Raw genomic sequence first — 56,976 nt, 5'->3', positions numbered from 1 at the left:
CCTGTACTGCGATGAGCGACGTCTCGGCGGAGGCATCGCGCAGCGCAATGCCCTCGGGTTCGGCGCCAGCACCGAAGGCACGACGGCGCGCCTCGAGTTCCGCCGCGACGGTCGCCGCGTTGCCCGCATTCGGCACGACGAGGAAGTCCTGCTCGGCGACGCGGTAGACGATGAGGTCGTCGATGATCCCTCCGTCCTCGGCGCAGATGAGCGAGTACTTGGCCTTGCCGACGGCGATCGCGGACAGCTTGCCCACGAGCGCGTAGTCGAGGAAGGCGGCCGCGTTCGGGCCGGTGGCCCAGACCTCGCCCATGTGGGAGAGGTCGAAGAGGCCGGCCGACTCGCGGACGGCGCGGTGCTCTGCGAGCTCCGAGCCGTACTTGAGCGGCATCTGCCACCCGCCGAAGTCGGTGAAGGAAGCGCCGAGGGCCGCGTGCTCGTCGTAGAGTGCGGTGCGCTTCTCATCGGTGTTCTGACCTGTGGTCGTTTCAGTCATGGGAAGTCTCCTAAGGGGTCCAGCGATGGTCGTCGAGCGAGGTCGAGGCGGAGAGGCGGAGTCGAAACCCCCGTCGAAGTCGGGTTTCGACTCCGCTCAACCAGCGCGGGCGGTCAGTCCTGGAACGCTGCCGTGCTCTCCTCGAATGCTTCGAGCGGAGGACACGCGCAGATCAGGTTCCTGTCGCCGCCGGCGCCGTCAATGCGGCCGACCGGGGCGAAGTACTTGTCCTGTGTCTTGGTCGCATGCGCGGCCTTGCCCGGGAACGCGGCCACCTCGCGGGTGTACGCGCGGTCCCACTCGCTCGAGACGACCGCGGCGGCCGTGTGCGGGGCAAGGCGCAGCGGCGAGTCCTTGACGTCGAAGTCGCCGTGGGCGACCTGGTCGATCTCCGCGCGGATCGAGATCATCGCGTCGATGAAACGGTCGATCTCGACGAGGTCCTCGGACTCGGTGGGCTCGACCATGAGAGTGCCGGGCACCGGGAAGGCGAGCGTCGGGGCGTGGAAGCCGTAGTCGATGAGGCGCTTCGCGACGTCCTCCGCGGTCACGCCCGTCTTGGCAGTGAGCTCACGCAGGTCGAGGATGCACTCGTGGGCCACGAGACCGCCCTCGCCCGTGTAGAGGACCGGGAAGGAGGAGTCGAGGCGCTTGGCGATGTAGTTCGCCGCAAGGAGTGCGGACTTCGTAGCCTCGGTCAGGCCGTCGCCGCCCATGAGCTTGACGTAGGCCCACGAGATCGGCAGGACGCCGGCGGAGCCGAAGCGCGAGGCCGAGACAGGCACGTCGTGCTCATCTGCAGCGCCCTGCCAGACCGCGGCATCGCCCGGCATGAACGGTGCGAGGTGCGCGCGGGCCGCGACCGGGCCGACGCCGGGGCCGCCGCCGCCGTGCGGGATGCAGAACGTCTTGTGCAGGTTCAGGTGGGAGACGTCGCCGCCGAACTTGCCCGGCTGGGCGAGGCCGACGAGGGCGTTCATGTTCGCGCCGTCGATGTAGACCTGGCCGCCGGCCGCGTGGACGGCGTCGCAGACCTCGCGCACGTCGGCGTCGTAGACGCCGTGCGTGGACGGGTAGGTGATCATGATCGCGGCGAGGTCCTCGCGGTTCGCCTCGATCTTGGCCTCGAGGTCGCCATGGTCGATCGTGCCATCGGCCGCGGTGGCGACGACGACCACCTTCATGCCGGCGAGCACGGCCGACGCCGCGTTGGTGCCGTGGGCCGAGGCGGGGATCAGGCACACGGTGCGCTGGCCCTCCCCACGGGACTGGTGGTAGCCGCGGATCGCGAGGAGGCCCGCGAGCTCGCCCTGGGAGCCTGCGTTCGGCTGGAGCGAGACCTGGTCGTAGCCCGTGATCGCGGCGAGGTCAGCCTCGAGGCCCGCGATGAGTTCCCGCCAGCCCTCGGTCTGGGTGTCCGGCGCGAACGGGTGGATGCCTGCGAACTCGGGCCAGGTCATGGCCTCCATCTCGACCGTCGCGTTGAGCTTCATGGTGCACGAGCCGAGCGGGATCATCGTCCGGTCGAGGGCGAGGTCGCGGTCCGAGAGCTTGCGGAGGTAGCGCAGCATCTGGGTCTCGGAGCGGTACGTGTGGAAGACGGGGTGGGTCAGGTACGTGCTCGTGCGCACCGCCGCGGCCTCGATCGCAAAGCCGGTGGCGGCATCCGTGCCGTCGGTGCCGTCACCCGCAGCGCCAGCGCCGAAGACGCCGGCAACCGTGGCGACGTGGTCCGCCGTCGTGGTCTCGTCGCATGAGATACCGACGGTGTCGGCGTCGACGAGGCGCAGGTTGATGCCCTGCTTCTCGGCCTTCCCGACGAGCGCCGCGGCGCGCCCGGGGACGCGGGCCGTGACGGTGTCGAAGAAGCTCGTGTGGGCGATCTCGACCCCGGCGCCCGAGAGGGCCGCTGCGAGCGAGCGCGCGCGGGCATGCGCGCCCTGGGCGATCGCCTTGAGCCCCTCGGGGCCGTGGTACACGGCGTACATCGAGGCGACGATCGCGAGGAGGGCCTGCGCGGTGCAGATGTTGGACGTGGCCTTCTCGCGGCGGATGTGCTGCTCGCGGGTCTGGAGGGCCAGGCGGTAGGCCGGGAGGCCGGCGTCGTCCTTCGAAACGCCCACGAGGCGCCCCGGGAGCTGGCGCTCGAGGCCCTTGTGGACGGACATGAAGGCCGCGTGGGGGCCGCCGTAGAAGAGCGGGACGCCGAAGCGCTGGGCCGATCCGACGGCGATGTCCGCGCCCTGCTCGCCCGGGGACTTGATGAGGGTGAGCGCGAGGAGGTCGGCCGCGATCGTGACCATCGCGCCGCGCTGCTTGGCCTCCGCGATGAGCGCCGTCGCGTCGGCGACGAGGCCCGAGGCGCCGGGCTGCTGGATCACGACGCCGTTGATCGGCCCCTCGGGCAGGCCCTGGCTCAGGTCCGCGATCTCGACCTCGAAGCCGAGCGCCGCCGCGCGGCCCTTGACGACAGCGATCGACTGCGGGAAGAGGTCCGCGTCGAGCACGGTCTTGCCGCCGCCCGGTGCCTTGGTGACGGCCTTGTCCTTGTTCGCACGGCGCATGAGCAGCACGGCCTCCACGACCGCGGTGGCCTCGTCCAGCAGGGACGCGTTGGCGATCGCGAGGCCCGTGAGGTCCTCGACAGCGGTCTGGAAGTTCAGGAGGGCCTCGAGGCGGCCCTGGGAGATCTCGGGCTGGTACGGGGTGTACGCCGTGTACCAGGCGGGATCCTCGACGACGTTCCTGCGGATCACCGGCGGCGTGACGGTGTCGTAGTAGCCCTGGCCGATCATCTGCACGCGGGGCTTGTTCTTCGCCGCGAGGGCACGCAGGGCCGCAAGTGCCTCAGGCTCGCTGAGTGCCTTGCCGAGCTCGAGCGGTGCGTCCTGCTTGATGTCGTCGGGCACCGCCGTCGCCGCGAGGGCGTCCACGCTGTCGAAGCCGACGGCGTTGAGCATGTGCTTGATGTCAGCATCGCGCCGAGCACCGATGTGCCGGTCGACGAACGCTGCGGGGGAAAGGTCCATCACGGGGAACTCCATCAATCAGGCCAGCCACGGAGGGCCGGCTTTTGACTCCAGTTCCTCCCCGCTCTGTATCGGACCTGAGAGATTCCGCCGGACGAATCCGGCTTGCACCGTCGGTGAACGTCCATGGGGGACGTCGCTTTCCAGAGTTGCCTTTCCGCGGCGGTACAGGTGCCTGAGAGATTCCTGGGGAGGTGTTGCTCCTACGGCGCCCGCTTGCTCATGCTCGCAGGACTCTCCCGCCGCAGATCAAAGGCTGTATTCAGTTGTCTGGTGTCCGCCCGCCAGTGCGAAGGGTGCGAGCACCGGCTTCACGGGCAGAACGGGACGTTCCTATTGTGCCGTGCGCGACGTCACAGAGCAAACAGCCCGTCTCGCCGTCCATTACGCAACGTTCTTGCGTCCTAATTGTGGTTAGCTTAGGCTCACCTTGCTTCGCCTTCAGCCTGGCTGCCCGACCCACTTCCGAGGACCATGATGCCCGCACCCGCCGCGCCCGAGACGATGGCGGACGCCGTTGCCGCCTACCACAGCTACGCCGCCGACCGCCTCTCAGAGTTGCGCGATCATGCCACCTCAATGCGTGCCGCGATCGGCAACGGGGCGGCCGACACGGCGCGCACGGAGTGGCTCGCCGCCCAGCAGGCGTGGCAGCGCGTCGGCGCCGCCTACGGCAGCTTCGGTGAGCTCGGTGGGGCGATCGCGCCGGGATCGCGGGGACTCCAGCAGGGTGCCGCGGATCCCGGCTTCAAAGGCCTGCGCCGGATCGAATACGGCCTGTGGCACGGCCAGGGCGCCGGCGAGCTCGTGCCCGTGGTCGACGAGCTTCTCTCTGACCTCGCCGCCCTCGAGGCCAAGCTGCCCGAGGCCGCCGTCGATCCAGCGGACATGCCCCTGCGCGCCCACGAAATCCTCGAGGACGCCCAGCGTGACCACCTTTCGGGCCGCGGCGACCAGGGCTCGGGCCTCGCCCTCGCCCTGACGCGCGCCGACGTCGACGCCACCAAGGAGGTACTCGACCTGATCCGAGGACTCCTCGAGAACCTCAAGCGGGGCTTCCCCGCAAAGCTTGACGGCGAACTCGCCGCCCTCTCGTCCGCCATCGACGCGACCCGTGCCGATGGCGTGTGGACCCCCTTTCCCAGCGTTCCCCTTCCCCAGAGGCAGCAAGTCAACGCCGCGATGGGCAGGGCCCTCGAGTCGCTCGCCCTCGTTCCGGCGCTCTTCTCCACCGACTGACGGCAGACCCCGAAGCCCCCGGCCTTCCCGACGCAGCCCCCTCTTCCGAACCCGCGGCTCCGAGCCGCCGATCCGAAAGCCTCATCCCCATGCAGATCGAGCGACGCACCTTCCTCATCGGCGCCTCAGGCGTGGCCGCCGGCGGCCTTATCGGAGCCGCCGCCAACGCGGCCGCCGGACAGGTCCCTGCGGCCCCCGCGGAGGGCACCGACGTCGTCGAATTCCTCGGCACGAACCAGGCCGGCGTCTACCGTCCCGCGCCACAGCAACAGGCCGCGTGCTTTGCCGCCTTCAGGGTCCTGTGCCGGGACGCAGCCGAGCTCGAGGCGCTACTGAAGAGGCTGACCGTCAAGGGGACCGTCCTCGGAGCCGGCCACAAGTCTTCGGCGGCGCTTCCTGCGGTGGAGCAGAGCGGCGTCGACGGCGCTCCGCCCGTGAACTCCGGGGTCATGGGCGAGGACGTGCCCGCCGCCGGCTTCACCATGACGCTCGGCCTCGCAAGCAGCCTCTTCGACAATCCTGCATACGGTCTCGCCGCGAAGAAGCCGAACGGCCTCACCGACATGAAGGTCTTCCCGAAGGACCAGATCGAGGCCGAGTGGACCGGCGGCGACCTCATCCTCCAGCTGTGCGCCGAGTCGTCTGACATGGTCCATTACGCGCTGCGCGACATCATGAAGGCCACTCGGGGACAGCTCCAGCTTCAGTGGAAGATCAACGGTTTCCACAACCGGCCCCGGCCCGGCGGCGCGCCCAGAAACCTGTTCGGGTACAAGGACGGGATCGTCAACCCCGCCGAAAGCGAAGAGCTCGTGTGGCTCGGCAGTGGCCCGGGCCAGCCGGCGTGGGCCGAGGGCGGCACGTTCATGGTCGTGAGGATGATCCGCATGCTCGTCGAGTTCTGGGACCGGGTGGGCCTCGGCGAGCAGGACGGCATGATCGGGCGCCACCGCGGGAACGGCGCACCCCTTGGCCAGTCGGCCGAGACGGACACGCCCGACTATGCCTCTGACCCGGACGGCAAGACCATCCCCCTTGACGCCCACATCCGCCTCGCGAACCCGCGGACCAAGGAGACCGCGGGTTCGCGCATGCTCCGCCGGGGCTACAACTACGACCTGGGCGTGGATATGAATGGCAACCTGCAGGCCGGGCTCATCTTCACGTGCTTCCAACAGAACATCCAGGAGCAGTTCGAGGCGACCCAGACCCGACTCGCCGACGAGCCGATGACCGACTACATCGAGCCATTCGGCGGCGGGTACTTCTTCGTGGTGCCGGGGGTGCCAAAGCAGGACGGCTTCCTCGGTGAAGGCCTCTTCGCTTGACGGACGCCGCCGGGGCAAACCGAACGTTCGGCAACCGGGCGGCGGCGTCCGTGTGTCAGGCGCGGACGCGCTCGAGGTAGGCCGCGAGCTGATCGACGAGGCCCCGCGTGCCCTCCTCGCGCAGGGCCGGGTCCTCGTGGCCGTCGAGGTAGACGCCGTGCTCAGTGAGCGTCAGCAGCGTGCCGTCGCCCGCGGGGGCGAGCTCGATGGTCGCGAGCGAGACGGAGAGCTTCGCGCCCGCGAAGGACATCTCGTAGGTGTAGACAATCCGCTCGTTCTCGACGATGTCGTAGTAGTGGCAGTGGAACTCGCTCAGGTGCTCTTCGTCGGGCCCTCCGATGTTGACCTCGGACCCACCAGGGCGGAAGTCCATGGATGGGTCCTTCTGGATCCAGTCGGAGGGGCCGACGAACCACTGCATCTTCTCCTCCAGATCGGAGAAGGCTGCGAAGACGCGCTCAGGCGGTGCTGCGAGCGTGCGCGTGACGGTGAAGGTGGACTGGAGCTGCTGGCTCATGATGATTCCTTCGGGTGGGAGGTCGCCTCGAGGAAGGCCTCGAGGCGGTCGACGGCGCGCTCCTGCCGCAGGCGCCGCGCGTGCAGCCAGGACTCGGCCGCACGGAGGGCGTCCGGCGCGAGGGTGCACGTGCGCACCCGGCCGGACTTCGCCGTCGTGATGAGGCCAGCTCCCTCGAGGACGGCGAGATGCTGGACGACGGCGGGGAGGCTCACCCCGAGCGGGGCGGCGAGGGCACTCACGGAGGCGGGCCCTTCGCAGAGGCGGGTCACGATCGCCCTGCGGCGCGGATCGGACAGCGCATGGAACGCGGCGTCGAGCCCGTCCACCTCACCGTCCGAATACTTAATCACATGCTTAAGTATCTGTATCTGGATGATCCTGTCAACTCCCAGCTGACTCCAAGCATCTGTGCACCTGATCGTCACCTGAAGATGGCTCTCGGTTAACAGGCTCCGGAGTACCCTCACGCCCATGACGAGACTCTCAAAGACCACGCGAAGAACCATCGTCGCCACCACCGCCCTCGCTCTTGCCGGCGGGGGCATTGCTGTAGCTGTAGGCCCGCTCGTCGCGGGCCCCTCGACAGACGGCACCGCCATCACTCCGGCTGGACAGCGCGTGACCCCGTGGGGCACCCAGACCGTGCTCGGGGACCTCCCCCTCAACTCGGCACTCTCCCCCGACGGCAAGCACCTCCTCGTGACGAACAACGGCCAGGGGACGCAGTCGATCCAACTCGTGGACGTCGGCGATCATGAGGTTGAGCAGACGCTTCCGTACAAGTCCCCCGAATCGGTCTACGTGGGCCTCGCCTGGAGCCCGGATGGCACGAAGGCGTACGCGAGCGCCGCGGCGAACTCCAAGATCCGCACCTACACGTATGCGGGCGGAAAGCTGACCGAGGGCGCGCCCCTCGCCCTCCCGACCACAACCCCCGACGGCAAACCACTCACCCTCTACCCGGCGGGGCTTGCAGTAACGCCAGACGGGAAGCGGATCGTGGTGGCAGACCAGCTCGGCAACGCGGTCTCGGTTGTCGACGCGGCGAGCGGCGCGGTCCACACGGCTGCGGCCGGGAACCGGCCGGTCGGCGTCGTGCTGTCCTCGGACGGGAAGACCGCCTACGTGACCAATCAGGGCGAGTCGAGCGTCAGCGTGGTGGACGTCTCCGGCGCTCAGCCCGCCGTCGTGCGCACGCTCACTGCGGGCCTGCACCCGAACAAGGCCGCGCTCACCGCGGACGGCGCGACCCTCTTCGTCGCGAACGCCGACGACGACACAGTGAGCGCGATCGACACCGCGAGCGGGACGGCGAGGAGCATCAGCCTTGCCCCGTCCCAGGATGCGCCCGTCGGCACGAACCCCACAGGCCTTGCCCTCGACGAGAAGGACGGTCGCCTGTTCGTGGCGAACTCGGGCAATAACGACGTCGCGGTGATCAGCCTCGGCGACCACAGGGTCACGGGCGTGATCCCGAGCGCGTGGTACCCGTCCTCGCTCGCGTTTCGCGATGGCACGCTCCTCGTGACCAACGCGAAGGGCCTTGGGGCCGGGCCCAACGATGGCGCGGGCCACCCGGATCCCACCGTCCCGGGCTTCCCCGCCGAGAACCAGTACTCGGGATCGATGATCAAGGGCACTCTGTCAAGCTATGAGGTCCCCGACGGCGGCCAGCTTCAGAAGGCCACCGAGCAGGTCAAGAACAACAACCGGCCCTCCAAGGCCGGCGTCGGCGCCGTGGTGCCCGCCCAGCCCGGCGGTGAGACCCCGATCAAGCACGTGATCTACGTAGTCAAGGAGAACCGCACGTACGATCAGGTGCTCGGCAACCTCGGGAAGGGCAACGGCGAGGCCAGCCTGAACCTGTTTGGCGACGATTCCGCCCCGAACACCCGTGCGCTTGCGAGGCAGTTCACCACGATCGACAACTTCTACGCCGACGCCGAGGTCAGCGCGAACGGCTGGAACTGGGTCACGCAGGCCAACTCGAACCCGTACGCCGAGCAGATGTGGCCGCAGAACTACTCCGGCCGATCCCGCGTGTACCCATCTGAGAACAACACCCCGGAGATCGCGTCGCAGAATCCCAGCGAAGCCTACGTGTGGCAGCGCCTCGACAAGGCCGGCGTGAGCTTCCGCAACTACGGGTTCTTCGTCAGCAACACCGCGGGCGGTGCCGTCGCGGCCGACCCCGTGCTCAACGCCCAGACGGACCATGCCTACCGTGGCTACGACATGAACTGCCCCGATTCGTCCGGGACAGTCGCGATCGCCAAGCCGACCTGCACGACGCCGCGCATCGACGAATGGATCAACGATTTCGGCGCCCGCGCCAAGGCCGGCACCGTTCCCGCGGTCCAGTTCGTGCGCCTGCCGAACGACCACACCCAGGGCACAAGGGTCGGCGCCCCGACGCCGCAGGCCTACGTCGCGGACAACGACTACGCGCTCGGACGGCTCGTGGACGCGGTCTCGCACTCCGAGATGTGGAAGGACACCGCGATCTTCGTGACGGAGGACGACGCCCAGAACGGCGCCGACCACGTCGACGCCCACCGCACCCTCGCACTGGCCATCAGCCCGTACACCCAGACGGGCAAGGTCGACTCGACGTTCTACTCGACCGCGTCGATGATCCGCACCATCGGTCTCATCGCCGGCTTCAAGCCGCTGACCCAGTTCGACGCCTACGCGACGCCGATGAACGCCTCATTCACCGGACAGCCCCGGATGGAGGCGTACACCGCGATCAAGCCGAGCTACCTCATGGGCACGCTCAACGCGGCCACGGCCCCGCTCGCCGCGCAGTCGTCCGCCCAGGACCTGACGAAGGAGGACCAGATCAACGAGCGAACCTTCAACGAGGCAATCTGGAAATCAGTCAAGGGTGCTGACTCAACCATGCCCGAGCCGCAGCACAACGTGATCGGCTCCGGCACCCCGCCGACCGCCTCCGACCCGGACGGCGACGGCCGCTAACCTGCTATCGAACGATGGAGGGGCGCCGCGCCGGGGGGGGGCGGGGCCCCCCAAGACCGGAGGCGCCCAAGCGGGCACGGCACCCCCCCCCCGGCCCGGCCCGGGCCCCACCCCTCACCCCCCCGGTGGGCGGGGCCCCGCGCGGGGGGGTGGGGGGCCCCTCCTCTCGATGACGGACCTATGCGGGCAGCTCAGCCTGCTATCCGGGACTGGTCGTGGTGAAGCCGCCCCCGCAACGCCTCCGTGGAACGCTTGAGGGCGCGGAACGCACCCAGCATCACTGCCGTGCCGACGAAGGCCACGACGCCGGTCACGAATAGCAGCGCCCCGAGGGCGACGGTGCCGAAGAAAACGGCGGTCTGAAGGTTGAACTCGAACATGGCTCCACTCACTCTAGGCCCCACCCAGTTGGGACCCACGTCAATTCTGACGCGCCAAATCCTCGAAATGATCGCAGATCCGAGTGTTCATCTGTGATCCTGGCCACGTGGTCAGCGGGCGTCCAGCACCGGGCCCCGGACGTGCAGTGCTGCGCAGACGTGCCGTGCGGCGGATGTCAGTCGCCGGCGCAGGCCACACCGTTGTTGTTCACGTCCAGCCTGGTGCTGTAGCCGGGGTCGCCGGGCAAGAGCGATGCGATGCCCGCTGCGTGCACGGCTTTGCAGTTCCGGTAGCTCGGAGTGGGCTGGGGCGTGGCTGCCGGGACGGGCGCGACGGCCGCGGGCGTCGGGGCCGGGGGCGCCACCCCGACGGGAACTGCTGGGACCGACGGGCTAGGGGTCGCAACGCTCGTGGGAGGGTTGAGCGCGGTCGCGGTGGTCAGTCCGGTCGCGGTTGCGGAGGACGACGGCGAAGGGACGGATCCCTGCGTTGCGGACGAGCCCGACGGCAACCGGCTGCCCACGGCAGTACCGGCGAGCGCCGAGTTCCACGTCCCGGCGAAGGCCTGGAACGAGACGGCGCCGACGGCGAGCAGGATCGCGATCAGGGCACTCCAGATCGCGGCCGTCGGGACGAACGTGGCGCCAACCGACCGTTGGGCGTGCGACTTCCAGAACAGGGCTGTCCCGAGCACGATCGCCGCGGCGACAATCACAGCCACGGGTGCAAGGGCGATCCCCACGCAGACGAGGGCAACGGCTGAGGCCGAGACCACCCACACCGTCGGCTTGACCCGGGGGCCAGCTGCCCGCGGCCGTCGCGGCGCCTCCGCTCCCACTGAACCACCCGCGGCCGGTGTAGCGCTCGTAGCCTCGACGACTGGCAGTTCCTCGGTCACCAAACCAAGCTCGTCAGCCAACACTGTTGCCCATCCTTTCTACTCCGCGGGCCTCCCACTCCTCGCGCAGCACGCCGAAGACCACGTCGTCGAAGAGCTCGCCCCGCACCTTGCGGGCCTTCCTGAACCGGGCCTCCTCGGTGAACCCAAGCTTCACCCCGATGCGGCACATGCCCTCATTGCCGCTCCAGGTGGCGAAGTCGAGCCGGTCACTGTCCGTGGCCCCGAACAGGTAGCCGGTCCACAAGGTCAGGGCCTCGGTGCCATAGCCGCCGGACCAGTGGGCGGGGTCGTAGATGGCGAGCCCGAGGCGCCGCCACGGCAGGAGAGCGGTGCCGTCCTCTGACCCCGCACTCGGCCGCTCGTGCCAGTACCAGGAGACCTGACCGATGAACTCGCCCGAGGCCGCGTCCGCAATGGCGAGGTGCTCGCGCACGGCCGGCCAGTCGCCGTCGTGCGCGCGCTTCGCGAGCGAGGCGCACCATCCGTCCGCGCCCTCGGCCGTCCAGCGGGAGTAGTAGGGGCCGTCGTAGAGCTGCCAGTCGTGCATGCCGGTCGGGGGCGGGACGATCCAGTGACGCAACGCCTCGATGTCGCGGGGCGTCCAGTCCCGCAGGATCACGCGGGAGCCGGTAAGGAGCACAGGGTCGGTCACCGCCCCACCATACAAGCCCTCCGGAAACGGCAGGCGAACGCTCTCCCCTCCTGACCTTGCCGGCCCGTCAGCGGGCAAGCCCCGCCCGGCGGAGCGCGTCCGCGAGCGCGGTGTCCGCCGCCGGCTGGCCCTGCCCGCCGGGCTTGCCTCCACTACCCTGCCGTGGTGCGCCGCCGTCACCAATCCGGGACGCGCCGCCGTTCGAGCGCCGTGCCCCGCGCTGGTCCCCTGGCTTGCGCTGATCGTCCGGCTTGGTTGGTCCCGCTCCCTCGGACGCACGACGCCGCTCCTCGCCTCCGCGCGCGGGCTTGCCCACGCCACGCTCGGCACCGACCTCGTCGTCGAGCCGGAGGGTCAGGGAGATGCGTTTGCGGGCGACGTCAACCTCCAAGACCTTGACCTTCACGATCTGCCCCGACTGCACCACCTCCCGCGGGTCCGAGATGAACCTCGAGCTCATGGCGGAGACATGAACGAGTCCGTCCTGGTGCACGCCGAGGTCAACGAACGCTCCGAAGGCGGCAACGTTGGAGACCGTTCCCTCGAGGATCATGCCCGGCTTGACGTCGTTGATGCTCTCGACGCCTTCCTTGAGGGAAGCCGTGACGAATTCGGGCCGGGGATCCCGGCCTGGCCGGACGAGCTCGGCCATGACATCCCTCACGGTGGGTATGCCGAACCGCTCGTCCGCGAACTGCGCCGGGTCCAGCGTTGCGACGCGCTCCTTGGACCCGCCAGCCGCCTCGAGGATGCGGGCAGCCAGTCCGTACGCCTCGGGGTGCACGGCCGATGCGTCGAGCGGCTGTTTGCCGCCCGTGATCCGCAGGAATCCGGCGCACTGCTCGAATGCCTTCTCGCCCAGCCGCGGGACCTTCTTGAGCGCGGCGCGGGAGGGGAACATGCCGTTCGCATCCCGGTATTCCACGATGTTTCGGCTCAGCGTCGGGCCGAGTCCGGCAACCCTCGCGAGGAGCGCGGGCGAGGCGGTGTTGACGTCCACGCCGACTGCGTTGACGCAGTCCTCGACCACCGCGTCGAGGGTCCGCTCGAGCTTCGCCTGCGTGACGTCGTGCTGGTACTGGCCGACGCCGATCGACTTGGGGTCGATCTTGACAAGCTCTGCGAGGGGGTCCTGTAGCCGCCGGCCGATGGACACGGCCCCGCGGAGGGACACATCGAGCTCGGGCAGTTCTGCCGAGGCCAGCGCGGAGGCGGAGTACACGGAAGCGCCGGCCTCGGACACGATGACCTTGGCGCTGCGGGGCATCCCGAGCCGGGTCAGCAGCTCGCCCGCGAGGCGGTCTGTCTCCCGGCTCGCGGTTCCGTTGCCCACGGCCACGAGTTCGACGCCGTGCTCGCGGCACAGCTTCTCGAGCACCGCGAGCGCCTCGGTCCACTTCTTGGCCGGGGCGTGGGGATAGATCGTCGCCGTGTCCACCACCTTGCCGGTCCCGTCGACGACGGCAACCTTCACCCCCGTCCGCAGGCCTGGGTCGAGCCCGAGCACCGCGCGGTTGCCCGCTGGGGCTGCGAGGAGGACGTCGCGGAGGTTGGCCGCGAAGACCTTGACGGACTCCTCCTCGGCCGCATCGAACAGCCGGGACCGGAGATCCGATTCGAGCTTGGCCAGGAGCCGGCCCTGCCAAGCGACCTTGACGGTCTGTGCAAGCCATTTCCCGGCCGGGGTGCCGGAGCCGCCGCGGACGCCGAGCGCATGGGCAACGGCCGCCTCGTAGCCAGCACGGGCCTCTGCCAGCGCGGCGTCGTCCCGGGGATCGGCCTCGGCGATCTCGAGGGAGATCGCGCCCTCCCGCTCTCCGCGCAGGAGTGCGAGCACTCGGTGGCCCGGGAGCGCGTCGACGCGCTGGACATAGTCCTCGAAGTCGGCGTACTTGCCCTCGCCCGTGGCCGCGGGAGCGGGCGACGGCGCTGCACCCGGGCGCGCCGTCGCCCCCGGACGCCCGGAGTCGTGGGCTCGGTTCTTCCCCGGTGCCTTCGCCTCGGAATGGATCCGACCTCCGCGGAAGAGCCGCTCGCGGAGGTCGGCGACGAGCTCGGCGTCCTGCCCGGCGCGTTCGGTGAGGATGGCCCGGGCGCCTGCGAGCGCGTCCTGCGCGCTCGCGACGCCGAGCCCCTCGTTGAGGTAGGCGGCGGCCAGCGCGTCGAGGTCCTGGGCAGGGTCCGCGAGGAGCGCGTCCGCGAGCGGCTCGAGGCCGGCGTCGCGCGCGATCTGGGCGCGGGTGCGGCGTTTGGACTTGTACGGAAGGTACAGGTCCTCGAGCTGCGACTTTGTGGCGGCGGCGGCGATCGAGGCCTGCAGCTCGACTGTGAGGGCGCCCTGCTCGGCGATCGAGGCGAGGACCGCACGGCGTCGATCCTCGAGCTCGCGCAGGTACCGCAGGCGTTCCTCGAGGTCGCGCAGCTGGGCGTCGTCGAGCGTTCCGGTGACTTCCTTGCGGTAGCGGGCGATGAACGGGACCGTGGCACCTCCATTCAGGAGCCCGACGGCGGCGTCTACCTGCCACGGCGACACACCGAGCTCGGCCGCTATGGTGCGCGCGATCGCGGCCGCAGTCTCCTCTTCGCCGGGCAGTTCGGCGAGGGAAGGCCCGGGATCGGCGGGTTGGGGCAGGGGCGTCACAGTGCTCACCGTTCTACTGTGCCCTACTCCACCGACATTGCTCGACCGTCGCTCGCGATGGCTGCCGTCATCGGGACACGATCCCCCACAGGGCGCTGGCCCACACGAGGCCTCCGCGGCCGAGCTCCGCGACGGCGGTGCCAACGCCGATGATCGCGTACAGGCTGACGGGGACCAGCATGAGCCACTCCCGCCACGAGCCCGCGTCGCCGAGGATCGGGAGGGAGAGGTGGCCACCCCGCCGCCACACCGTCCGGATGATCGGGGTCTTGTGCATGAACGTGGGCCGTCGGAAGCGCAGCGGCCAGATCAGGTTGCAGCCCCCGGTGGTCAGCAGGTCCCCGGCAATGTGCACGGCCGCGCCGATGCCGACGGCGAGCGGGAACCAGTCCTGCTGGTCGGGCGCATTGAGGGCGACGAAGGCGGCCAGCGGCAGGGAAAGGACCCAGGGAAGCTTCTTCACGCCGTCCGGAAGGATGCCGAGGACCTTCGCCGCGAACGAGACCAGCAGGAGCGAGACGAGTCCGGTCCCGACGTACACCGTGCCCCACAGCGGTGTCTCGACCGTCCAGCGGCCGGCGAACCACGCCATCGCAACGAACGCGGCGATGCCCACAAGGGAGTGCGTGCCATTGCGATGACCACCGGCGATCGCCCCGACGCTCGCGCACACCACGTTCGAGACGGGCGGGAGCGACTGGGCGATCGTCGCGCTGCGGTGGTCTGCGTCGGGCAGGAGGGCGGCGCCGGCCGTGACGAGGGCGCCCACGATGACGCTCGTGGGGGTCCCCTCGAAGATCGGCCACCCGATGTCGAACGCCACCTTCCCAAGGCCCGCCTCGGGAGGGAACAGCGCCGTCACGAACGTCAGGTCGTAGTGGACACGCGTAGTCAACGCGACCCAGGCTGCTGCGCCACAGGCCGCGTGGTGGGGCCCCATCATCGTGCGGGGGCCTGATCCCAAGGGCTAGGAAAGCGACGGGACGGTGGTTCGGAGTCTTCCATGGGCGGAGCTCAGGCCGTGCAATCGGCGCATGCGCCGGCCTCGAGGTCGCCATCGGCCAGCACTGCGCCGCAGTCCCGACACCACGAGTGGGCAGCGAGATCGGCACAGCTCGCGCACACCGCATCCTCCAACAGGGCTAGGGCACGGCCGCAGTCGCTGCAGGCTTCCTCGAGGAGGGAGAGACGAGGGCGCTCTGTATGCCCGGCGCCCGGGCGGGTCCTGACGTCGCTCGAGGCGGGGTTGGCGACTGCTGCTGTGCTCATACAACGAGGCTAGAGACGGGGTCCGACATTTCTCGTCCGCGGTCTCGGAGAGTTGCGGATTCGCTGGCGTAGGCTGGCCGCCATGGCCAGATTCTTCGATGTCCACCCGGTCGATCCGCAGCCCCGGTCGATAGCCCAGGTCGTGCAGATCCTGCGGGAGGGGGGTCTCATCGCCTATCCGACGGACTCGTGCTATGCCCTCGGGGCGATGATGGGCAACCGCGAGGCACTGGACCGGATCCGCCAGATCAGGCATCTCGACGACAAGCACCACTTCACGCTCGTGTGCGCCGAATTCGCCCAGCTCGGGCAGCTCGTCGAGATGCCCAACGACGTGTTCAGGGCCATCAAGGCCGTTACGCCGGGCCCCTATACGTTCATCCTCCCGGCTACGCGGGAGGTTCCCAAGCGCATGCTGCACCCCAAGAAGAAGTCGGTGGGCGTGCGTATCCCCGACCACTCCGTGGTCCGGGCACTGCTGAGGGAGCTCGGCGAGCCCCTCCTCTCCTCGACCCTGCTCCTGCCGGGGGATGAGGATCCGCTCACGGATGGCTGGGAGATCAAGGAACGGCTCGACAACGTCCTGGACGCCGTGATCGACGCCGGCGAGTGCGGGTCGGAGCCCACTACCGTGGTTGACTTCACCTCCGGTGCCGCCGAGATCGCCCGCTACGGTGCCGGCGACCCGAGCCGCTTCGAATAGCCACAGCGTCCAATAGCCGCAGCCGGGAGGCGCGCACGACGGCGGGTGCCCACCCGCCGTCGTGCGCTCACCGGACGCCGTGCGCGTCAGCCGAATGAGGCCGACAGTCTGTAGCCTCCGCCGTCGAGGCAGCCGTTCTGACCAGACAGATTGGCGTAGCCCTTCTGGTTGTCGTAGGCCCAGTTGCTCCAGTTCCCCTGGATCTTCCATTGGGTCTTGTTCGCGAACGTCACGTAGTCCGAGCCGAAGGACCAGGCGCACTTGTCCGCGTTCTCGCTCCCTGACCCGTCATACCAGGCGTTGAGGTTGGGGTCCGTCCGAGCCTCGCTCAGCTCGTGCCCGCTCACGTTCGCTAGCGCCTGGAGGCCTTGGCTCTCGCCGCTGACCGTGGAGTTCGGGTCGCAGCCCGGGTCGCCGTCGAGCTTGAAGAAGAAGGCGTACTGGACATGGAAACCGTTGACGGTCCCGTCGGAGTGCCACGCGCAGTACCGAGCGCGGCCCCGGGGAATGTCGGTGTAGACGGCGTAGTAGCCGCGACCGGACGTATCCGGGTTGGTGATGGCCCTCCCGACCTCGGCGAGGACCGCGGACTGCGAGGACGAGGCGGGCGAGCTGTCCTGCACGTGCCCGTTGTACGTCATGGTGGACGTCACCGCGACTGGCCCGGACTGCGTGTACTCGTCCGAGGTGCGCGCGTACTCGCTCGCGCTCATGCCGCCATAGAAACGGTCGAGGCCCGAGATCTTATCGCCCGCGTCGGTCGGCCACGTCGTCCCCCAGAAGATGGCGCGAACATCCGGCACAACGTCCAGGATGGTGCCGCCGTGGTAGGTCATATCGGGCGACTGGGTGGCGCGGGCCTGCCGCGGCGGAACACCGCGTGCAAGGCTCACGTGCGCGTTGCCTGCCGGATCGGGTTCCGGCCGCGCCGCCGTTGCGCTGGGCGCAGCCAGGACGGCTGCGAGGAGGAGCGCGGAGACAGCGTATGCGGTACGGCGAACAGCTTCTGAAGCAGCCACGGTGTGCCCTTCTCGCAGCGGGCGGGACCATTGGGGTGAGGTCCCTGACGCGATGATAGGCGTCGCCGGGCTCCGCGAGAAGAAGCTGAGCTGAGCCTAGGCGAGCTTCGCCCGGACGATCTCACTGACCGCCTTGCCGTCGAATCGGCCGGCCACCTCGGCGGTGACGGGCTTCATGACCTGGCCCATCTGCCGCATGGTGGGCTCGGTGCCGTCCGCGGCCAGGGCCGCGATGGCGTCATCGACGATCTTCTCGACGTCCTCGCGCGTGAGCGGGGCCGGCAGGTAGGCCTCGATGACCTCGGCCTCGGCCACCTCCGCGGCCGCGCGGTCGTCCTCCCCCGCCGTGGCGTAGATCTCCGCGGTCTCGCGGCGCTTGGACGCCTCCTTCTGCAGCAGCGAGGTGAGCTGGGCGTCGTCGAGCGTCACCGGCTCCTTCCCCGACTTCTCCCGCGTCTCGATCTCGCCGAGCACGTTGCGCACTGTGATCAGTGCGGTCTTGTTGCCGGACTTCATGTGGGTCACGACGTCGGCCTGGAGCCGCTCCTTGAGCGTGGGCATGTGCACCTTCCTCTGTCTGTTGGCCTTCCGCGTCTGTCCACGGACCGTCTGCCTCAAGGGTAGGCGCTCCTACAATGGAAGAAGCCTTGAGGAGGTCCCCGTGGGACACCAGCGCTACAGAGTCCGGGGCCTGCGGCACGTCCGACCGTACCGCCGCTCCACCGCTCCGGCACGCCCGGTGCCGGTTCCGCGCCCGGAGGCCCCAAGTCATCAGGAGCGAGCACCGTATTCCGTCGTCGCATGGCCTCGTCCGCGGAGGATTGTGGCCGTGGCGTCCCTCGCGGCCAGGTGGCTCATCGTCGCGATCCTTTGTCTGGCGGTGCTCGACGTCGCGCGCGTCGCCGGGGTCCCGCTCGTCCTGATCGTTCTGGTATGGACCGGTTCCAGGGTGGCGCGAGGTCGACGGCGCCGGCTGCTCGGGCGCCCGTGGTACCCGGGGCCGGACATGCGTGATGGCCCCGCGCGGGCGTCCTCCCTCCCGCCCCCGGAGCCCCGGGCCGAGCCGCGGAGGCCAGACCGCGGCAACCCCTACGATCTCGAGACCTACCTGAAGCGGCAGGGCGAAGAGAGGCCGTAAAGTTATCGTCCACCTCACACTGGCCCCCTAGGATCGAACCATGGGGAGAGCCAAGGACGCATCCGCCGCCTTCGGGCGACTCATCGCCTTCCTCGCGGTCAGTGGCCTGTGCGGAGCACTCGTGGCGGGGATCTTCATGCCGGTCGCGGCCGCGACTTGGGGCGCCACGAACGGCACCGTCCAGTTCTTCGACAACCTGCCGAGCGAGCTCAGCGTCTCCCCACCGGACCTCGTGACCAAGATGGTGGCGGCCGACGGCTCGGAAATCGCGACCCTCTACAACGAGAACCGAACGCCGGTAAGCCTCGATGCGATGTCCCCCAACATCAAGAACGCGATCATCGCGGTCGAGGACTACCGGTTCTACGATCACGGAGGCATCGACACCGCAGGGGTCCTGCGCGCCGTCATCGCCAACGTCAAGGGCGACAGGCAGGGTGCCTCCACGCTCACGCAGCAGTACGTGGCCAACGTTCTCAAGGAGAACCTGCTGGCCCAGGGCCAGGATCCCACCGTGGTGCTGAACGGCCAGAAGAGCATCGGCGACAAGCTGCGCGAGATGAAGCTCTCTATCGCCCTCGAGAAGAAGAACTCGAAGGACGACATCCTCGCCGGCTACCTCAACATCGTCTTCTTCAACACGCATGCGTACGGCATCCAGGCCGCGAGCCAGTACTTCTTCTCGGTCAACGCGAAGGACCTCACGCTCCCCCAGGCGGCACTCCTCGCGGGAGTGGTCAACGGCCCGAGCGTCTACGACCCGACAGCCCGCCCGGGCCCCTCGGTCGAGCGGCGCAACCTCGTGCTCGATGCGATGCTCAAGCACGGCTACATCAGCCAGAAGGAGCACGACGACGCGGTCGCGACTCCGCTTGAGCTCAAGGTCAATCCGCCGCGGCAGGGGTGCGCCTACGCCGTCCAGGCCCAATACTTCTGCGACTTCGTGCTGCACCAGATCCTCAACGACCCCGCGTACGGGGCGAGCCCGGACGAGCGCTACCAGAAGGTCACCCGCAGCGGCCTCACGATCACCACGACCCTCGATCCTCGCCTCCAGGGCCCCGCCCAGGCGCAGGTCGACTCGACTGCGGGCCCCAACCCGGACAAATGGGGCACCGCTCTGGTCACCGTGCAGCCGGGCACGGGCAGGGTCCTCTCGATGGCGCAGAACACGCGCATACTCCCTGGCCAGGGCAAGGACTTCGTCACGAGCTACAACTTCGGCGTGGACCGTACGGATGCCAACGGCAACGACCTCGGTGGCGCGGGCGGATTCCAGCCGGGCTCGGCGATGAAGCCCGTGACGCTCGCCGCGTGGCTCGGCGAGGGAAAGCCCACGGACCAGATCGTCAACGCCGGGCAGCGGCGCTACCCCCTCAACCACCCGTGGCGGGACACGTGCACACGGGTCATCGGCGCCTACGACTCCTCTACCGTTGCCAGCCTCGGGACCTCGGGGGACCTCCAGAATGACGAGCCCCAGTGGTACCGCCCCATGACGGTCCGCGAGGGCGTCTACCAGTCCATCAACACGGCCACCTTCGCCTCGGCGGCGGGCCTGAATGACTTCTGCGACATCCAGCGCGCCGCCGACGCGCTCGGGATGCACAACGGCGAGGGCGCTGGCGCGAAGCTCGACATGTCCGTGCTCGGCAACCTGCTCGGCGGCCCGAACATCGCCCCCCTGACGATGGCCTCCGCCTACGCCACGTTCGCGGCGAACGGTACGTACTGCGCGCCGTGGTCGATCACTGACGTCACCGACTCGCACGGCAAGCGGATCGGCGGCCAGGCCCAGGCATGCCAGCCCGGGTCCATCAAGCCTGACGTGGCAAAGGCCGTGACGAACGTCCTGCAGGATGTGCTGACCAAGGGCTCGGGCTACAACATCAAGGACAACGCCGGCAAGACCATCTACCTCGGCGTGCCCGACGCCGCCAAGACCGGCACGAACGAGTTCAACAGCGAGACCTGGGTCATTGGCTACACGCGGGGCCTCGCGACCGCATCCTACTTCGGCGAGGCGCTGGGGAACCCCGAGGATCACCTCGGCCGGAATGTGATCGTCAACGGGCGCTTCTGGCCCGTGGTCGACGGCGCGTACATCGCCGGCCCGCAGTGGGCCTACTACATGCAGAAGGCCATCGGGCTCTACGATCGCGGCCCGTTCGACGCTCCGCCCCCCAGCCTGATCACGCCCGGGAAGAAGTAGGGTCCGCAAGCCGCTCCAAAAGCACGGGTGACGCACGACGCCGGGTGCGCGCCCGCCGTCGTGCGCCTCCTTCCGCGGGGACTGCTGCCGCGGCACCCGCGGCGAGTGCCGCTACAGGTGAGCCGGCGCCACGGCGGCGACGAGACTGTAGAGGTCCTTGGGGTCCTCAGGGGCCGCGACGAGGTCGATCTCCTCGCCGAACTCGGTGCCGGCGACAGCATCGCGCACGTAGCGCAGCGCCGAGAAGTCCTCGACCGCGAAGCCGACAGAGTCGAAGATCGTGACCTGCTCGGGCGAAGTGCGGCCGGCTTGGCGTCCGAGGAGGACCTCCCAGAATTCGGTGACCGGGAAGGCGGGGGCCACCTGCTGGATCTCGCCCTCGATGCGGGTCTGCGGCGTGTATTCGACGAACACCTCGCCCAGCTCGAGGATCTTCGCATCGAGCTCGGTCTTGCCGGGGCAGTCGCCCCCGATCGCGTTGATGTGGACGCCCGGGCGGACGAGGTCAGCCGTGAGGATGGTCGCGTTGGTCTTGTCCGCCGTGCAGGTCGTGATGATGTCCGCGCCCTCGACGCACTCAGCAGCGGAGCCCGTGACGACGATCTCGACGCCGTGAGGAGCCATGTTGCGCGCGAACTTCTCCATCGCCGCCGCGTCCGTGTCCCAGACGCGGAAGGACGAGATACCGAGCGCACTGCGGAACGCGAGGGCCTGGAACTCGGACTGGGTTCCGGCGCCGATGAGGGCGAGGACCTTGGAGTCCGGGCGGGCGAGGTGCTTCGCGAACATGGCCGAGGTCGCCGCGGTCCGCAGAGCCGTGAGGACCGTCATCTCGGAGAGGAACGTCGGGTAGCCATTGTGGACATCCGCAAGGACGCCGAAGGCGGTGACGGTCTGGTAGCCGCGGGCCGGGTTGGACGGGTGCCCGTTGACGTACTTGAAGCCGTACTCCTCGTCGGTGCTCGTGGGCATGAGCTCGATGACGCCGAACGGGGTGTGGCTCGCAACGCGCGGGGTCTTGTCGAAGGACTCCCAGCGGCGGAAGTCCTCCTCGAGGTAGTCGATCATGCCGGCCATGATCTCCTCCGGGCCACGGTCTGCGGTCCAGGCGACCATGGTTCGGACATCGACGAAACGCGCCATCGCGTGGGCTCCTTCAGTGGATCTGGGGGGTACCCACCCACGGTACGGATCGGCGATCTGCATCTGCAATGGCCGGAATGGATCACTTATGGGCAGTCAGTGAGCATTCTGACGGAGTTCTCTGTTCATTGTGCCCACTCAGCGGAGCACGGAGCTCAAGAGCAGGCTGGATTCGCTGTTGACGATCCCCTCGATGCCGCGGATCCGGCCCAGGAGCGCGTCGAAGTCGCGCAGGCTGTCGGTGCGGAGCTCGGCCACGAGGTCCCACCGTCCGTTCGTGGTGTGGAGTGCGGTGATCTCGGGAAGGCCCCGGAGCGCGCCGATCACCGTGTCCGCACTCCTTCCCTCGACCTCGATGAGGGTCACCGCGTGGATCGCGAGCGGGTCCACCTCGTCACGGACCCGCGCGGTGAACCCGACGATGGTCCCCGATGCGACCAGCTTCTCGATCCGGCTGCTCACGGTGGCGCGCGTGACCCCCAGCCGCCGCGCGAGGTTGGCCACGGATTCTCGGCCGTCCTCGCGCAGGGCCGAGAGGAGTCTGCGGTCGAGCTCGGTCAGCTCGGCCACCTCACGCCTTGAGCGTTGCGTCGAGGAGACCGCGGAGCTCGCGGAAGTGCCGCTCGGCGGCCTCCTCGTGGTAGGACGCGGTGTCCGCCATGGAGTAGCCGTGCGCCGCGCCGGGGTAGATGACGTTCGACGCCGTGAGGCCGGCTTCGGCGAGCGCCTCGCCGAGGCGTGCCACGGCTTCCGAATCCATGCTCCTGTCCTGATCGGCATGGCCGAACACGAAGCGCGCTCGGGCGTTGGACAGCCCGAGGTGGGGGCTGTCCTCGGCGTCGGTGGCGAGGCCACCGCCGTGGAAGCCGCCGCAGGCCGCGACCTCGGGGTGCGCGTTCGCGGTGCGGACGGCCAGACGCGCGCCCATACAGTAGCCGGTGGTGCCGATGGGACCTGGCGCGACGCCGTCGAGACCCTCGAGCGCCGCGACCCACACGTCGATGTCCGCGAGCGCCTTGTCTGCCGTCAGGGTGCCGACGCGTGGGAAGGCGGCCTTGCCTGCCTCTGCGCGACCCTCCGGCGTCGTCATGTCCACGTGCGGCGCCAGTTCCTCGACCGTCCCGTCACGGTAGAACACGTTCGGGGCCAGGACCACGTAGCCCCAATCGGCGACGCGCTGGGCCATCTCCTCGATGCGCGGGCGGATCCCGAAGGCGTCCATGTACAGGATGACGCCAGGGAACGGGCCGTTTCCGGCGGACGGGCGGGCAACGACGGCCTCGGCGGTGCCGGCTGGGGCGGGAATGCGGATGAGCTCGGTAGGCATGGCCACAGGATATCGAGCGGACCTCCGCAACGATCGGGCTAGTATCGAACGCGTGGTTCCCGCCGGACGTCGAAAGCTGCCAGAGTGAAGAAGCCAAGGGCCTTGGGGCTCATCCTCGTTGCCCTCGCGTGCGCCTCCGCCGCCTGTTCGGCCCCTGCCGCGGCCCCGGCCACGCCCGGCCAGTCGGCGCAGTCCGCCTCCTCCGCCTCAGGGGCAGCGGGTGCCGCCACGGGATGGGCCCTCGTCCCCGCCAACGGGGCCGCCAACATCAAGGCCGCAGGGCTCGAGGTCCTCACGAGCGAGGGGAGTGCAGAGCACTACCACGCGCACCTCGACGTGTACTCCGATGGTTCGCACGTCCCGGTGCCTGCCGACATCGGCTTCAGCTTCGGTGCCGACGGACAGCCCAATGGGATCTCGGCGCTGCACACGCATGACACCACTGGCATCGTCCACGTCGAGGCCCCCGTCGCCGGTCTCACCTACACGGTCGGCCAGGTGCTCACCGAATGGGGTGTCCTCGGCTCGAACGGTTCGATGCCCGGCTCGACCATCAGCGAGTGGTCGGTGTACATCAACGGTGCCAAGCAGTCCGGTGACCCCCGCAGCATGGTGCTGGCGGGCCATGCGGAGATCGCCCTCGTCCACGGGTCCGCCCCGGCGGACCTCCCCGCCTCGTACACCTTCCCCTCCGGCTACTGACGGGCACGCCGGCTGACGGGCTCGCCGACACCCGGGGGCCTTTCAGTCCCGGCCTAGTGTTTCGGCGAGCGCGGAGAGCCCGTACTCGAAGGCAGCGTCGACACCTCCGGCGAGGCGGAACGAGCCGCTGAGCTCCATCGTCACGAAGCCGTGGGTCCACGCGGTGAGGAGGCGGGCGGCGTCGAGGGCGTGTTCAGGTCCGACGAGCCGCTCAGCGGCCGCGAGCGCGGGCGCGACCGCCTTCGCGAGGGACTCTGGCCGCGGCCGCGCCTCGCGCGGCGCCTGCGTGAAGACGAGCTGATACGCGGCAGGCCGCTCCTTGGCGAAATCGCGGTAGGCCCGCACCATCCGGGAGAGGGCAGCGCGCGGTTCCGCCCCGCCGTCGTGCGCCGCTCCGCCGGGCAACACGGCCCCGTTCGCCGCGCCGCTGGGCGTTTCTCGCCCGGACCCCCCTGTCGGGGCGGCTCCCTGGCCCGTCTCCGCCCCGCCGTGCATCGCGGCGTCGATGCGCCCGGCGAGGTCGAGGACGGTCGCGTCGGCCACGAGACCGAGGAGCTCATCACGGCCGCCCACCCGCTTGTAGAGGGACGGCGCCCGCACGCCCACCCGGGCGGCGACCGCGGACATCGTGAGGCCCGCAAGCCCTGACTCCTCGAGGATGGTCTTCGCCGCCTCAACGATCTGGGTCAGGTTGGTGCGCTCGGGTGTGGGCACGGATCCCCCTCTCGCAGGGACGTTCACTCTCCATCATAGCTATTGCACTTAGCCATGATAGCTACGTATGATAGCCATCATGGAACTTGCACCGGGACTGCACCGCATCGGAAATGACATCGTCGCGGCATACCTCGTCATGGACCCCGCTGGAATCACGCTCATCGACGCGGGCGTGCCCGGCCAGTGGAAGGACCTCAAGGCTGAGCTCACCGCGCTGGGGCGGACGCTCGGGGACATCCGCGGCGTCGTCCTCACGCACGGCGACAGCGACCACATCGGCTTCGCCGAACGGCTCCGCCGGGACCACGGCGTGCCGGTGTTCGTCGGTGCCGGAGACAGCGCCCGGGCGCGGGGGCTCGAGTCAACCAAGCCCGCGTGGGGGCCCATGAAGCTCGGAGCCACTGTGCAGTTCATCGCGTATGCGATCGCGAAGGGCGGCCTGAAACGTCCCGAATACCTGGCCGAGGTGCGCCACGTGGCCGGCGGGGACGTGCTCGACCTGCCGGGACAGCCGCGCATCATCCCCATGCCGGGCCACTCCCCCGGCAGCATCGCGATCCATGTGCCGTCAGTCGACGCCGTGTTCGTGGGGGACGCGCTCACGACCCGCCATGTCCTCACTGGCCGGAGGGGTCCCCAGCCGGCGCCCTTCACCGACGATCCGGTGGAGGCCATCGCCTCGCTCGAGCGGCTGCGGGGCACCAACGCGCGATGGGTGCTGCCGGGGCACGGGACCCCGTGGTCGGACGGCGTGGCGGCGGCGATCGACGCCGTCGAGCGCGTTGCCTCCGAAGGCTCGGCGGCCCGCTGAACCCTGCAGCGTATGCAGGCCGTGACGGGATGATCAACCCATCCCCTTACGGCCCGGCAGACAGTAATCTGGGCCACACGGTCCGCCGTAGGGGCGGCCGGCTGTGAACCGAGGAGGACCCGTGCCGGACGACGCTCTGACGGTGAACCAGCCGCCCCGAGACCACGTGCTCGCGGCGCTCGAGGCCGCGCCCGGCGTCGACCGCACCGGACCCGAGTGGGAGGCCTTCCGGCAGCGTTTCGATGCGCATTTCGGCGAGCTCGCAAACCTCTTCGAACGCCTCTACGGCGAGCGCGGCGACTGGAGGGACCACCTTGCGCAGCTCGTCGTCGAGTGCGCGGCATCGTGGCAGCGGCGCCCGAGCGAGCTCAAGGCGCTCGACGCGCGCCGCGACGCCAACCCGGACTGGTTCCAGTCCGGGCGCATGCTCGGCGGGGTCTGCTACGTGGACCGCTATGCGGAGGACCTCGAGGGGCTCCGGGCACGCATCCCCTACTTCGCGGAGCTGGGCCTCACGTACCTGCACCTTATGCCGCTCTTCCTCGCCCCGGAGCCCAACTCGGACGGCGGCTATGCCGTCTCGAGCTACCGTGAGGTCAACCCGAGGCTCGGCACGATGTCCCAGCTGCGGGAACTCGCGGCCGACCTTCGCGAACACGGCATCAGCCTCGTGCTGGACTTCATCTTCAACCACACCTCCAACGAGCACGAGTGGGCCCGCCGTGCGGCTGCGGGCGAGCAGGAGTTCGAGGACTACTTCTGGATCTTCCCCGACAGGACCATGCCGGACGCTTATGAGCGGACGGTCCGGGAGATCTTCCCCGACGATCACCCGGGCTCGTTCGTGCCGATGCCGGACGGGCGCTGGGTGTGGGCCACGTTCCACACCTTCCAGTGGGACCTGAACTACTCCAACCCCGCGGTGTTCCGCGCCATGGCCGGGGAGATGCTCTTCCTCGCCAACCAGGGCGTCGAGATCCTGCGCATGGACGCCGTCGCCTTCATCTGGAAGCAGCTGGGAACCGTGTGCGAGAGCCTTCCCGAGGCGCACTGGCTCCTGCGTGCGTTCAATGCGGTGTGCCGGCTCGCCGCGCCGTCGCTCCTGTTCAAGTCCGAGGCGATCGTGCACCCTGACGAGGTGGTGCAGTACATCGATCCGGCCGAGTGCCAGATCTCCTACAATCCGCTCGAGATGGCCCTCACATGGGAGGCCCTGGCCACGCGGGACGCCCGGCTCCTCGCCCAGGCGCTCGAGCGCCGCCACAACCTCCCCGACGGGACCGCATGGGTCAACTACGTGCGCAGCCACGACGATATCGGCTGGACCTTCGCCGACGAGGACGCCGCGGAGTTCGGCATCAACGGGTTCGACCACCGCCGCTTCCTCAACCGGTTCTACGTGAACCGCTACCCCGGCAGCTTCGCGCGGGGAATCCCCTTCCAGGACAACCCCCGCACCGGCGACTGCCGCATCTCGGGCACGACGGCGTCACTCGCCGGCCTCGAGGACGTCACCGACGCCGGGGACTCAGCCGCCGTGCGACGCATCCTCCTCGCGCACTCGGTCGCCATCAGCACCGGCGGCATCCCACTGATCTACCTCGGAGACGAGGTGGGCCAGCTCAACGACTACGGCTACGCGGACGAGCCCGGCCACGGCGCCGATTCGCGCTGGGTCAACCGCCCCCACTACCCCGCCGAGCGATATGCGCACCGCAACGACCCGTGGACGCCCGAGGGCGCCATCTATGCCGGCCTGAAGAAGATGCTCGCGGTGCGGGAACGTACGCCCGAGCTTGCCGGAAACCGGCTCATCGGCTTCGGTACCGGCAACCGCCACGTGCTCGGCTACCAGCGCCCCGGCGAGCGCGGCGTCGTCGTGGTCCTCGCCAACTTCTCCGATGAACCGCAGCACGTCACGCCGCTCACGCTCTCGGGCTTCACAACGGCGTCCACCGACCTCTTCACCGGCCAAACCATCCTGCTCGGGGACGGGATCACCCTGCCACCACAGGAGTTCGTGTGGCTACGGGCGCACACCGCATAGGCCGAAACACCTCGAAACCGGCTCGCAGCCGGCGTCGCACACCGGCACTCGGCGGCGCTCAGCGGCGCTCAGCGGCGCTCAGCGGCGCTCAGTCGGCGCGGCCGCGGCGCTCCGCGCGCTGCGCGAAGGCGTCCAGCGCCGCGAGGACCTCCTCGGAGCGCCAGTTGCGGCCCATCCTGTGCTTGTTCACCCCGAGGACGACGCCGGCCTCCTCCAGCAGGCCCATCGCGCGCCAGACGGTATTGCGGGCGAGCCCGAGCTCATCTTCCAAGACCCGCGAGGTCACCACGGGCTGGCGCTCCAGCAGGTCCATGACCCTCCAGACGGCGTTGTCGGCCCTGGCCGTGACCTTCCCGTCCCAGCCCTCCCGGGCGCTGCGGATGTCGGCGGCCAGGCGGCGGCCGTTCTCTATGGCCAGAAACGCTGCCGTCGAGCCCATCCGGACGATCTCGTCCGGGTCTCCATCGCGGTAGGCGTCCAGCGCCCGGTGGTAGGCGAGCACGTCGACGAGCAGCCCGGCGGAGATCGGCACGGTCACGTTCCGGGTCAGTCCCTTCCCGCGCAGGATCGCCTGCAGCAGCGCACGCCCGGTGCGGCCGTTGCCGTCCGTGAACGGGTGGATGGTCTCGAACTGGGCGTGGGCGAGCATCGCGTGCGCGAGCACCTGGAGGTCGTTGCGGCGGACGAAGTCGGCGAGATCCTCGATGAGGCCCGGGACGCGCTCGTACCGGGGCGCGACGTAGTCAGCCCCGACAGGACTCTTGGCGCTGGTGCCGATCCACACCGGTTCCTGCCGCCACTTCCCGGCCTGGTCGGGGTCGGAGTGCGCCATGAGGGCCCGGTGCATGGCGAGGATGCCCCCGGGGGTGGTGTCGTCGGCCGCGGCTAGGGCGGCCTTCATGGCCGAGCCGTTGTCCACGACGAGCATGGCGTTGCGCGTGGACGTGTCGCCGAGTTCGGCCATCGCGACGCTGCGGGCGTTGGCGGTGACGTTCTCGATCATGGATGAGGACATCGATTCGGTGCGCAGTAGGACGGAGGCGAAGGGCGCAATTCCGGCCCCAAGCTCGGTGTCGAACTCCCGCAAGGCGACAGCTGCGTCCTCGAGCTCCGCAGCGAGCGACCCGGGCGGCGTGTATGGGGCCGTCCCGATCAGCGCGGGCACGGCGGCGCTGTACCGCTCGGTCCGCTCGCCCAGCGAAGCGCGCGGGCCGAACTCGTACCGGCTCGTCCACTCGAGCGACTCGTGCGAGACGGGGGGCCAGCCTACGACGGGGAACTGCTCAGCTGCCATGGTGCCCCTCCGCGTAAGTAAGAACCCGAGATCGGGTTTTGTTCCAATTGGAACAAGGATGATCTGTCTTGTTCCAACTGATTCCTGAGTTGGAACACGTGCGACGTGTACTGTTCCAGATGCGGCAGCGGGGAGGGCCGGCCCCACGGCCGGTCCTCCCCGCTCGGCGGACTGCTCAGGCCGCGACCACGACCACGTACCGAGCGCGAAAGAGCGGCTGCACGAACGCATCGGCGGCACGCTTCGGGATCGCTGCGCCGCGCGGGACGACGTTGAGCAGCTTCTGCGCGCCCGGCATGGCCACGTCGGGCTTGCCCTCCTCGGCGCGCGCACAATCACGGTCGCCGGCACCGTGGAGCACCCAGGGAGTACCAGGGGCGTGAAGCAGACGGTCCCGGCTCGGCCGCAGCTCCCCGGCTGCCGGTCGGGGTCGGACCGGCCGACGACTGACTGGCGGGCGGCTAGGAGAGGCTCTCGAACACCATCGTCGCCTGGACGCGGTCGCCGCCGCCGAGACCCTTGCTACCGCTGCTGGCGGTGGTGATGGTGTGGAGCCGGTAGCCTTTCGAGGCCTGGTCGTTGATGACCCGCTCGAGCTCGGTCAGGTTCCCTGAACCCGTCCCCCAGAGCTTCTCCTTGAGGATCACCTGCAAGACGACATACCGCATGACACGGCCCCCTCCCGTAGTTTGCCAGTCGTTGGGAATGCTACCCGGCGCGGTGGGGCGCTCCGCAGGTGGGCTGCCCTTCAGCTGTAGAAAGCCCGCGGCGATCACGCTCTCGGCAATACCGAACCCCGTGTTGAGCTAAGGCCAGAATGGGGCAGACCCAAAGCGCAGGCCCGGCACTGCCCGCCTCTTCCTCGGAGCCCCCTGCCGGATTCGAACCGGCGACCCTCTGGAGGGTCGGGGCGAATCCGGGGTCTCCCCGGTTGTCTCGGGAACTCGCGGGTTCCCTTGTGCTGACGGGGAACCGGGCGGTTCGCTTGGTCCGAGTGTACCCGGTCGGTGGCGGTCGGTGCCGGGCGATTGGGATGGGTATTTGATGAGTCTGCGGCTGCGGACCCCACACGGACTGAGATCAGGGAAGCTGGCGTCGGGCCGCTGTCCGATGCCCGGGCGCAGACGAGCGCCGCGCGGGTGAATCGCGTCTCTCCATCGCGGGAGTTCGGCCACGGGCCTGAACTGAGGCACTCCTCCCGCGAGTTGTGGTGGTCGAACGCGGTCGCGACTCACCCCGGCGGCCTCGACCTGCGCAACCGCCCCATCGGCTCCGGTTGCGCCGATCCGGGTCGCTGCAACCTCACGCTCGACGAACGCAACCGCCTCCGCAACCGCCGCGCGATGCGCGTGCGCGGTCGGCGCCTGCGTCCCCGCGTCGGCCACCGCCCACAGGATGCTCGCGGACTTCGGGATCGAGAACGTGTAGTCGAAGCCCGCAACCGCTCGGCACGTCTCCCCCGCGCGTCCTCCTCCGCCTCGATCTCAGCGACAGCGCCGGCCCCCTGAGCAGGCCCAGTTCAGGATCGAGCCCTCCCACTCGATGGGCGACCCGCTCAGAAACCGGCCGGCACTCGGGATAGGCGCGGTCCAAGGGTTCGCCGGTGAGCGGGTGCGCCCATCCCGACCAGCAGCTGCAGCTGAGGCTCGGAGACCTCGTCGCCGGCACGCAACCGACCCGCGCCCAGGGCAGGCAGGCCGCTGCCGAGCCGACGGTCCGGCGGGTTCGCCGGTGAGCGGGTGCGCCCATCCCGACCAGCAGCTGCAGCTGAGGCTCGGAGACCTCGTCGCCGGCACGCAACCGACCCGCGCCCAGGGCAGGCAGGCCGCTGCCGAGCCGACGGTCCGGCGGGTTCGCCGCTTCGGCGTAGGAGCGTGTCAGAGGTATCGACAGCGACCGATCACCGGCAGCGGCGGCCACCGTGCGCAGCAGGTACCTGTACCCGTCCCCCGCACTCATCACGCGCATCGAAACCCTCACCCCGCCTCCTCGACGGTCGGGTGAGCAACAACAGCCCGGCACCTCTGACGCGGCCAGTGACTGCGCGGGCCTCATCTGCAAGACGCGTGGCGATCCGTTCGCTTCAACCGAACGCGCTGCTCCGATTGCCCGAGAACAGGGCTGCCGGTGGCTCCTCATACGGCAGTGGAACCAGCTTGGAGCGGTGGCCGTCGTCGGGGCTGCAGCCCTTGAACGGCCCGTCGGCCGACAGCGCGGACATGGAGTGGTCGGCGTGGTCACGCCACCACACGCCCATGCCAGTAGTGCCGTCCCGGCGCAGGAACTCCCGGGCCCGCCAGAGAGATCTTCCAGACGGCTGATCGCTCCGGCATGCTTCCACCGCTGCGGGCGCCACCCCCGAGCACAGCAGGCCGGGAGGCACAGCGTTCAAGCGCAGGGGCGGCTGTTCTTCCGGGCCGTCGATTGGCGCAGAGAGTCCAAGACATGAAGCACTTGATGGGACATAAGGCCAGTTATCGGCGGTTGAGTGGGACGAGTTGCATCTGGTGCGAGGGCTCCCGTTCCGGCCGCGAAACACCTAGGTGGGGGGCACGACTACGCCTCCACCACCAGCCTCTACCCCTCGGTATCATCGGACGTCAAGCAGAACACCAGTGTAGAAGATGATCGCCCGCCGCAACCGCGAACGCCCAAGTGCAACGAAGACCTCGGCATGCACCCCGCAGCCCGATCGCCAAGCGCGTCCGGCTCGTGAAGCCGGACGAGGGTGAGTAGGGCCCCGCAAGGCCAAGGACCCCATGTAGATGGCACGAGTCAGGCTGGATGCGGTGTCCCCACTCCTTATACGCGGCCCGAGGTTGTCTTTCAGGGTCGCTGGGCATCGTGAGCGCCACCGTCGGAACCACCCCTCCTCGCATTCCCATCTCCTCCTTGGGAACTGCGAGACTCACCGGCCGACTAGGTGGACAGCAACCGACTCGGTCGCGTGAATCTAAAATATGCAAGCTTCTGCTCTTAGCCATGCGGGCCGGGGTGGCTGGGCAGCCTGTGCTCGGGGGAAGGCGCCATCTCGGGTAACTCCAAAGAGGGCTTCGCTAAAAGACAGTCGACGATATCGCCGGCAACGCGTGTACTGGACCAGTATTCTCCGTGATCCAATTGCTCTCGGTAGCGCCAGCTCCATCTCCCCCACGTTGGCAAGCCGAGGTATCCGACGGCGTCAGATTTGACGCCGTCATACAGGTATCCCCCAAGTTTGAAAACCTTCTCCAGGGTACGGTCCTTATCAGAGAAGAAAATACGCTCATCGCAGATTCTGGCGGCATATGCCCCGGTATTTCTGCATGCATCTATTTGGACGGCTGGGGCCATAAGAAAAAGGTGAGTAATCCGGGGCGGAAGATAGCCAACGCGTCTGGCCTTCGTGCTAATTCGATTCAATGCAGCTAAAGCAACCAAACATCCAAGGGAGTGGGCGATGATAACGACCTCTGGTTGGGGCTTAATCTCTTCCAGGTACTCCACGAGGCGCTCACCCGAGCGTATCGCGTCTGGCGGCCGGGCCGCGAACGTTAGCTTTGAGAGAAGCGGATCAGGATGATCGCCAGGCCAATGAAACCCAATAAATTCTCCGAGTCTTTTGGGTTCACGATAAGCCATGGCAATTCTTAGGGCTCTTAGATGCTGTCGATACGCTTGCGTAGCATCTTCGTCTGAAACATTGAAGCCATGTACCAGGATGACAAGCCTTTTGAATCGAGTTGCAGAGAACCTGTTCGTATCATCGATACGCAAGCCCCTTTCGTCCATATGATGGACTTCACCGGCAACCAGATCTCCGGTCCGAGAAGATCTCACAGTCCAGGCGTCCACCTGTCACCGCCGCCAGCGCTCGATCCCGGCGCTGAGGTCACGGGTCAGCCATGAGAGATAGCCGCCGATAAAGACAGCCGCAACGGTCGTAAGGAAGAATCCGTTCGAATTCCGGGGGCCAAGAGATGTCATTGCCAGGGCGAACAAGCCACTGAGCGCCAAGGGACTGGCGGAAATGTATCGACGCCAACGCTGACCAATCGAAATCTGGAAAAGGTCAAGGCTGCGACGAATTGACACCGCCGCTGACAGATCGATATTTTCTGAATCAGCTTCCAAGGATCGGGGGGATCCAAACAAAGCCACGGTCAATGCCGGGTAACCCTGGGGATGTTCCAAGGCGGCATCCGCCGCCTGCGCCACTTGAGCCGTTAGTTGTTCGATCGGCAGGTCGAAGACTATTAGACCTTCCAAGACGGTCCCAAAACTTCTACCCCGTGTGTAATATTTGGAAATTTGCTGGTAGCCCACGACCCCTGCAACGCTGAGGAGCTCCATAATCGCGGTCTTGCCACTCGGATCGAAGTATAAGTCATCGGGGTTCCCTCGAATCATCTCGTTTTCCACCTGATTTCTGGTTTGGGCCGCAAACCAGAGGCGAGCTTGACGTTGCTGATAGAGCCCGCGGATTCTAAGAAGCCGTTTTGCCGTCTCAAGAACTGCACAGCTCAGCAAGCCTGACATCACAACGGTTCCGGCGAGCGAAGCCAAGTCTACTGATCCAAGTTTCGTTCCATCGATGAGGTACGATAATAGGATGACACAAGCTATCACAAGAACGGGTAGCACATCCAGACAGAACCAGAAGGCATCTGCCAGCGAGGGATATCGCCTCCGCGTGGGTAATGCATAAGTGACTTTGTCGCTGTCCATAATGAGTCTCTATCTGTGTCTGGTTCCCGGACCCGTCACGTGCATTTTTCTGAACTCGTACAGTCGACGCTGAACTTCTTTGACGAATTTGACACCTCGAAGATCACCGACGAAGGGCCAGACCCTACTGTTCTGATGCACTGGTGTCACATGTTCGTTTTATTCCCTAACGGTGATTTCGTCAATGACTGAAGACGGTCCTATTTGATAGTCGATGATCAAAAATATGACAAAACGGGCTCTTCGGATCTAAGCATGGTTGAGGGATCCGGCGGCGTGGCGGTGCGGGGCTGATGGGGTCGAGGTCTTCAGGATCAGAAGCGACCAAGCAATCTGATGAGAAGACCTCGACGTGGACCACTGTACTTGTGGGCCCGGTGCGCGCTGGTGCGCACGGGCTGATGCGCTCTTCCATTTCCCGGGCCTGCACGTGCTCGGCGTGTGCGCCGATGATTCAGGCGGCGGCTTCAGCCTGACGGTGACGGTGGAGACCGACGCCGACGTCGGTGGGTGCCCGGGATGCGGATGCGTCGCTGTCGGGCACGGACGCCGCGTCCACACCGTCGCGGACACGCCCTGCTTCGGGACCCCGGTGCGGATCCGATGGCTCAAGAGGATTTGGCGCTGCCCGGAGCCGGCGTGCCCGAAGAAGACCTTCTCCGAGGCCCACCCGTTCGCGGCCCCGCGAGCCAAGCTCAGCGTCCGGGCAGTCTCCTGGGCCACGGATGCCCTCGAGCGCGACGACACGTCCGTCTCGGCACTGGCCCGTCACCTCGGGGTCGACTGGGGCACAGTCTGGGACCCGGTCGCGGCAGAGACCCGGCGGCGCCTCGCCGATCCTGGACGGCTTGCCGGGATCGACGCGCTCGGTGTGGACGAGCATCTCTGGTCGCACACCGACCCACCCGGATCCGGGATGGTCACAGGGATCGTGGACCACACCCGCGGCCCGGATGGGAAGCCCCGGGCCAGGCTGCTGGATCTCGTGCCTGGCCGGTCCGGGCCGGTCTACCGGGACTGGCTCAAGGACCGCGGCGACGCTTTCCGCAAGGGTGTGGAGGTCGCCGCCCTGGACCCCTTCCAGGGCTACAAGAACGCCATTGACGACCAGCTCGAAGACGCCGTGGCGGTGCTCGATGCGTTCCACGTCGTGAAGCTGGGCACCGCGGCGGTGGACGAGGTCCGCCGCTGCGTCCAGCAGGCCACCCTCGGCCACCGCCGGCACAAGGGCGACCCGCTCTACGGCATCCAGCGCACCCTGCGCTGCGGCGCCGAGCGGCTCACCGAGAAGCAGAACGGCCGTCTCGCCACGGCGTTCGACGCCCACAGCGGGCATTTCGAGGTCGAGCTCGCCTGGGCCTGCGCGCAGCAGCTCCGGTCCGTCTACACCGCTACCGACCCTGCCGCCGGCAGGTGGACCGCCGAGCACGTCATCGCCGCGTTCCCGTCCTGCCCGATCCCCGAGATCGCCCGGCTCGGGAAGACCCTGCGCCGCTGGCGTGCCGCATTCCTGGCCTACTTCGACACCAAGGGCTCATCCAACGGGCCCACCGAGGCCGTCAACGGCGTCATCGAGACCACCCGTCGCATCGCCCGCGGCTTCCGCAACTTCGAAAACTACAGACTCAGATGCCTGCTATCCGCAGGCGGCCACCGCCCATGGAGAACCCCAAACCATGCTTAGATCCGAAGAGCCACAAAACGTTCTCCAGCCTCGGTGGCGGTCGGCTGGTTGACGGCCGGTCGAGGACGCCCAGCACGTGCGGGTCGGAGATGGTTGAACAGAGCATCGGCCTGCACGCACGACAGCGCACCGGGCTCGACAAAGTACAAGTGGTCCACGTCGAGTTGTCGGTTGGGTTGCCTGGTCGCTCTCGCTCCTTCATGCCCGCGGTCTGGGCCCCATTGCGGAGTCCCGGCACCTGTTTCGGCTTGTGCTACAGCTCTGCCGAGAACGGGGATTATGTAAAGTAGGAGCCCGGCGATTCCTTTGCTGGGTCTCGGAAACCCGACAGAAGCTGGAGGCAGCGCACGGGGCCGGGTCGAGCCCGCGCCGGCGAGCGGTCCGCCCGACCCCCACCGAAATGAGGCGGGGCGAGCCGACTTATTCACGATCGCTCCTGCTCGCCCGAAGCAGCTTCGTCGCGGTCGTGTTCGTCGTCCAGAGTGCGACGGGGCAGCTGGTCAGGGTCGAGAGGACTCCTTCTTGTGCAGGTTCCCCGAGGCATGCTCCTCGGCGATGTATTCGCATGCCCGGGCCGTCATGGCCATGATCGTCAGCGTCGGGCCGACGGCGCCGTTGGTGACGTAGGCACTTCCGTCGGTGACGAAGAGGTTGGGCACGTCCCAGCTCTGGTTTCGTCCGTTGAGCACCGATGTCCTGGGGTCCTCTCCCATGCGGGCGCCGCCGCACTCGTGGATCGCGGCGCCCATGGCCAGGCTCTTCGTGAAGAAGGAGACGAACAGGGCACGGCTGATCGGATCCGCATTCGGCCACACCTCCTTAGAGTCCAGTCCCAGGGAGGAGCCGGCGAAGTTGATGGTGTATCCGCTCGCTAGGGCCATCTCCTTGAGCCCGGCCACTTGGGCGCGCATGAGGGCGCGCTCGTTGTCGGTGATGCCGAGGCGGATCCGGGGGATGGGGATGTTCCACGCATCCTTCCGTCTCGGGTGGAGGGTGACCTGATTCTCTTTGTACGGGGGGATCTCCCCAAAGCCCATGAGGCCGACAGTACCTGGGTGTCCTTCAGGGACGGGCAGGCGTCCGACCGTGCCCTGCATGGCCCATCCGTGCGCGAAGTCCGAATTCGTGACGCCCTCAACGTTTTCGAACTGAGGGATGTAGATGCCTCCGACCGGTGGGTAGTACGGATCGGCCGGGGCGGGATCGATCCGGTCGAATCCGGGATGGCTCGGGTCGTCGCCGAACAGCAGGCTCGGCGTCTGATCCATGAAGTACTTGCCCAGCAACCCGGAGGAGTTGCCCAGCCCGTCGGGATGGCCGTCGGTCGCTGAGTTCAGCAGCAGCCGGATGGACTCGATCGTGGAGGCGCACAGCACGACCACGTCAGCATGGACGCGATGCTCTTCCTTGGTGCGCCGGTCAACGAACACAGCCCCGTCTGCCAGGCCCGTCTTTGGATCGATCGTCACCTTCCGCACGATGGCATCCGTTCGTGTCGTGAGCCGTCCGGTCTCACGGGCCGCGACGATGCCAAGCGGCACGCGGTGCAGGTTCGGGGCGGCGTAGCGCCATGGGATCACGTGGCGGTTGCCCCATTTGCCCTCGACCGTGCTCTTGAAGTGCTTCTCTGCCTCCGTGAGGAGCGAGGGGCCGCGGTACTTGCCGTCAGGGAGATTCGGGATGCCGTCAGCTGTGCCGTACAGCCCGAGGAACTCCTCGAGCCGGTCGTAGTACGGCTCTAGGTCCGCATAGGAGATCGGCCAGTCCTGGCCGTCCTTGATGCCCATGCTGGCGGCCTTGAACTCGTGGTCGGAGGCCCGCAGCAGCACCCGGCCGTAGGAATGCAGGCGGCCGCCGAGGATCTGCCCGCGGATCCACAGGAAGTCGCCCCCGCGGCTCGAGTACGGGTGCTGGAGGTCATTGACCAGGAAGCGGTTCTTCTGCTCTTGGAACATTGCCCGCCGCGACTGAATGGGCTGACCCTTCAGGGTCGACCTGATCCGAGCGCCCAGACTGATACTCATCGCCGCCGGCGCGGTAGGAGGCGCCGGGGTGAAATCTTCCTCGGTGATGTCACGCCCGGCCTCCAGAAGGAGAACCTCGAGGCCACGCTCGGTCAGTTCCTTCACCGCGATGCTTCCGGCAGCACCCGACCCGACCACAAGCGCGTCATAGCGCTTGCTCTTTGAATCCGTCATTTCTTGCTCCAAGGTCCTTGACCACTCCCTGTGCCGCCCGCAGCCGGAGACGATGGACTCCGGCAACATCAAACTGGGAAGTTGATCATTCGTTTTTGAATTGTCTGAGGTTGGGGTTCGACCGGCCCGACTGCCGGGAGCAGACCCAGGTCATCGCAGTGGGCCTTGGGAGAAGGGGCTCTTCCGTCGGCTCATGGAGGGCTCCGCGGGGGGCGTAGGAGTCCCCCCCCCAGCCTGCGTGCGGGGAACTCCTCCTGTGGCGCCGGGAAAGTGTGGGCAGCGGGAAGCGCTACTTGATTCCTCCTGTGAAACCCTGGATCAGCTGTTTCTGTGCGATCAGGTAGAAGGCCAGGACGGGCAGGATGGCTATCACGACCGCGGCGAAGATGACGTTCCATTGGGAGACGTACTCGCCGACGAACGAGTAGACCGCGACAGGCAGGGTCTGGAGCGGGCTCCCGGAGAGGAAGATGAGCTGGACGAAGAAGTCGTTCCAGACCATCACACCGGTGAGGACTGCAACAGTTGCCGTGATCGGCCGCAGGAGGGGGAAGACGATCCTTATGAAGGTCTGGATGCGCGAAGCGCCGTCGACGTAGGACGCCTCCTCGTAGTCCTTGGGCAGGGTGCGGACGAAGCCGGTGTACAGGAATACGGTGAGGGGCATCAGGAGCCCCGTGTACAGCAGGATCATCCCCGGGTAGGTTCCTGCGAGGCCGAGCTCTCGCAGGACTGCGTAGGCCGGGACGATGCCCAGCTGGAATGGGAGGATGATGCCCGCGACGAAGAGGCCGTATATGCCCTTGCCCATCCGGCCCTCCCGCCGGACGACGACGTAGGCGCAGATCGAGCCGATCGCCACGAGGGCGATGACACTGCCGACCGTGATGACGGTGCTGTTCAGGAGGGCTGCGCCCAGACTCACCCCGCTGCTGCCCTCCCAGGCCTGTGGGAAGCTGCTGAAGTCCAGCTGCTGAGGGAGGGAAGTCGGGTCCGTGAGCATTTCGTCCCCGGGCTTCAGGGCGATCATGACCAGGATGACGAAGGGCACTGCCCATGCGGCGGCGGCGAGGAGGAACACGAGTTCCCGGCCGAACGTGCGGTAGCTGTACTTGAACAAGGTCAGATCTTCCTCTCGCCGGCCCGCAGGATCACGATCTGCAGGACTGAGACGATGGCGACGAGCGCAGTAAGGACGAGCGCGAGTGCGGCGCCGTAGCCGAATCGTCCGGAGACGAAGGTCTGCTTGTAGACCTGGGTCGCGAGCGTCTCGGACGCCGACCCGGGGCCGCCGCCGGTGAGGGCGAGGACCTGGTCGAAGACCCTCAGGCTGAAGACCGTCGTGATGCTGACGCTGGCCGTGATCGCGGGGGCGAGAAGCGGCAGGGTGATCGTCCGCAGCCTGCGGACCGTCGAGGCGCCGTCGACGGCGGCGGCCTCTTCGACCTCCTCCGGGATGCTCTGAAGCCCGGCGAGGTAGAAGGCCATGGCGAGGCCCGAGTACTGCCAGATGAGGACGACCAGGATGGTCCATCTCGCCCACGTTGGGCTGGCGAGCCACGGCTGCGCCACCGTGCCCAGTCCCACGTCGCCGAGCACCTTGTTCAAGGGCCCTTGAGCGTCGAAGATGAACTGCCAGATATAGGAGACGGCGAGCGGGCTCAGGACGAACGGTGCGAAGAACACTGCGCGGAGCACGTTGCGCGAGCGCAGGGTGCGGTGCAGCCCGAGCGCGAGGGCAATCCCGATGACGTTCGACAGGATGACCGCCGCGACCGACAACTCGATCGTGGTGATGAGGGCGTCCCTGGCGTCGGGGCTGCTGAAGATCTCGCGGAAGTTGTCGATTCCGATCCAGTTCGCACCTGCGCTGGTTCCGTTCCAGTCGGTGAAGGCATAGACCGCACCTGCCCCGACGGCTACCAGGTGGACCCCCACGGCGATCGCGACACCCGGGACTGCCCACAGGAAGGACATCGCAAGGCGTCTGGAGGCTCGCCCGGAACTGGCCTTCGGTGCTCTCAGCCTCGACGCCGGCGGGTAGCCCGCGACCGGCGCCTGCCCCATTACCGGTGCGGCCGAGGGGGGTTCGGACGCACCCGCCCCCCGAGGGGCGACAGCTTGGGTCCGCTGCTCGCGCATCCTACTTGCCCCACGCCTGGTCGACGCTCTTGAGGGCGTCGTCGATGCTGCTCTGTCCTGTCATTGAGGAGACGACGGCCGTGCTCAGGGTGTTCAGCGCTCCGCCGCCGGGCCAGCGGTCGGCGGGCCGTGAGATCGTCGTCTTGTTGTCGAAGTACGGCTTGACGCCCTGGAGGGGCTGGGAAAGCGTGCCGGACTTCGCGTCGGCGAGGGACACGGTGCCGCTTGCGTTGGCGTAGGTGGAGGCAGCCGGGCCTGCGAGGTAGTTCAGGAATGCGAGGGCAGCAGCCTTGTTCTTGGTGGTGGAGGAGACGGCGAGGGCATCCTGGTAGCCGATGGTGGCGCGGGTCTGGGACTCGGAGTCACCGGGGAACGGGGCCATCGCCCAGTCGTTGGGCTTGCCGTTGGCCACCGAGCCGATGGTTCCCGACGGGACGATGGTCATCAAGGCCTGGCCTGTGGTCATCGCCTGGATGGCCTGGGGCGAGCTCGCTGAGGCTGCCCCCGGCTGGAAGCACTCGGCATTCTGCATCTGCTGGAACCGGCTCAGCGTCTGCTGCCACCCTGCCGTTCCGGCGAAGGTGGTCTTGCCCGCGTTCCGCTGGGCATCCCAGTCGGGTGTGGAACTGTACACGATGCTGCCGGCGACGATCTCGGCCGCGAACCCGGCGTTCTGGCCTGGGAGTGCGATGCCGTACCTGCCCTGCGAACGCGCCGTCGAGCAGACCTGGAGCACATCCGAGAAGGTCTTGGGGGCCCGGAGGCCCATCTTGGAGAACGTGCCGACGTTGTAGAGGATGCCCGAGGGCGACTCGTCCAGGTTCAGCCCGTACGTCTTCCCGTCGATCTTGTACATGTCGGTCGCGTCCGAGGGAATGGTGGATGCCCACGACTGGTCCGACAGGTCGAGGATCTTCCCCGACTTCGCCAGGGGGCTGATCGAGAAGGACGACCCGGTGCCGCCGTTGCTGTAGAAGACATCCGGGGCGTTGCCCCCTTGGATCTGCGTGACCACCGTCTGGGTGTAGGTCGGCCCCGAGGGCGCGTACTGGGTCTGGACGTGAATATTCGGGTACGCGGCCTCGAACGATTTGATGACCGGATCCATCGAGGCCTGGATGCCCGTGTGGCCCAGGAATTTGATGGTCCCGCTCGGGCCGTCGCTGCTCGCGCCAGTCGCGTTCCCGCCACTGCAGGCCGCCAATCCCGGGGCCAGACAAGCTGCGGTAGCTACAAGGGCCGCGATCATACGGCGGCGTCCTCGGATCATGGACATCTTCTTCATGCCTCCTGGGGGCGGCTCTGCCCCGACGAAAGTCTGCTGTTTGGGAGGTGCTGAGATCGCCGTCACGGCGTGCACTGTCCTTCAAGCTAAGGTCAAGTCAGCAAAATTGGCAATGATTTGTTCCAAAAACTACTCAAACATCATCAATTGTGAATGGTTTACATCGCAGGCCCCTGAGCCGCCTGTGGCTGTGGCGGCCAGCGCAGATGCCCGTGGTCGCGGCGATCATGTGGGGCACCGGCCGGAGCTGGTCGTCGGACTCCTCGGCCTGGCTGCGCAGCATAGGGGTTCTCAGACAGGCCCCTGACGCACCGGCCGCAGCGGGCGTCCGAGTCCATCGCCCGACGTGATTGATCCGGCTCGGGCGACAGTCGACGCCCAGCTGTGCATCCGGGACCCGGCTGCAGTCGGTCCTTCAGCGCGCTGTGGAAGCCTGGTGGCTCAGAAGGGGCGCACTGCGATCCAGACCTCGTAGCCGTCCGCCTTGCTGAATGCGCGGCGCTGGCCGGAATAGGGCTGGATCCAGAGGCGGGTGCCGTTGTCGTTGACCGCTCCCGCGAGCCCGGAGCAGATCACGCTCCTGCCGAGTCGGATCTCGGCCTGTCGGCCCGTGGCGGCAGCCCAGTCGTTGCTCTTGGTCATCATCTCCGGTGCGGTATCCGTGGTCAGCCTTGGTTGGTGAAGGCGGCGTCGAAGGAGGCGGTGGCGGGGGCGAAGTCGAACTTCTTCAGGGCGGCGAGGGCTTCGGGGGCGCCGACGAGGCGGTCCATGCCGGCGTCCTCCCACTCGACGGAGATGGGCCCGTCGTAGCCGATGGCGGTCAGGGCACGGAAGCAGTCCTCCCAGGGGACGTCGCCGCGCCCGGCGGAGACGAAGTCCCAGCCGCGGTGGGGGTCGCCCCAGGGCAGGTGGGAGGAGAGGATGCCGGCGCGGCCGTTGCCCATGCGCATGCGGGTGTCCTTGCAGTCCACGTGGTAGATCCTCTCGGCGAAGTCGGTGATGAACGCGACCGGGTCCAGTCCCTGCCACATCATGTGGGAGGGGTCCCAGTTCAGGCCGAACGCGGCCCGGTGTCCGATGGCCTCGAGCGCGCGCTTCGTGGACCAGTAGTCGTAGGCGATCTCGGAGGGGTGGACCTCGTGGGCGAACCGGACCCCGCATTCGTCGAAGACGTCCAGGATGGGGTTCCAGCGGTCGGCGAAGTCCTGGTAGCCGGCGTCGATGACGGAGGCGGGGACGGGCGGGAACATGGCCACGTACTGCCAGATGCCCGAGCCGGTGAACCCGACGACGGTCTTGACCCCGAGGGCCCTGGCCAGGCGCGCTGTGTCCTTGAGCTCCTCGGCGGCGCGGGTGCGCACGCCCTCGGGGTCGCCGTCGCCCCACACGGCGGAGCCGACGATCCCCTGGTGGCGGAAGTCGATCGGGTCGTCGCAGACGGCCTGGCCCTTGAGGTGGTTGGAGATCGCGTAGAGCTTCAGGCCGTGTCTGTCGAGGATGGCGAGGCGCTCGGCGATGTAGGCGGGATCGTCCCAGCGGGCGGCGTCGAGGTGCTCGCCGGAGACGGCGATCTCGAGGCCGTCGTAGCCCCAGCCGGCCGCGAGCTCGGCGACCTCCTCGAACTTGAGGTCGGCCCACTGGCCGGTGAACAGGGTGAACGGGCGGGGCATCGGGGAAGTCCTTCCTTCCGGGTCGGTTCTATGCGGGGATGATCACGATGGCCGAGATCGCGGCGCGTTCGATGATCCGGCGCGGGGTGATGCCCTCGGCTGCGAGCCAGAGGATGGAACCGTCATCGGTGGCTGCTTCTACGAGGCCGCGGTCCACGATCCTGCCGTGGGCATGGACCTCGACCCGCTTGCCGCGGAGGTCCTGCCAGTTCTGATCAGCGTGGCGGAGATTTTCCATGGCGCCCTTTCCTCAAGTCCGCTCCCCGTTCAGACGGGAGATACCTCTGTCCATGTCCTGGTGCGCGCGGACTCGATCACGGCGTCGACGATGCAGGCGGATCGCACCCCGTCTGCGAAGGTGGGCAGTCCTTGGCGCTCCTCTCCGCCGACGACTGCGTAGGTGTCGGCGATGAAGTTCTCGAAACATTGGGCGTAGCCCTGCGGGTGGCCTGCGGGCAGGACCGAGAGGCGGCGCTGTTCTGCGGATCCGCGGGCCGGGTCCCTCGGGACGACCTCGGCGCGTTCCTCGGAGCCGAGCCATACGGTCTCGGGATTCTCCTGGTCGAAGACGGCCGACTTGTGCGCGCCGTCGAATTCGAACCACAGGCGGTTCTTCCTGCCGGCAGAGACCTGGGAGACCGTGACCTGTCCGAGGACCCCGGAATCGGTCCTGAAGACGACCGCTGCCGCATCCTCGGTGTCGACCGGCACCGGCGGCTCATCGGAGCGGCCAGGCGAGGGCCGCTCTGGCACGGTGGTGGTCATCTCGGCAAGGACCGAGGAGATCCGCTCTCCGGTGACGAATTCCATCAGGTCGCACCAGTGGGAGCCGATGTCCGCGAAGGCCCTGGAAGGACCCCCGGTGGACGCTCCGACGCGCCAGCTGGTCGATGCGGGTGAGAGCAGCCAATCCTGGAGGTAGCTGCCGTGGAGGATCTGCCAGGGGCCGAATTCGCCTTGTGCCGCGCGTGCCCTGATCTCGCGGACGAGTGGGTGGAACCGGTAGACGAAGGGGACGGTGGCGACCTTCCCGTGCTCCGAGGCGAGCCGGGCGAGGCGGATCGCCTGTGCACTGTCCACGGAGAGCGGCTTCTCGCAGATGACGTGTGCCCCGGCCTCCAGCGCGGCTTCGACGTGCTCGGCATGGAGTCCGTTGGGGCTGCAGACATGGACGACGTCGGGCCGGAGGCGCTGGAGGTCCTCGGGCCGGCTGAGGGGTTCGGTCCCCCACTGGGCTGCGGCCTCGGCGGAGCGGTCGGGGGTCGAGGCCATGGCCCCGACCAGCTCCGCGCCGGCCAGCAGGGCAGCCCGGCGGTGGACGGCGCCGATCATGCCGGTGCCCAGGATCGCGATGCGTGGTCCTGTCCGCCCGGTCGTGCCTCGTCCTTGTTCTGCCGGGAAGGGGTGGGTACTGGTGGTTGTCATGGGAGCTCCACGAACTCGATGTATGCGGCTTCGGGGACCGCGGTCTCGGCCAGCTCGGCCAGCGCGCCGGTCTCGGGGTCGACTGCATAGGAGCGGACGGTGTTGGCGGGCCTGTCGGCCAGGAGGATGAAGGCGCCGCCTGGGGCGAAGGCGAAGCTTCGCGCCGCCAGGCCCGGGTGGACGGAGGGAGCCAGCGGCACGTGGCCGCGCCGTTCCAGCCGGCCTCCCTCGGTGATGCTGAACCACGCCAGGGAGTCCTCGCCCCGGTTGTTCACGTACGCGAAGCGGCCGTTCGGGTGCACGCGGACCTCGGCAGGCTCGTTCAGCCCCTCGTGCGCCTGCCCGACGGCGGGGACCTGGTCGAGGAGGCGCAGCTTTCCGCTGTTCCGGTCGAAGCTGAGGGAGGCGAGGTCGGAGGCGAACTCGCACGTGACCAAGGCGTTGCCGGTCTGTGGGTCGAAGGCGATGTGGCGGGGCCCGGTCTCGGGCGGGAACTGGTACTCGGACACGGGCTCGAGCGCCGTGCCGAGGGCATAGACGCGGATCTGGTCGGTGCCCTTGTCCCCCACGAGGACGTACTGGCCTGAGGGGTCGATCACGGCCGAGTGGGCGTGGGCGCCGGACTGGCCGTGTCCGCCGGCCTGTGGGGAGGAGTTGGGGTCCTGGCCGTGGCCGTCCATGACCTTCACGTCGAGGAGCTTCGCGAGTGCGCCGTCTGGCTGCAGGGCGTAGAGAAGGACGGTCGAGTCGTCGTAGACGTACTCGACGGTCCAGCCCCCGTCGTCGGTGCGCACGACCCGCTCGACGTGGTCGAAGTCCCCGTGGTTCGCCGTGACGAGGAGCTTCTTCTCCTCGTCGACGGAGAGGAACGTCGGACGCGGGCCGGGGGCCGGCAGGGTGTTCAGCCATGAGAGCTTCGCGTCGTGCGGGCCGACGGAGTAGGCGTGGACTGCTGCCGGCGGCTCGACCGGTCCCCTGCCGTCGTTCTTGCGCTCGTCGACGGCGTAGAGGGTGCCGGTGGTCGGGGCGTAGGCGAGGTAGCCTGCCTGCTGCGGTTCCGGGGACCGGCCCAGATGGGCCAGGGCGGTGCCGTCGCTGCTGACTCCGAGGGCGAAGATGCCGCCGGAGCCGGGGGTCTGGGTCGCGTACGAGCCCACGTAGGCGATGAGCCGGGGCACTGTGTGCGCGGTTCCGTCGGGAGCAGGGTGGGCGTTCATGCTGACAGGAGCCTCCGCAGCATCTCCTGGTGCCGGCGCACCTGGTCCACCTCGTCCATCATGTCCTCGCGGCCGCGGTCCTGGAAGTACCGCTGGCCTTCGTATTCGGAGTTGATGTACCCGTCGAAGCCGCCCTCCTTGAGGGCGCGGATGGCTGTTGCATAGTCGATGGAGATCTCCAGGAACTCGCCCGGCCGGTCCGGGACCGGTGACATGTTGTTGAACTTCCCGTGGACGTGGACCACGTGCGGGGCGAGTTCGCGGAGGGTGTCGCCGGAGGTGTGCGAGAGCATGAGGGCTTCGGACGCCGCCCGGTAGTCGACGTCCTGGGGGTCCTCGACGTGCTCCTCCGTGTACTCCTTAACGCCCGTGAAGGCCTCCACGAAGGTGTCGTCGCATGCTCCGGACTTCAGGAACCTGTTGAAGTCGGCGCGGAGGTTTCCGGCGGTGTGGAAGGACATGTCGATGTGCCCGAAGGGAGCCTCGCCGCGCTGGAGGCGGATGGCCAGCTCGACCGAGGCATCGGATGCGGCCTTCTTGGCCCCCCGCCGCTCGAGCGAGGCGAGGAGGACTTCGGAGGGCCGGAACTGGAAGATGCCGAGGTCCGGGACGATGCCGAGGTGGCGGGTTCCGGTGCGCTCGATGACATCGAGGATCTCGGTGACCTGCTGGCCCTCCAGGGGCATCGGCTGGTGGACCTCCTTCCCCAGCCTGATGTCGAGCTCCTCGGCGTAGGGCAGCGCCGAGGTCAGGACCTCGACCGGGACGACGGACAGGACGCGGACGTTGGGGAAGCCGAGGGACTTGGCGAGCGTGATGTCGTGGCGGAGCCGGTCCGCGCACTCCTCGATCGTCATGACGTGGTCCCGGAACTGCAGCACGTCCATGCCCACGTCCATGGCGACCGGCGTGGTGCCGTAGGCGTCCATCCACTCGAACCATCTGCGCGTGAAGTCTTCGCCGGGGTCCGGGTAGCGCAGGGACATCTCGTCGATGATCTCGATGCCCTCGGCTCCGTGGAGGTTCTGGCCGACCTCGCGGATCTGGGCTTCGAGGTCGAGTTCCTTGAAGAACTGGGACTGCTGGTAGCTGTAGAGGGAGACTCCGCGCTTGATGGCCATCAGTTCTCTTCCTTGTCGTTGAGCGCGAGCGTGTAGGTGACGATGTCGGGGGCCTTGTCAGAGCCGGCGCCGGTGCCCGGCGTGGGCGGATTCTTGACCCATTCCTCGTCGGTGGGCAGGTAGCCGTAGGCGGCCAGGACCGACTGCTGGAAGCGGATGCTGTGCTCGCCCGGTGTGAGGCCGCCGGGGGCGGCGACGTGGAGGATGGCCTCGTCGTCGTAGTCCCAGTGCTCGTGCACCGCCGTGCGGGTTTCTTCGAAGGTGCGCGGGCGCTGCCCGTTGATCTCGAAGGTCTGGGCGCCGGTGGGGTACTCGACGCCGTCGACTTCGATGAAGTAGCCGTTGTGGAGGGAGAGGAAGACACCGCGGTAGTTGGCGTGGCGCACCGCGAGGGTGAAGCCCACCGTGTGCCCGTCACGGGTCTCGTTGCGGAGGCTGTCGGGCCGGATCAGGAAGTTGTCGAACATGGCTCACCTTCGATTGCAGTTGGCTGCCGGGGCTCAGATCCGGCCGGCGAGGTCGCGGGCACCCAGCACTGAGAGGGCAACGTTGGTCAGGGTGGGGTTACACGCGGCGGGGGTGGCGATCGTGCCGTTGCCGCCGGCGTAGACGGTGTCGTTGCCCCAGACGCGCATGGAGGTGTCCAGGACGCTGGTCGTGTCATCGGCTCCGAGGCGCATCGTCCCCTGGTAGTGGAGTGACGCGCCGTGCGGCATCACCGTGGGCTCGAGGCCGTTGATGGGCTCGCCCAGGAGCGAGCCCATGCGCTTGGCCTCGGTGACGGCCAGCGCGAGCCGCTCGCGGTCGTTCGCGGTGAAGGTGTAGTGGATCCTGATGGCGGGCATCCCGAAGAAGTCCGGGGATGACTCGTCGAATTCGACGTAGTCCTCGAACCGGACGTCGGCCTTGCCCATGAACACGGAGCACTCCACGACGGAGCCCGGCCACGCCTCGAAGCTCTTGTCGACTGGGATCGGGGATGCGTCCCACTGGGTGATCTGGCCGTGGAAGGGGAAGGTCGGCTCGTAGTACGGGACCCAGCTGACACCGGCGAGGTAGTCCACGGCGCCTTCGCTGGTCTTGCGGAGCCCGGCGGTGGCGGAGCGCAGCGCTGGGCCGAGCTGGATCGTGCTGGTCGTCATGGTGTGCTCATTGAGGTAGTGCCCCAGAGCGGTGGGCCGGATGCCGGAGGCGCTGAGCAGCTGCGGGGAGCGGAGCGAGTCGGCTGCCACGACGACGAAGCGGGCACCGACCTCGTAGTCGCGGTTCTCGCGCCGGTCGTGCAGGAGCACTCCCTGGGTTCGGCCGGCCTTGGTCAGGATCCGCTTGGCGATGGTCTCGGGACGCAGCTCGAAGCCAGCGGCGGGATCTGGGCCCAGGAGGTCGCCGAGCATGGCCCCCGGGCCGGTCCAGTAGCGTTCTCCATTGGGCCGGACTTCCATGCCCAGGGGCATCGCCTGGACGACTCGGTCGGAGGGCCGGCCGGTGTCGTAGTGGGCTCCGAGCAGGCGCCTGACCTCGCCGCCGAGTGGTGCCCCCTCGAAGGCGCGCTGGCTCACCTGCAGGAGGCGACGGGCAGTGTCCAGGCCCGACCGGAACTGCTCCGGGTCGAGGTCCTTGCTGACCTCCCCCTGGGCAGGCCACGGACACGCCCCAGACCAGTGCGCGCCCATCCCGCCGACGTTGCTCGACAGGGCAGCGGCGGGGAAGCCCTCCTCGCCCTCGGACAGAGGGCCGGCCCCGAGCAGCCAGGTCCCCGGACGGGCCAGGATCTCGCTGGAACGGCCGCGGGAGGGCGAGAGGGCGCGAGCGACCCGCTCGTCGTAGTCTGACGGGTTCGCCTCGGGGCCCTGCGAGGCGAACTGGGCCGCGAGGCGCTCCCGGGGGTCCTTGATGGTGCGCACATGCGTACCGAGGGGTTCCGAGACGATGGGCCCCGATTCGACCATCAGGATGCGCGCGGCGGGGTTGGCGTCCTTCACCACCCGGGCATAGGCCGCTCCCGCGGGTCCGCTGCCGACGACGACGACGTCGTACTTGTCGTTCATGGGTCTTCTCCTCATTGCTGCGCAGCCCAGCTGCGACGGGTGGGGGCCTTACTTTGCCTGGGCTGCGGAGGGCTCCATGCGGACGATCTCGTGATTGCGCGAGTAGCGGAAGAAGATGGTCCAGACGAAGGCGGTGAGGATGGCGGTGCCGATGGGGACCAGCCAGATGGGCGTCCAGGCCGCGGGCCCGGCGGCGGCATTGGGGGCGACGACCTCGCCGAAGATCGTCCCGGATACCGTGGCGCCGACGAAGGCGCCGATGCCGGAGATGACGAGGATGAGCATGCTCTGCGCCTGGGCGGTGAGGTCGACGGGGGCGACCCGGTCGATGTACATGGCGGCGAGGACCAGGAAGAAGTCGTTGCAGATTCCGTGCATGGCGATGGCGACGATGGCGAGCCAGCTCAGGCTGTCCCCGGCCGCGGCGATGAACAGCGCGAAGCGGACGCCCCAGAGGACCATGCCGAAGAAGAGCCCCCACTTCATGCCCACCTTGGACAGGACCCAGGGGATCGTGATGATGAACGCGACCTCGGAAGCCTGGCCGATGGCCAGGACGCCGGCGACATTGGAGATTCCCAGGGCCCCCAGGTACGGGGAGGAGAACGTGTTGTAGACGCCCAGCGAGATGGAGGTCAGGACGGCGCAGATCATCAGGACGACGAAGTTCCGGTGCCGGAAGAGCCTGAACGCCTTGGCGCCGATGACGTCGCCGAGGGCGAAGCGCGCACCCTTGGCGGGGGCCGGGGTGTGGGGCAGCGTGAAGGAGTACAGGCCGAACAGCAGGCTGGCCGCGGCGGTGACGTAGAAGATGCCGGAGGACGCGGACAGGCCCAGGCCTCCCACCAGGAGTCCGGCGATGACCCAGCCGATCGTGCCGAAGACGCGGATGTAGGGGAACGCGCGCTGGTTCGTGCCCACGTGCCGGAAGGCGATCGAGTTGGCCAGACCCAGGGTGGGCTGGAAGAAGAGCATGTACACGAAGATCAGGACCAGCGCGAGGGACCCGTTGCCGGCGCTGACGACCGCGGGGAGGAAGAGCATGACGACCCCTCCGGCCAGGTGCGCGAGCGCGAGGACCTTCTGCGAGGAGAGGAACCGGTCCCCGATCGCTCCCAGGAACATCGGCGAGACGATGGCGGCGACGGCGGCCAGCGAGTACGCGGTGCCGATGATGGCGGGCAGGTTGTTGGTGGCGAGCACGAGGCCGAGGGTGGCGAACCACGAGCCGAACACCACGAACTCGAGCAGCATCATGGCGGTCAGGCGCACGAACACGCCCTTGTGGCCGCGGACGGTGACGTCGTCGGGAAGGGACGATGACGTCGAGGGGTCGTTGTCGGCGACAGAGTTGACACTCATCATTGAGGATCCTTCTTGAACTATTCGGCCCGTGAATGGTCAACGGTCCAGGGATCTTCAGCGTACGGAAATCAAATCATCCGTCAAGGGTCACATGCTCGAATACATCCATATTTGAATAGTTACGCCTACGCACTGCGCACCGGCTTGTCCAATGTGTCCTTCTTCACCATCCATCCCGGAAGCGAGCTGGCCCCTTGGCCGAGCTTCTTGTGCACGGCCGCGACCCCTCCGAGAAGGGTGGCGTCGTCCCCGAGCCGGGCCTGGCGGAAGCGGATGGAGGGCGAGGCTGCCATGAGGCTGTTCAGCTCCACCGAGGACCTCATGCTGTCGAACACCAGCGGGCCGGCGCTGGCCAGCTCGCCTCCGATGGCCACCACGCTGGGGGCCATCGCCTTGGCCGTGTTCGCCAGGGCGCGGCCGAGGTACCGCCCGGCCTCGAAGAGGACGCGCTGGCACGCAGGGTCCTTGCGCCGGGCGGAGTCGATGACCTCGGCGAGCGAGCGCATCGTGCCGCTGTAGCCGCGAAGCGCCAGGAGCACCGAGCGCTCCGAGGCGAAGGTGTTCAGGCATCCTCGGCTCCCGCAGAAGCACACGGGCCCGTTGGGCTCGATCACCATGTGCCCGATCTCCCCGGCCATCCCGTCGCTGCCCCGGTAGATGTTGCCGTCGAGGACGAAGCCCCCGCCGATGCCCGCGGAGCACGCCACGTAGAGGAACTCCGAGGACCCCTTCCCCGCTCCCCAGGTCCATTCGGCCAGGGCGCCGAGGTTCGCGTCGTTCTCCGCGAGCACGGGGACGCCGAGCTCCTTCTCGAGCACGGTTTCGATGGCGACGCCCTCCCATTTCGGGAGCTGCCGCCGTGCCCATGACATCACCGTCCCCGAGGACGTGCTGATGGGGCCCTGCATGGCCACTGCCACCCCGTCCAGATCGGCCAGCCCCAGCCCTGCCTCGGCGGCGAGGGAGCGTACGAGGTCGGCGACGAGCTCGGGGCTGCCGCCCTCCTGGTCCGTCCCCTCCTCCAGGTCCACCTGGCCCTCGAACCGCAGGCCGCGGGCGAAGTCGAACAGTGCGCCGTGCACGGACCCGACATTGACCTGGATCGAGGCCACGGCCCCCTGGGTCGACACGAGTGCCACAAGGGACTCCCTGCCGTTCACCGGCCTCACCTCGGCCTGGCCGTCTTCCCGCAGCCGCCTGACGATGTTGTTCACCGTCGCCGGCGACAGGGCGGTCTTCCGCGCCAGGGAGGCCTGGGAGGACGGGCCTTCCAGCCGCAGTGCGTCCAGCACCTTCCGGACGTTCGCCTGCCGGACGCCCTGCCCACCCTGGTTCCCGAGCTCATGCGCCATGCTGTTGCCTCCTAGGACCGATGATTCACTTCCTAAATGATAATCCGGGATCGGGAGGCGCAAAAGGTGCGATTCCCGTACGATTCGTGGCACCAGTCCGCCGCACGGGCGGCCCCGGCTCCTCCGACGTGACGGCCCGGGAGGAGCAAGAGCACAGCAGAGGAGTGCCTTGGCCGTCGCCGAGCCCCGATCGCGCAGATCGTTCGCCAGGCTCTGGTGGGACGAGTTCCTCGCGGTGCGCCCGGGAGCGGGCACGCGCTGGGGCGCGGTCCGGGTCGGTCTCTCTGTCGCGGCCGCGCTCGGGGTGGTGCTCGCCCTCGGCCGTCCTGGCTGGGCCGTCTACGCCGTATGCGGGTCCCTGTGCTCCGTGTACGGGAAGCGTTCTGACCGCGGAGGCCGTCTCCGCGCCCAGCTGGGCATGGGCGGCGGGCTCGTCCTCGCCCTCGCGGCCGGGACCGCCGCCAGCGCCATGTCAGGACCGGGATCGGCCGCCGCTGTGGCGGTGATGGCTGCGATGTCCGCCGCCGGCGTGCTGGCGACCAGGGTCTCGGGCTGGCTCCCGAATCCCGCCCTGTTCTTCGTCCTCGCTGCCGGAACGGCCTCCTCGGCGCCCCACGGCTGGTCCGACGTGGCCCTGGGTGCCGCGGTTGCGGCCACCGCCGTGGTGGCCAGTGCCGGGCTCGGCCAGATCGGCCGGCTCGGGAACCTCTTCGGAAGGGCACCGGCCGGCGTCGTCGAGCACCGACTTCCCCCGCTGGCCCCATCATGGCCTGGGCAGGCAGCTCCTGCAGCACGCGATGGGTCCGCTCGCTGCAGGTTCCGCCGTCACCGTCATGGGCCTGGGCCATCCCCACTGGGCGGCGGTGGCTGCCACCGTCCCCCTGGTCGGCAGCACCCTCGCGGCACAGCTGGCGCGGGCAGCCCACAGGCTCGCCGGGACCCTGGTGGGCTGCCTCCTCGCGCTGTCCCTGCTGGCGGCGCACCCGCCTGCGGCGGTCCTTGTGCTCGCCATAGGCGCCCTCCAGGTCGCGACCGAACTGCTCGTGACGCGCCACTACGGCATTGCCGTCATCTGCATCACGCCGCTGGCGCTCCTCCTGACCGAGCTGGGCTCGCCCGCGCCCGTGGACGCGCTCATCGGCGGACGGCTCGACAAGTCCCTGCTCGGTGTCTCTGCCGCCGTGGCAATCCTGCTGGCCACGCGCATCCGCGGCCCGCGGGGCCCGAGCTGACTGCAGGCCCTCGGGCGCGCCGGCGCCCGCCTAGACTTGTTGGCAACAATATTGTCCGACTTTCCTGGACTGGGAGGATCCCGATGCGGGGAGACAGCGGCGGCGTCCGCCAGGGCGCCGAGGCGCGAGGCCATGTGGTCGAGGGCGTGCGGGCCGCGATCCTGCGCGGAGAGATGTCCCCCGGCCAGCGTCTCGTCGAAGCCGAGCTCATGGAGATGTTCGGCGTGACACGGGGCAGCGTCCGCTCCGCCTTCGAGGACCTCGCCGCAGAGGGGCTGGTCGAGCGCATCCCGAACCGCGGCGCAAGGGTCCGCCGGGTCTCGCTCGAGGAGGCAGTGGCGATCCTGGAGTGCCGAGGCGTCCTCGAGGGCCTGATCGCCGCCCGTGCCGCCCAGCGCGTGGATGAGGACCAGGCCCGCAGGCTCAGGGACATCGGCGAGAGGATGAAGGAAGCCGTCGAGGCCGGGGAGGTCACCGCCCTGCCCCGGCTGGATTCCCAGCTGCATGCCCTGGTAGCGGACATCGGCGACCAGCAGGTCGCTGCCGACCTGATCCACAGGCTGCGGTCCCAGATCGTGCGCCACCAGTTCCAGCTCTCGCTGCGCCCCGGACGCCCCCAGGTCTCCCTGCCCCAGCACCTGGCCATCATCGAGGCCGTGACCGCCCGGGACCCCGCCCGCGCCGAGCTCGCCGCCCGCAAGCACATCGAGAGCGTCATCGAAGCCCTGCGCCTCGGGGGGAACGGCGCCCTCACCGCCCCCCTCTCCGCCTAGCCCGGCCCAGGCCTGCCGTACCACCTCCCTCATGCACGGGATCATTCACCAACAAAATTATTGACAATCTAGTTCGACAGTTTTTAGGCTTTCGGGTATCCCCACTCGCCAGAGCCGCCGGGGCGCGGCCCTTGGCGCTGGTGCCAATCTGACCCTCAGGAGGGAACCCCATGACTGTTGAGAGCCTTAAGGCCGAGGCGCTCCAGGCCGCGATCGAGCGCGCCGGAGGAGCCGTAGAGCTGCTTCGCAACTCCCCGATCCGTCCGCACACCTTCCCGGTGGCGGCCGAGTTCACGAACTGGCGTACCGAGCAGGCTGCGTGGCGCGAGGGCTGTGCCCTGCTGGACCAGTCGCACCACATGACAGATCTCTACATCTCCGGTCCGGACGCGTTCCGCCTCCTTATGGACCACGGGATCAACTCGTTCAAGGACTTCACCCCGGGCAAGGCCAAGCAGTACGTGGCGGTCAACCCGGAGGGCTACTTCATCGGCGACGCCGTGCTGTTCTACCTCGACGAGGAGAGCTTCGACCTGGTCGGGCACCCGATGGTGCACAACTGGCTGCAGTACAAGGCCGCTGCGGGAGACTACGACGTCCGGCTCGAGCGCGACGAGAACTCCTACGACCGCCAGGCGGGACTGCCGCCGAGGGTCTACCGCTACGAGCTCCAGGGCCCGACCGCGGTGGAGGTCCTCGAGGCCGCAACCGGGCAGCCGGTCCCAGAGGTCAAGTTCTTCCACATGATCGACGTGACCATCGCCGGCAAGCGCGTGCGCGGCCTGCGCCACGGCATGGCCGGGCAGCCCGGCTTCGAGCTCTTCGGCCCCTGGGAGGAGGGCGAGGACGTCCTCGCCGCCCTGCTCGAGGCCGGCCAGGGGCACGGGCTCGTCCGCGCCGGCGCCAAGGCCTACTCGACCGCGAACCTCGAATCCGCGTGGATCCCCTCCCCCATGCCGGCGATCTTCAGCGAGAACCTGCGCGACTACCGCGCCTGGCTCGATGTGAAGGAGATGGGCTCCCTCGGCGGAAGCATGGACTCGCAGGACGTCCAGGACTACTACGTCACCCCCTACGACATCGGCTACGGCCGCCTCATCGCCTTCGACCACGAGTTCGTCGGCCGCGAGGCGCTCGAGAACATCGCCGACCGGCCCCACCGCGAGAAGGTCACCCTCGTCTGGAACAGCGACGACGTCACCGACGCCATCGGCTCCCTCTACCGCCCCGGGACCCCGGCGAAGTACATCGAGATGCCCAAGGCCCGCTACGCCCTCTTCCAGATCGACCAGGTCCTCAAGGACGGCGAACGTGTCGGCCTCTCCATGGACGCCGGCTACATCGCCAACGAGCACCTGATGATCTCCCTCGCCTCCCTCGACGCCGAACTCAGCGAGCCCGGCACCGAGGTGACCGTCCTGTGGGGAGAGAAGGAGAACTCGGCCAAGCCGACCGTCGAGAAGCACCGGCAGGTCGCCATCCGCGCGACCGTCGCCTCGGCCCCCTACGCGGCATTCGCCCGCGACACCTACCGCAAGGGCTGAGCCGGAAAGACGGACCAGGACGGAGGCGACATGAAATTGACCAGACGCATCGACAGCTCCTCTGCCCGAGAGGCGCTGGCCGGGCTCATCGGCAACGTCAGCTACGAGGTCATGCCGTTCAAGAAGACGTATGACGATGTCCTCGAGCACGTGCCGAACCACATCCAGCTGACCATCACGGTCACCGAGGCCAAGGGCCTCGAGCCCACCCTGGATCTCGCGGAGCGCCTGAGCGCGAAGGGCTACGGGGTGAACCCGCATCTGCCCGCGCGGCAGATCCGCGACCGGCAGGAGCTCTCGGACATCGTGGCCAGGCTGCGGGAAGCCTCGATCCGTCGCGTCTTCGTCGTCGGAGGCGACGCCGCGCAGCCCGCAGGAGAGTTCGCGGACTCCGTGTCCCTCCTGCGGGCACTGGATGAGACGGGCCGTCCCCTGGAGGCGGGCGTCACCGGGTACCCGGAGGGCCACGCCCGCGTCCCGGAGGCAGACCTGTGGGATGCCCTGCGGAGCAAGGCACCCTACTCCTCCCGGATCGTGACCCAGATCTGCTTCAACGCCCACACCACCCTGCGCTGGGCGCGCGACGTGGCCGAGGCGGGCATCTCGGTCCCGATCATCGTCGGAGTGCCCAGCCCCGTCAGCCGCCAGAAGCTCGTACGGGTCACCGCCGGCATCGGCCTCGGCCAGTCCGTCCGCGTCCTCCAGAAACAGCCCGGCCTCCTCCGGAAGTTCTTCACCCCGGGCGGCTTCAGCCCCAACCGGCTGCTCAGGGACCTCGCGCTCGGGCAGGCCTCCAGCCCGACGAACATCGAGGGGCTGCGGATGTTCACCTTCAACGAGATCGCCGGAACGGAGAAGTGGCGCAGGGAAATGCTTGCGTCCCTGCGCTGACCGGCCCTGACTGTGCCGGCCTCCGGCGCGGATAGAGGATTCACATGAGCACATCGCGAGAGCACCTGACCGATGTCGGCAGGCTGCTCATCCAAGGGGCGGACCGTCCGGGGATCCTCTCGAACGTGACCTCCCTCCTTTCCAAGTTCGGGGCGAACATCGTCTCGCTCGACCAGTACTCGACCGACCCCGAAGGCGGCCGGTACTTCCAGCGCACCGAATTCCACCTCCCCGGGCTCGGCTCGCAGATCGAGGACCTGCTGGCAGCCATCGGCGAGACCGCCCGGGAGCTCGAGATGGACTGGACGCTGATCGAGGCGAAGGAGCGCAAGCGTGTGGCACTCTTCGTCTCCAAGTTCGACCACTGCCTCCTCGACCTCCTCTGGCGCGCCCGACGCGGAAGCCTGGACATCGACATCAGCATGGTCATCTCGAACCATCCGGACCTCTCCGCGGACGTGCGGCAGTTCGGCATCCCGTTCGTCCACGTCCCAGTGCCCACGGGAGGCAAGGCAGAAGCCGAAAGACGCCACCTCGAACTGCTCAAGGGCAACGTCGACTTCATCGTCCTCGCCCGCTACATGCAGATCCTCTCGCCCGGATTCCTGACGGAGGTCGGCGTGCCGGTGATCAACATCCACCACTCATTCCTGCCCGCCTTCATCGGTGCCAGCCCCTACCAGAAAGCCAAGGACCGCGGCGTGAAGCTCATCGGAGCCACCGCACACTACGTCACCGAGGACCTGGACGAGGGCCCGATCATCGAGCAGGACGTCCTCCGCGTCGCCCACAGCCACACCGCCGAAGACCTCGCAACCCGGGGTGCCGACGTCGAACGCCTCGTCCTGGCAAAGGCCGTGGACTGGCACAGCGAAGACCGCATCCTCCGCGACGGCAACACCACCGTCATCTTCCGCCGCTAGCCGGCCGAGTCACTCTGAGAGGACACCATGACTGACTACACCTCGTTCGACGTCGCCCATCTGGGCAACGTCGAGCTCCTCACCCCCAAGCTCGAGGAGAGCCTGTGGTTCTTCAAGGACCTGCTCGCGATGCGGGTGGTCGCCGAGGAAGGGGACTCCGTCTACCTGCGCACATGGGACGAGTACCAGCGGTACACGATCAAGCTCACCGCCTCCGACGACGCGGGGGTGGGCCGCACGACGTTCCGCACCACGAGCGCCGAGGCGCTCGGGCGGCGCGTGGCGGCGATCGAGGAGATGGGCCTGGGCATCGGCTGGGAGGACGGCGAGGTCGGCACCGGCCGGACCTACGCGTTCCGCGACCCGGACGGGCACGACATGGGCATCTACTACGACACTGAGCGGTACGTCGCCACCGACGACCGGCCGGCCCTGAAGAACCAGGCCTCCGCGTTCCCGGGCCGGGGCGTGAACGCGCGGCGCCTTGACCACATCAACTTCCTCGCCAAGGACGTGGTCGCCAACGGCGAGTTCGTCGCGAAGGCCCTCGCCGGGCGCGAGTCCGAGCGGATCAGGCTCGACGACGGCGGGTACGCGGCCTGGTGGTTCCACTTCAACAACAAGTCCTACGACATCGTGTACTCCGACGACTGGCTCAAGCACGGCAACCGGCTCCACCACATCGCATTCGCCCCGGACACGCGCGAGGACATCCTCAAGGCCGCGGACATCTTCCTCGAGAACGGCATCCACATCGAGTCCGGCCCGCACAAGCACGCGATCAACCAGACCTTCTTCCTCTACGTCTGGGAGCCCGGCGGGAACCGGATCGAGTTCGCCAACGCCGGCGC

Annotated in this window: 53 protein-coding genes, 1 pseudogene and 1 riboswitch (2 of these 55 running past the window's edge); of the genes and pseudogenes, 16 read left to right on the top strand and 38 right to left on the bottom strand. The window is 68.2% G+C overall.

What is annotated here, in order from left to right:
• Both gcvT and gcvP read right to left on the bottom strand, forming a co-directional pair.
• On the bottom strand, positions 1–496 hold the 5' end (the start) of the coding sequence (gene gcvT / locus RBS60_RS11720; RefSeq protein WP_307957739.1) for a glycine cleavage system aminomethyltransferase GcvT. Its footprint begins 677 nt before the window's first position; only the first 496 of its 1,173 coding nucleotides appear in the window; it begins with the start codon at positions 494–496; its stop codon lies beyond the left edge, outside the window.
• Positions 497–609: 113 nt separating this feature from the next.
• Complete coding sequence (gcvP, locus tag RBS60_RS11715; protein ID WP_307957738.1) at positions 610–3,525, bottom strand: aminomethyl-transferring glycine dehydrogenase; 2,916 nt, start codon at positions 3,523–3,525, stop codon at positions 610–612.
• A gap of 153 nt (positions 3,526–3,678) precedes the next feature.
• Positions 3,679–3,777: riboswitch (glycine riboswitch) on the bottom strand.
• A 222-nt stretch (positions 3,778–3,999) separates the two neighbouring features.
• On the opposite strand from gcvP, the gene RBS60_RS11710 reads away from it, so the two are divergent.
• Positions 4,000–4,764: an EfeM/EfeO family lipoprotein gene (locus tag RBS60_RS11710; RefSeq protein WP_307957737.1), complete on the top strand. Its 765-nt coding sequence runs from the start codon at positions 4,000–4,002 to the stop codon at positions 4,762–4,764.
• 89 nt (positions 4,765–4,853) lie between these two features.
• Positions 4,854–6,092, top strand: coding sequence for a Dyp-type peroxidase (locus RBS60_RS11705; RefSeq protein ID WP_307957736.1), 1,239 nt, complete (start codon positions 4,854–4,856; stop codon positions 6,090–6,092).
• Positions 6,093–6,147: 55 nt separating this feature from the next.
• Here the strand turns inward: RBS60_RS11705 and RBS60_RS11700 are convergent, their stop codons facing one another.
• Together RBS60_RS11700 and RBS60_RS11695 are read right to left on the bottom strand one after the other, a co-directional pair.
• Positions 6,148–6,609: an SRPBCC family protein gene (locus RBS60_RS11700; protein ID WP_307957735.1), complete on the bottom strand. Its 462-nt coding sequence runs from the start codon at positions 6,607–6,609 to the stop codon at positions 6,148–6,150.
• Positions 6,606–6,962 (bottom strand): metalloregulator ArsR/SmtB family transcription factor, encoded by a 357-nt coding sequence (locus tag RBS60_RS11695; protein WP_307957734.1) that lies wholly within the window; start codon positions 6,960–6,962, stop codon positions 6,606–6,608. The genes RBS60_RS11700 and RBS60_RS11695 overlap by 4 nt, the downstream gene beginning before the upstream one ends.
• Positions 6,963–7,083: 121 nt before the next feature.
• Between RBS60_RS11695 and RBS60_RS11690 the strand changes: the two genes are divergently transcribed.
• A complete protein-coding gene (locus RBS60_RS11690) occupies positions 7,084–9,591 on the top strand; it encodes a bifunctional YncE family protein/alkaline phosphatase family protein (protein WP_307957733.1) in 2,508 nt (835 codons plus the stop codon).
• Positions 9,592–9,782: 191 nt separating this feature from the next.
• Here RBS60_RS11690 and RBS60_RS11685 read toward each other — a convergent pair whose 3' ends face one another.
• From RBS60_RS11685 to RBS60_RS11660, 6 genes are all read right to left on the bottom strand, one after another.
• Positions 9,783–9,971 (bottom strand): hypothetical protein, encoded by a 189-nt coding sequence (locus RBS60_RS11685; RefSeq protein ID WP_307957732.1) that lies wholly within the window; start codon positions 9,969–9,971, stop codon positions 9,783–9,785.
• Between the two features lie 176 nt (positions 9,972–10,147).
• Entirely contained in the window at positions 10,148–10,891 is a 744-nt protein-coding gene (locus tag RBS60_RS11680) for an excalibur calcium-binding domain-containing protein (protein WP_307957731.1), read from the bottom strand.
• Entirely contained in the window at positions 10,884–11,525 is a 642-nt protein-coding gene (locus RBS60_RS11675; RefSeq protein WP_307957730.1) for a GNAT family protein, read from the bottom strand. The genes RBS60_RS11680 and RBS60_RS11675 overlap by 8 nt, the downstream gene beginning before the upstream one ends.
• A gap of 67 nt (positions 11,526–11,592) precedes the next feature.
• On the bottom strand, positions 11,593–14,166 hold the full coding sequence (locus tag RBS60_RS11670) for a Tex family protein (RefSeq protein ID WP_374049276.1): 2,574 nt from the start codon (positions 14,164–14,166) through the stop codon (positions 11,593–11,595).
• Positions 14,167–14,233: 67 nt separating this feature from the next.
• Complete coding sequence (locus RBS60_RS11665) at positions 14,234–15,106, bottom strand: metal-dependent hydrolase (protein ID WP_307957842.1); 873 nt, start codon at positions 15,104–15,106, stop codon at positions 14,234–14,236.
• 74 nt (positions 15,107–15,180) lie between these two features.
• Positions 15,181–15,435 (bottom strand): hypothetical protein, encoded by a 255-nt coding sequence (locus RBS60_RS11660; RefSeq protein ID WP_307957729.1) that lies wholly within the window; start codon positions 15,433–15,435, stop codon positions 15,181–15,183.
• Between the two features lie 82 nt (positions 15,436–15,517).
• On the opposite strand from RBS60_RS11660, the gene RBS60_RS11655 reads away from it, so the two are divergent.
• Entirely contained in the window at positions 15,518–16,138 is a 621-nt protein-coding gene (locus tag RBS60_RS11655; RefSeq protein ID WP_307957728.1) for an L-threonylcarbamoyladenylate synthase, read from the top strand.
• Between the two features lie 86 nt (positions 16,139–16,224).
• Here RBS60_RS11655 and RBS60_RS11650 read toward each other — a convergent pair whose 3' ends face one another.
• Positions 16,225–17,157: a hypothetical protein gene (locus RBS60_RS11650; RefSeq protein ID WP_307957727.1), complete on the bottom strand. Its 933-nt coding sequence runs from the start codon at positions 17,155–17,157 to the stop codon at positions 16,225–16,227.
• Positions 17,158–17,253: 96 nt separating this feature from the next.
• Positions 17,254–17,718, bottom strand: a complete 465-nt coding sequence (locus RBS60_RS11645; RefSeq protein WP_307957726.1) for a GatB/YqeY domain-containing protein — start codon at positions 17,716–17,718, stop codon at positions 17,254–17,256.
• A gap of 268 nt (positions 17,719–17,986) precedes the next feature.
• Between RBS60_RS11645 and RBS60_RS11640 the strand changes: the two genes are divergently transcribed.
• The gene (locus tag RBS60_RS11640) at positions 17,987–18,295 is read left to right on the top strand and encodes a hypothetical protein (RefSeq protein WP_307957725.1); all 309 of its coding nucleotides are present in this window, start codon (positions 17,987–17,989) and stop codon (positions 18,293–18,295) included.
• A gap of 40 nt (positions 18,296–18,335) precedes the next feature.
• Positions 18,336–20,507, top strand: a complete 2,172-nt coding sequence (locus RBS60_RS11635; RefSeq protein WP_307957724.1) for a transglycosylase domain-containing protein — start codon at positions 18,336–18,338, stop codon at positions 20,505–20,507.
• A 111-nt stretch (positions 20,508–20,618) separates the two neighbouring features.
• On the opposite strand, the gene RBS60_RS11630 is transcribed toward RBS60_RS11635, so the two are convergent.
• From RBS60_RS11630 to RBS60_RS11620, 3 genes are all read right to left on the bottom strand, one after another.
• Complete coding sequence (locus tag RBS60_RS11630; protein ID WP_307957723.1) at positions 20,619–21,650, bottom strand: ornithine cyclodeaminase; 1,032 nt, start codon at positions 21,648–21,650, stop codon at positions 20,619–20,621.
• Between the two features lie 138 nt (positions 21,651–21,788).
• Entirely contained in the window at positions 21,789–22,220 is a 432-nt protein-coding gene (locus RBS60_RS11625) for an Lrp/AsnC family transcriptional regulator (RefSeq protein ID WP_307957722.1), read from the bottom strand.
• Position 22,221: 1 nt separating this feature from the next.
• Positions 22,222–22,977 (bottom strand): dienelactone hydrolase family protein, encoded by a 756-nt coding sequence (locus RBS60_RS11620; RefSeq protein WP_307957721.1) that lies wholly within the window; start codon positions 22,975–22,977, stop codon positions 22,222–22,224.
• Positions 22,978–23,061: 84 nt separating this feature from the next.
• Here RBS60_RS11620 and RBS60_RS11615 point away from each other — a divergent pair, with 84 nt between their 5' ends.
• A complete protein-coding gene (locus RBS60_RS11615; RefSeq protein ID WP_307957720.1) occupies positions 23,062–23,679 on the top strand; it encodes a hypothetical protein in 618 nt (205 codons plus the stop codon).
• Between the two features lie 42 nt (positions 23,680–23,721).
• Here RBS60_RS11615 and RBS60_RS11610 read toward each other — a convergent pair whose 3' ends face one another.
• Positions 23,722–24,393 carry a TetR/AcrR family transcriptional regulator gene (locus tag RBS60_RS11610; RefSeq protein WP_307957719.1) on the bottom strand — a complete coding sequence of 224 codons (672 nt, stop codon included), beginning with the start codon at positions 24,391–24,393 and terminating at the stop codon, positions 23,722–23,724.
• 79 nt (positions 24,394–24,472) lie between these two features.
• Here RBS60_RS11610 and RBS60_RS11605 point away from each other — a divergent pair, with 79 nt between their 5' ends.
• Both RBS60_RS11605 and RBS60_RS11600 read left to right on the top strand, forming a co-directional pair.
• Positions 24,473–25,207, top strand: a complete 735-nt coding sequence (locus tag RBS60_RS11605; protein ID WP_307957718.1) for an MBL fold metallo-hydrolase — start codon at positions 24,473–24,475, stop codon at positions 25,205–25,207.
• Between the two features lie 121 nt (positions 25,208–25,328).
• Positions 25,329–27,254 carry an amylosucrase gene (locus tag RBS60_RS11600; protein WP_374049267.1) on the top strand — a complete coding sequence of 642 codons (1,926 nt, stop codon included), beginning with the start codon at positions 25,329–25,331 and terminating at the stop codon, positions 27,252–27,254.
• A gap of 88 nt (positions 27,255–27,342) precedes the next feature.
• On the opposite strand, the gene RBS60_RS11595 is transcribed toward RBS60_RS11600, so the two are convergent.
• From RBS60_RS11595 to RBS60_RS11565, 8 genes and pseudogenes are all read right to left on the bottom strand, one after another.
• Positions 27,343–28,548 (bottom strand): Fic family protein, encoded by a 1,206-nt coding sequence (locus RBS60_RS11595; protein ID WP_307957717.1) that lies wholly within the window; start codon positions 28,546–28,548, stop codon positions 27,343–27,345.
• A 175-nt stretch (positions 28,549–28,723) separates the two neighbouring features.
• On the bottom strand, positions 28,724–28,909 hold the full coding sequence (locus tag RBS60_RS11590; protein ID WP_307957716.1) for a hypothetical protein: 186 nt from the start codon (positions 28,907–28,909) through the stop codon (positions 28,724–28,726).
• A gap of 100 nt (positions 28,910–29,009) precedes the next feature.
• On the bottom strand, positions 29,010–29,216 hold the full coding sequence (locus tag RBS60_RS11585; protein ID WP_307957715.1) for a DUF4177 domain-containing protein: 207 nt from the start codon (positions 29,214–29,216) through the stop codon (positions 29,010–29,012).
• A gap of 138 nt (positions 29,217–29,354) precedes the next feature.
• Positions 29,355–29,942, bottom strand: a complete 588-nt coding sequence (locus RBS60_RS19660; RefSeq protein WP_407073434.1) for a relaxase domain-containing protein — start codon at positions 29,940–29,942, stop codon at positions 29,355–29,357.
• 349 nt (positions 29,943–30,291) lie between these two features.
• Positions 30,292–30,516 (bottom strand): annotated as a pseudogene (locus tag RBS60_RS11575) (hypothetical protein); the annotation flags it as partial.
• A gap of 115 nt (positions 30,517–30,631) precedes the next feature.
• Positions 30,632–30,805 (bottom strand): DUF4913 domain-containing protein, encoded by a 174-nt coding sequence (locus RBS60_RS11570; RefSeq protein WP_307957714.1) that lies wholly within the window; start codon positions 30,803–30,805, stop codon positions 30,632–30,634.
• 719 nt (positions 30,806–31,524) lie between these two features.
• Positions 31,525–32,319 (bottom strand): alpha/beta fold hydrolase, encoded by a 795-nt coding sequence (locus RBS60_RS19650; RefSeq protein WP_374049275.1) that lies wholly within the window; start codon positions 32,317–32,319, stop codon positions 31,525–31,527.
• Positions 32,320–32,385: 66 nt separating this feature from the next.
• A complete protein-coding gene (locus RBS60_RS11565; protein WP_307957713.1) occupies positions 32,386–33,255 on the bottom strand; it encodes a hypothetical protein in 870 nt (289 codons plus the stop codon).
• Positions 33,256–33,607: 352 nt separating this feature from the next.
• Between RBS60_RS11565 and RBS60_RS11560 the strand changes: the two genes are divergently transcribed.
• On the top strand, positions 33,608–34,939 hold the full coding sequence (locus tag RBS60_RS11560) for an ISL3 family transposase (RefSeq protein ID WP_307957712.1): 1,332 nt from the start codon (positions 33,608–33,610) through the stop codon (positions 34,937–34,939).
• Between the two features lie 500 nt (positions 34,940–35,439).
• On the opposite strand, the gene RBS60_RS11555 is transcribed toward RBS60_RS11560, so the two are convergent.
• From RBS60_RS11555 to RBS60_RS11490, 14 genes are all read right to left on the bottom strand, one after another.
• Entirely contained in the window at positions 35,440–37,137 is a 1,698-nt protein-coding gene (locus tag RBS60_RS11555; protein WP_307957711.1) for a GMC family oxidoreductase, read from the bottom strand.
• Between the two features lie 289 nt (positions 37,138–37,426).
• Positions 37,427–38,257: a carbohydrate ABC transporter permease gene (locus RBS60_RS11550; protein WP_307957710.1), complete on the bottom strand. Its 831-nt coding sequence runs from the start codon at positions 38,255–38,257 to the stop codon at positions 37,427–37,429.
• A gap of 2 nt (positions 38,258–38,259) precedes the next feature.
• Positions 38,260–39,114, bottom strand: coding sequence for a sugar ABC transporter permease (locus tag RBS60_RS11545; protein WP_307957709.1), 855 nt, complete (start codon positions 39,112–39,114; stop codon positions 38,260–38,262).
• A gap of 166 nt (positions 39,115–39,280) precedes the next feature.
• Positions 39,281–40,564, bottom strand: coding sequence for an extracellular solute-binding protein (locus tag RBS60_RS11540; RefSeq protein WP_307957708.1), 1,284 nt, complete (start codon positions 40,562–40,564; stop codon positions 39,281–39,283).
• Between the two features lie 441 nt (positions 40,565–41,005).
• Positions 41,006–41,206: a hypothetical protein gene (locus tag RBS60_RS11535; RefSeq protein WP_307957707.1), complete on the bottom strand. Its 201-nt coding sequence runs from the start codon at positions 41,204–41,206 to the stop codon at positions 41,006–41,008.
• 23 nt (positions 41,207–41,229) lie between these two features.
• Positions 41,230–42,234, bottom strand: coding sequence for a sugar phosphate isomerase/epimerase family protein (locus RBS60_RS11530; RefSeq protein WP_307957706.1), 1,005 nt, complete (start codon positions 42,232–42,234; stop codon positions 41,230–41,232).
• A 28-nt stretch (positions 42,235–42,262) separates the two neighbouring features.
• Positions 42,263–42,472, bottom strand: coding sequence for a hypothetical protein (locus RBS60_RS11525; RefSeq protein WP_307957705.1), 210 nt, complete (start codon positions 42,470–42,472; stop codon positions 42,263–42,265).
• A gap of 29 nt (positions 42,473–42,501) precedes the next feature.
• The gene (locus RBS60_RS11520; protein ID WP_307957704.1) at positions 42,502–43,659 is read right to left on the bottom strand and encodes a Gfo/Idh/MocA family oxidoreductase; all 1,158 of its coding nucleotides are present in this window, start codon (positions 43,657–43,659) and stop codon (positions 42,502–42,504) included.
• Positions 43,656–44,876: a lactonase family protein gene (locus RBS60_RS11515; protein ID WP_307957703.1), complete on the bottom strand. Its 1,221-nt coding sequence runs from the start codon at positions 44,874–44,876 to the stop codon at positions 43,656–43,658. The genes RBS60_RS11520 and RBS60_RS11515 overlap by 4 nt, the downstream gene beginning before the upstream one ends.
• Positions 44,873–45,997: a TIM barrel protein gene (locus tag RBS60_RS11510; RefSeq protein WP_307957702.1), complete on the bottom strand. Its 1,125-nt coding sequence runs from the start codon at positions 45,995–45,997 to the stop codon at positions 44,873–44,875. The genes RBS60_RS11515 and RBS60_RS11510 overlap by 4 nt, the downstream gene beginning before the upstream one ends.
• Positions 45,997–46,464, bottom strand: coding sequence for a DUF6379 domain-containing protein (locus RBS60_RS11505; RefSeq protein ID WP_307957701.1), 468 nt, complete (start codon positions 46,462–46,464; stop codon positions 45,997–45,999). Before RBS60_RS11505 ends, RBS60_RS11510 begins: the two co-directional genes overlap by 1 nt.
• Before the next feature lie 33 nt (positions 46,465–46,497).
• Positions 46,498–48,045 carry a GMC oxidoreductase gene (locus tag RBS60_RS11500; RefSeq protein WP_307957700.1) on the bottom strand — a complete coding sequence of 516 codons (1,548 nt, stop codon included), beginning with the start codon at positions 48,043–48,045 and terminating at the stop codon, positions 46,498–46,500.
• A gap of 48 nt (positions 48,046–48,093) precedes the next feature.
• The gene (locus RBS60_RS11495) at positions 48,094–49,407 is read right to left on the bottom strand and encodes an MFS transporter (RefSeq protein ID WP_307957699.1); all 1,314 of its coding nucleotides are present in this window, start codon (positions 49,405–49,407) and stop codon (positions 48,094–48,096) included.
• Positions 49,408–49,535: 128 nt separating this feature from the next.
• Complete coding sequence (locus RBS60_RS11490; protein WP_307957698.1) at positions 49,536–50,762, bottom strand: ROK family transcriptional regulator; 1,227 nt, start codon at positions 50,760–50,762, stop codon at positions 49,536–49,538.
• A 797-nt stretch (positions 50,763–51,559) separates the two neighbouring features.
• Here RBS60_RS11490 and RBS60_RS11485 point away from each other — a divergent pair.
• From RBS60_RS11485 to RBS60_RS11460, 6 genes are all read left to right on the top strand, one after another.
• On the top strand, positions 51,560–51,994 hold the full coding sequence (locus tag RBS60_RS11485; protein ID WP_307957697.1) for an FUSC family protein: 435 nt from the start codon (positions 51,560–51,562) through the stop codon (positions 51,992–51,994).
• Positions 51,995–52,077: 83 nt separating this feature from the next.
• Positions 52,078–52,767 carry a GntR family transcriptional regulator gene (locus RBS60_RS11480; RefSeq protein ID WP_307957696.1) on the top strand — a complete coding sequence of 230 codons (690 nt, stop codon included), beginning with the start codon at positions 52,078–52,080 and terminating at the stop codon, positions 52,765–52,767.
• Positions 52,768–52,937: 170 nt separating this feature from the next.
• Complete coding sequence (locus RBS60_RS11475) at positions 52,938–54,311, top strand: aminomethyl transferase family protein (RefSeq protein ID WP_307957695.1); 1,374 nt, start codon at positions 52,938–52,940, stop codon at positions 54,309–54,311.
• Positions 54,312–54,341: 30 nt separating this feature from the next.
• On the top strand, positions 54,342–55,202 hold the full coding sequence (locus RBS60_RS11470; protein ID WP_307957694.1) for a methylenetetrahydrofolate reductase: 861 nt from the start codon (positions 54,342–54,344) through the stop codon (positions 55,200–55,202).
• A gap of 44 nt (positions 55,203–55,246) precedes the next feature.
• Complete coding sequence (gene purU / locus RBS60_RS11465; RefSeq protein WP_307957693.1) at positions 55,247–56,125, top strand: formyltetrahydrofolate deformylase; 879 nt, start codon at positions 55,247–55,249, stop codon at positions 56,123–56,125.
• Between the two features lie 27 nt (positions 56,126–56,152).
• Positions 56,153–56,976 carry the 5' portion of a VOC family protein gene (locus RBS60_RS11460; RefSeq protein ID WP_307957692.1) on the top strand. 151 nt of this gene lie beyond the right edge of the window, so 824 of the gene's 975 nt are visible here — the first part of the coding sequence; its start codon is at positions 56,153–56,155; its stop codon lies off the right edge, out of view.

It is taken from the genome of Sinomonas sp. ASV486, assembly GCF_030908215.1.
GTDB classification, from domain to species: domain Bacteria; phylum Actinomycetota; class Actinomycetes; order Actinomycetales; family Micrococcaceae; genus Sinomonas; species Sinomonas puerhi.
The sequence above is the reverse complement of the archived record's forward strand: the minus strand, read 5'-3'. Positions and strand labels throughout refer to the sequence as shown.

Coding starts and splice junctions, on each gene's coding strand:
- RBS60_RS11510 (WP_307957702.1), bottom strand. CDS start 45,997: ATGGCCATCAAGCGCGGAGTCTCCCTCTACAGCTACCAGCAGTCCCAG.
- RBS60_RS11545 (WP_307957709.1), bottom strand. CDS start 39,114: ATGTCCTTCCTGTGGGCAGTCCCGGGTGTCGCGATCGCCGTGGGGGTC.
- RBS60_RS11565 (WP_307957713.1), bottom strand. CDS start 33,255: ATGGACAGCGACAAAGTCACTTATGCATTACCCACGCGGAGGCGATAT.
- RBS60_RS11665 (WP_307957842.1), bottom strand. CDS start 15,106: ATGGGGCCCCACCACGCGGCCTGTGGCGCAGCAGCCTGGGTCGCGTTG.
- RBS60_RS11570 (WP_307957714.1), bottom strand. CDS start 30,805: ATGGGCGTGTGGTGGCGTGACCACGCCGACCACTCCATGTCCGCGCTG.
- RBS60_RS11500 (WP_307957700.1), bottom strand. CDS start 48,045: ATGAACGACAAGTACGACGTCGTCGTCGTCGGCAGCGGACCCGCGGGA.
- RBS60_RS11660 (WP_307957729.1), bottom strand. CDS start 15,435: ATGAGCACAGCAGCAGTCGCCAACCCCGCCTCGAGCGACGTCAGGACC.
- RBS60_RS11530 (WP_307957706.1), bottom strand. CDS start 42,234: ATGCCCCGCCCGTTCACCCTGTTCACCGGCCAGTGGGCCGACCTCAAG.
- RBS60_RS11635 (WP_307957724.1), top strand. CDS start 18,336: ATGGGGAGAGCCAAGGACGCATCCGCCGCCTTCGGGCGACTCATCGCC.
- RBS60_RS11585 (WP_307957715.1), bottom strand. CDS start 29,216: ATGCGGTATGTCGTCTTGCAGGTGATCCTCAAGGAGAAGCTCTGGGGG.
- RBS60_RS11620 (WP_307957721.1), bottom strand. CDS start 22,977: ATGCCTACCGAGCTCATCCGCATTCCCGCCCCAGCCGGCACCGCCGAG.
- RBS60_RS11645 (WP_307957726.1), bottom strand. CDS start 17,718: ATGCCCACGCTCAAGGAGCGGCTCCAGGCCGACGTCGTGACCCACATG.
- RBS60_RS11515 (WP_307957703.1), bottom strand. CDS start 44,876: ATGAACGCCCACCCTGCTCCCGACGGAACCGCGCACACAGTGCCCCGG.
- RBS60_RS11475 (WP_307957695.1), top strand. CDS start 52,938: ATGACTGTTGAGAGCCTTAAGGCCGAGGCGCTCCAGGCCGCGATCGAG.
- RBS60_RS11485 (WP_307957697.1), top strand. CDS start 51,560: ATGGGTCCGCTCGCTGCAGGTTCCGCCGTCACCGTCATGGGCCTGGGC.
- RBS60_RS11535 (WP_307957707.1), bottom strand. CDS start 41,206: ATGACCAAGAGCAACGACTGGGCTGCCGCCACGGGCCGACAGGCCGAG.
- RBS60_RS11690 (WP_307957733.1), top strand. CDS start 7,084: ATGACGAGACTCTCAAAGACCACGCGAAGAACCATCGTCGCCACCACC.
- RBS60_RS11480 (WP_307957696.1), top strand. CDS start 52,078: ATGCGGGGAGACAGCGGCGGCGTCCGCCAGGGCGCCGAGGCGCGAGGC.
- RBS60_RS11540 (WP_307957708.1), bottom strand. CDS start 40,564: ATGAAGAAGATGTCCATGATCCGAGGACGCCGCCGTATGATCGCGGCC.
- RBS60_RS11655 (WP_307957728.1), top strand. CDS start 15,518: ATGGCCAGATTCTTCGATGTCCACCCGGTCGATCCGCAGCCCCGGTCG.
- RBS60_RS11470 (WP_307957694.1), top strand. CDS start 54,342: ATGAAATTGACCAGACGCATCGACAGCTCCTCTGCCCGAGAGGCGCTG.
- RBS60_RS11710 (WP_307957737.1), top strand. CDS start 4,000: ATGATGCCCGCACCCGCCGCGCCCGAGACGATGGCGGACGCCGTTGCC.
- RBS60_RS11685 (WP_307957732.1), bottom strand. CDS start 9,971: ATGTTCGAGTTCAACCTTCAGACCGCCGTTTTCTTCGGCACCGTCGCC.
- RBS60_RS11520 (WP_307957704.1), bottom strand. CDS start 43,659: ATGACAACCACCAGTACCCACCCCTTCCCGGCAGAACAAGGACGAGGC.
- RBS60_RS11495 (WP_307957699.1), bottom strand. CDS start 49,407: ATGAGTGTCAACTCTGTCGCCGACAACGACCCCTCGACGTCATCGTCC.
- RBS60_RS11630 (WP_307957723.1), bottom strand. CDS start 21,650: ATGGCGCGTTTCGTCGATGTCCGAACCATGGTCGCCTGGACCGCAGAC.
- RBS60_RS19650 (WP_374049275.1), bottom strand. CDS start 32,319: ATGGACGAAAGGGGCTTGCGTATCGATGATACGAACAGGTTCTCTGCA.
- purU (WP_307957693.1), top strand. CDS start 55,247: ATGAGCACATCGCGAGAGCACCTGACCGATGTCGGCAGGCTGCTCATC.
- RBS60_RS11700 (WP_307957735.1), bottom strand. CDS start 6,609: ATGAGCCAGCAGCTCCAGTCCACCTTCACCGTCACGCGCACGCTCGCA.
- gcvP (WP_307957738.1), bottom strand. CDS start 3,525: ATGGACCTTTCCCCCGCAGCGTTCGTCGACCGGCACATCGGTGCTCGG.
- RBS60_RS11705 (WP_307957736.1), top strand. CDS start 4,854: ATGCAGATCGAGCGACGCACCTTCCTCATCGGCGCCTCAGGCGTGGCC.
- RBS60_RS11525 (WP_307957705.1), bottom strand. CDS start 42,472: ATGGAAAATCTCCGCCACGCTGATCAGAACTGGCAGGACCTCCGCGGC.
- RBS60_RS11555 (WP_307957711.1), bottom strand. CDS start 37,137: ATGACGGATTCAAAGAGCAAGCGCTATGACGCGCTTGTGGTCGGGTCG.
- RBS60_RS11595 (WP_307957717.1), bottom strand. CDS start 28,548: ATGGCAGCTGAGCAGTTCCCCGTCGTAGGCTGGCCCCCCGTCTCGCAC.
- RBS60_RS11505 (WP_307957701.1), bottom strand. CDS start 46,464: ATGTTCGACAACTTCCTGATCCGGCCCGACAGCCTCCGCAACGAGACC.
- RBS60_RS11605 (WP_307957718.1), top strand. CDS start 24,473: ATGGAACTTGCACCGGGACTGCACCGCATCGGAAATGACATCGTCGCG.
- RBS60_RS11490 (WP_307957698.1), bottom strand. CDS start 50,762: ATGGCGCATGAGCTCGGGAACCAGGGTGGGCAGGGCGTCCGGCAGGCG.